The 53,706-nt window shown below is 70.2% G+C and carries 49 protein-coding genes and 2 pseudogenes; 19 read left to right on the top strand and 32 right to left on the bottom strand.

The genetic code is table 11. The features are described 5' to 3' along the window. Window positions 1-52: 52 nt before the first annotated feature. The 3 genes from EXE46_RS10420 to EXE46_RS10430 form a co-directional block, all read right to left on the bottom strand. Window positions 53-1,201, bottom strand: a complete 1,149-nt coding sequence (locus EXE46_RS10420; RefSeq protein ID WP_137688331.1) for a DUF58 domain-containing protein — start codon at window positions 1,199-1,201, stop codon at window positions 53-55. A gap of 30 nt (window positions 1,202-1,231) precedes the next feature. Further along, window positions 1,232-2,296, bottom strand: a complete 1,065-nt coding sequence (locus EXE46_RS10425) for a MoxR family ATPase (RefSeq protein WP_137688332.1) — start codon at window positions 2,294-2,296, stop codon at window positions 1,232-1,234. A 214-nt stretch (window positions 2,297-2,510) separates the two neighbouring features. Further along, complete coding sequence (locus EXE46_RS10430; RefSeq protein WP_137688333.1) at window positions 2,511-3,842, bottom strand: dihydroorotase; 1,332 nt, start codon at window positions 3,840-3,842, stop codon at window positions 2,511-2,513. A gap of 131 nt (window positions 3,843-3,973) precedes the next feature. Between EXE46_RS10430 and EXE46_RS10435 the strand changes: the two genes are divergently transcribed. Beyond that, the gene (locus tag EXE46_RS10435; protein ID WP_137688334.1) at window positions 3,974-4,546 is read left to right on the top strand and encodes a hypothetical protein; all 573 of its coding nucleotides are present in this window, start codon (window positions 3,974-3,976) and stop codon (window positions 4,544-4,546) included. A gap of 455 nt (window positions 4,547-5,001) precedes the next feature. After that, a complete protein-coding gene (gene serS / locus EXE46_RS10440; RefSeq protein WP_137688335.1) occupies window positions 5,002-6,372 on the top strand; it encodes a serine--tRNA ligase in 1,371 nt (456 codons plus the stop codon). Window positions 6,373-6,413: 41 nt separating this feature from the next. On the opposite strand, the gene EXE46_RS10445 is transcribed toward serS, so the two are convergent. The 4 genes from EXE46_RS10445 to endA form a co-directional block, all read right to left on the bottom strand. Continuing rightward, window positions 6,414-6,908, bottom strand: coding sequence for a hypothetical protein (locus tag EXE46_RS10445; RefSeq protein WP_137688336.1), 495 nt, complete (start codon window positions 6,906-6,908; stop codon window positions 6,414-6,416). Beyond that, a complete protein-coding gene (locus tag EXE46_RS10450; RefSeq protein ID WP_137688337.1) occupies window positions 6,909-7,211 on the bottom strand; it encodes a ribbon-helix-helix domain-containing protein in 303 nt (100 codons plus the stop codon). Between the two features lie 66 nt (window positions 7,212-7,277). Continuing rightward, the gene (locus tag EXE46_RS10455; RefSeq protein WP_137688338.1) at window positions 7,278-7,874 is read right to left on the bottom strand and encodes an LURP-one-related/scramblase family protein; all 597 of its coding nucleotides are present in this window, start codon (window positions 7,872-7,874) and stop codon (window positions 7,278-7,280) included. A gap of 54 nt (window positions 7,875-7,928) precedes the next feature. Next, on the bottom strand, window positions 7,929-9,098 hold the full coding sequence (gene endA, locus EXE46_RS10460) for a tRNA-intron lyase (RefSeq protein WP_137688339.1): 1,170 nt from the start codon (window positions 9,096-9,098) through the stop codon (window positions 7,929-7,931). Window positions 9,099-9,286: 188 nt separating this feature from the next. Between endA and EXE46_RS10465 the strand changes: the two genes are divergently transcribed. Continuing rightward, the gene (locus EXE46_RS10465; RefSeq protein WP_394348195.1) at window positions 9,287-10,663 is read left to right on the top strand and encodes an aspartate aminotransferase family protein; all 1,377 of its coding nucleotides are present in this window, start codon (window positions 9,287-9,289) and stop codon (window positions 10,661-10,663) included. Window positions 10,664-10,719: 56 nt separating this feature from the next. Here the strand turns inward: EXE46_RS10465 and EXE46_RS10470 are convergent, their stop codons facing one another. After that, entirely contained in the window at window positions 10,720-12,387 is a 1,668-nt protein-coding gene (locus EXE46_RS10470) for an aldehyde ferredoxin oxidoreductase family protein (RefSeq protein WP_137688341.1), read from the bottom strand. A 233-nt stretch (window positions 12,388-12,620) separates the two neighbouring features. On the opposite strand from EXE46_RS10470, the gene EXE46_RS10475 reads away from it, so the two are divergent. Together EXE46_RS10475 and gdhB are read left to right on the top strand one after the other, a co-directional pair. Next, a complete protein-coding gene (locus EXE46_RS10475; protein WP_137688342.1) occupies window positions 12,621-13,802 on the top strand; it encodes a M24 family metallopeptidase in 1,182 nt (393 codons plus the stop codon). A 143-nt stretch (window positions 13,803-13,945) separates the two neighbouring features. Further along, the gene (gdhB, locus tag EXE46_RS10480; RefSeq protein ID WP_137688343.1) at window positions 13,946-15,229 is read left to right on the top strand and encodes a glutamate dehydrogenase GdhB; all 1,284 of its coding nucleotides are present in this window, start codon (window positions 13,946-13,948) and stop codon (window positions 15,227-15,229) included. Between the two features lie 64 nt (window positions 15,230-15,293). On the opposite strand, the gene EXE46_RS10485 is transcribed toward gdhB, so the two are convergent. Next, window positions 15,294-16,280, bottom strand: coding sequence for a D-2-hydroxyacid dehydrogenase (locus tag EXE46_RS10485; RefSeq protein WP_137688344.1), 987 nt, complete (start codon window positions 16,278-16,280; stop codon window positions 15,294-15,296). A 125-nt stretch (window positions 16,281-16,405) separates the two neighbouring features. Between EXE46_RS10485 and EXE46_RS10490 the strand changes: the two genes are divergently transcribed. Together EXE46_RS10490 and EXE46_RS10495 are read left to right on the top strand one after the other, a co-directional pair. Then, window positions 16,406-17,716 (top strand): amidohydrolase, encoded by a 1,311-nt coding sequence (locus EXE46_RS10490; RefSeq protein WP_137688345.1) that lies wholly within the window; start codon window positions 16,406-16,408, stop codon window positions 17,714-17,716. Between the two features lie 8 nt (window positions 17,717-17,724). Beyond that, window positions 17,725-18,999: a threonine/serine dehydratase gene (locus EXE46_RS10495; protein ID WP_137688346.1), complete on the top strand. Its 1,275-nt coding sequence runs from the start codon at window positions 17,725-17,727 to the stop codon at window positions 18,997-18,999. 42 nt (window positions 19,000-19,041) lie between these two features. Here the strand turns inward: EXE46_RS10495 and EXE46_RS10500 are convergent, their stop codons facing one another. The 4 genes from EXE46_RS10500 to EXE46_RS10515 all read right to left on the bottom strand — a co-directional run bounded on the left by EXE46_RS10500 (window position 19,042) and on the right by EXE46_RS10515 (window position 24,627). Beyond that, a complete protein-coding gene (locus EXE46_RS10500; RefSeq protein WP_137688347.1) occupies window positions 19,042-20,403 on the bottom strand; it encodes an aminotransferase class III-fold pyridoxal phosphate-dependent enzyme in 1,362 nt (453 codons plus the stop codon). Between the two features lie 69 nt (window positions 20,404-20,472). Further along, window positions 20,473-22,170 carry a BCCT family transporter gene (locus tag EXE46_RS10505; RefSeq protein ID WP_241981535.1) on the bottom strand — a complete coding sequence of 566 codons (1,698 nt, stop codon included), beginning with the start codon at window positions 22,168-22,170 and terminating at the stop codon, window positions 20,473-20,475. A 383-nt stretch (window positions 22,171-22,553) separates the two neighbouring features. Continuing rightward, a complete protein-coding gene (locus EXE46_RS10510) occupies window positions 22,554-23,201 on the bottom strand; it encodes a hypothetical protein (protein WP_137688348.1) in 648 nt (215 codons plus the stop codon). A gap of 145 nt (window positions 23,202-23,346) precedes the next feature. Next, complete coding sequence (locus tag EXE46_RS10515) at window positions 23,347-24,627, bottom strand: amidohydrolase (protein ID WP_137688349.1); 1,281 nt, start codon at window positions 24,625-24,627, stop codon at window positions 23,347-23,349. 128 nt (window positions 24,628-24,755) lie between these two features. Between EXE46_RS10515 and EXE46_RS10520 the strand changes: the two genes are divergently transcribed. Beyond that, a complete protein-coding gene (locus EXE46_RS10520; RefSeq protein WP_137688350.1) occupies window positions 24,756-26,984 on the top strand; it encodes an AAA family ATPase in 2,229 nt (742 codons plus the stop codon). A gap of 33 nt (window positions 26,985-27,017) precedes the next feature. On the opposite strand, the gene EXE46_RS10525 is transcribed toward EXE46_RS10520, so the two are convergent. Together EXE46_RS10525 and EXE46_RS10530 are read right to left on the bottom strand one after the other, a co-directional pair. Continuing rightward, on the bottom strand, window positions 27,018-27,596 hold the full coding sequence (locus EXE46_RS10525; RefSeq protein ID WP_137688351.1) for a CopG family ribbon-helix-helix protein: 579 nt from the start codon (window positions 27,594-27,596) through the stop codon (window positions 27,018-27,020). A gap of 25 nt (window positions 27,597-27,621) precedes the next feature. Beyond that, entirely contained in the window at window positions 27,622-28,002 is a 381-nt protein-coding gene (locus EXE46_RS10530; protein WP_137688352.1) for a PadR family transcriptional regulator, read from the bottom strand. A gap of 214 nt (window positions 28,003-28,216) precedes the next feature. Between EXE46_RS10530 and EXE46_RS10535 the strand changes: the two genes are divergently transcribed. Further along, window positions 28,217-28,423, top strand: coding sequence for a hypothetical protein (locus EXE46_RS10535; RefSeq protein WP_137688353.1), 207 nt, complete (start codon window positions 28,217-28,219; stop codon window positions 28,421-28,423). A gap of 43 nt (window positions 28,424-28,466) precedes the next feature. On the opposite strand, the gene EXE46_RS10540 is transcribed toward EXE46_RS10535, so the two are convergent. Next, a complete protein-coding gene (locus EXE46_RS10540; RefSeq protein WP_137688354.1) occupies window positions 28,467-29,120 on the bottom strand; it encodes an HAD family hydrolase in 654 nt (217 codons plus the stop codon). A gap of 80 nt (window positions 29,121-29,200) precedes the next feature. Next, window positions 29,201-29,584 (bottom strand): LWR-salt protein, encoded by a 384-nt coding sequence (gene lwrS / locus EXE46_RS10545; RefSeq protein ID WP_137688355.1) that lies wholly within the window; start codon window positions 29,582-29,584, stop codon window positions 29,201-29,203. A 61-nt stretch (window positions 29,585-29,645) separates the two neighbouring features. Here lwrS and uppS point away from each other — a divergent pair, with 61 nt between their 5' ends. Further along, window positions 29,646-30,641 carry a polyprenyl diphosphate synthase gene (gene uppS / locus EXE46_RS10550; protein ID WP_137688356.1) on the top strand — a complete coding sequence of 332 codons (996 nt, stop codon included), beginning with the start codon at window positions 29,646-29,648 and terminating at the stop codon, window positions 30,639-30,641. Here the strand turns inward: uppS and EXE46_RS10555 are convergent. From EXE46_RS10555 to EXE46_RS10570, 4 genes are all read right to left on the bottom strand, one after another. Further along, on the bottom strand, window positions 30,638-31,738 hold the full coding sequence (locus tag EXE46_RS10555; protein WP_137688357.1) for a DUF2891 domain-containing protein: 1,101 nt from the start codon (window positions 31,736-31,738) through the stop codon (window positions 30,638-30,640). The genes uppS and EXE46_RS10555 overlap by 4 nt on opposite strands. A gap of 112 nt (window positions 31,739-31,850) precedes the next feature. Further along, window positions 31,851-32,066, bottom strand: coding sequence for a hypothetical protein (locus EXE46_RS10560; RefSeq protein WP_137688358.1), 216 nt, complete (start codon window positions 32,064-32,066; stop codon window positions 31,851-31,853). Between the two features lie 65 nt (window positions 32,067-32,131). Beyond that, complete coding sequence (locus tag EXE46_RS10565) at window positions 32,132-32,590, bottom strand: NOB1 family endonuclease (protein ID WP_137688359.1); 459 nt, start codon at window positions 32,588-32,590, stop codon at window positions 32,132-32,134. Beyond that, entirely contained in the window at window positions 32,590-32,835 is a 246-nt protein-coding gene (locus EXE46_RS10570) for a PRC-barrel domain-containing protein (RefSeq protein WP_137688360.1), read from the bottom strand. The genes EXE46_RS10565 and EXE46_RS10570 overlap by 1 nt, the downstream gene beginning before the upstream one ends. Before the next feature lie 215 nt (window positions 32,836-33,050). On the opposite strand from EXE46_RS10570, the gene infB reads away from it, so the two are divergent. Further along, on the top strand, window positions 33,051-34,844 hold the full coding sequence (gene infB, locus EXE46_RS10575) for a translation initiation factor IF-2 (protein WP_137688361.1): 1,794 nt from the start codon (window positions 33,051-33,053) through the stop codon (window positions 34,842-34,844). Between the two features lie 91 nt (window positions 34,845-34,935). Here infB and EXE46_RS10580 read toward each other — a convergent pair whose 3' ends face one another. The 3 genes from EXE46_RS10580 to EXE46_RS10590 form a co-directional block, all read right to left on the bottom strand. Further along, window positions 34,936-35,580: a hypothetical protein gene (locus EXE46_RS10580; RefSeq protein ID WP_137688362.1), complete on the bottom strand. Its 645-nt coding sequence runs from the start codon at window positions 35,578-35,580 to the stop codon at window positions 34,936-34,938. A 347-nt stretch (window positions 35,581-35,927) separates the two neighbouring features. Beyond that, the gene (locus tag EXE46_RS10585) at window positions 35,928-36,995 is read right to left on the bottom strand and encodes an mRNA surveillance protein pelota (RefSeq protein WP_137688363.1); all 1,068 of its coding nucleotides are present in this window, start codon (window positions 36,993-36,995) and stop codon (window positions 35,928-35,930) included. Between the two features lie 25 nt (window positions 36,996-37,020). Further along, window positions 37,021-38,118, bottom strand: coding sequence for a DUF4013 domain-containing protein (locus tag EXE46_RS10590; RefSeq protein WP_137688364.1), 1,098 nt, complete (start codon window positions 38,116-38,118; stop codon window positions 37,021-37,023). A gap of 233 nt (window positions 38,119-38,351) precedes the next feature. On the opposite strand from EXE46_RS10590, the gene EXE46_RS10595 reads away from it, so the two are divergent. From EXE46_RS10595 to EXE46_RS10605, 3 genes are all read left to right on the top strand, one after another. Next, window positions 38,352-38,759: a hypothetical protein gene (locus EXE46_RS10595; RefSeq protein WP_137688365.1), complete on the top strand. Its 408-nt coding sequence runs from the start codon at window positions 38,352-38,354 to the stop codon at window positions 38,757-38,759. After that, window positions 38,756-39,691, top strand: a complete 936-nt coding sequence (locus tag EXE46_RS10600; protein ID WP_137688366.1) for an alpha/beta hydrolase — start codon at window positions 38,756-38,758, stop codon at window positions 39,689-39,691. The genes EXE46_RS10595 and EXE46_RS10600 overlap by 4 nt, the downstream gene beginning before the upstream one ends. 63 nt (window positions 39,692-39,754) lie before the next feature. Then, the gene (locus EXE46_RS10605) at window positions 39,755-40,066 is read left to right on the top strand and encodes an MTH1187 family thiamine-binding protein (protein WP_137688367.1); all 312 of its coding nucleotides are present in this window, start codon (window positions 39,755-39,757) and stop codon (window positions 40,064-40,066) included. Window positions 40,067-40,099: 33 nt separating this feature from the next. Here the strand turns inward: EXE46_RS10605 and EXE46_RS17740 are convergent. The 5 genes and pseudogenes from EXE46_RS17740 to EXE46_RS10625 all read right to left on the bottom strand — a co-directional run. Next, window positions 40,100-41,371, bottom strand: a pseudogene (locus EXE46_RS17740) (RtcB family protein); the annotation flags it as partial. Window positions 41,372-42,526: 1,155 nt separating this feature from the next. After that, a pseudogene (locus EXE46_RS17690) lies at window positions 42,527-43,039 on the bottom strand (RtcB family protein); the annotation flags it as partial. Window positions 43,040-43,137: 98 nt separating this feature from the next. After that, a complete protein-coding gene (locus EXE46_RS10615) occupies window positions 43,138-43,680 on the bottom strand; it encodes a hypothetical protein (RefSeq protein WP_137688369.1) in 543 nt (180 codons plus the stop codon). Window positions 43,681-43,748: 68 nt separating this feature from the next. Further along, window positions 43,749-44,237, bottom strand: a complete 489-nt coding sequence (locus EXE46_RS10620) for an archease (protein ID WP_137688370.1) — start codon at window positions 44,235-44,237, stop codon at window positions 43,749-43,751. Next, window positions 44,234-45,064: a DUF502 domain-containing protein gene (locus EXE46_RS10625; RefSeq protein ID WP_137688371.1), complete on the bottom strand. Its 831-nt coding sequence runs from the start codon at window positions 45,062-45,064 to the stop codon at window positions 44,234-44,236. The genes EXE46_RS10620 and EXE46_RS10625 overlap by 4 nt, the downstream gene beginning before the upstream one ends. A 200-nt stretch (window positions 45,065-45,264) precedes the next feature. Here EXE46_RS10625 and EXE46_RS10630 point away from each other — a divergent pair, with 200 nt between their 5' ends. The 3 genes from EXE46_RS10630 to hmgA all read left to right on the top strand — a co-directional run bounded on the left by EXE46_RS10630 (window position 45,265) and on the right by hmgA (window position 47,961). Next, window positions 45,265-45,738, top strand: a complete 474-nt coding sequence (locus EXE46_RS10630) for a GNAT family N-acetyltransferase (RefSeq protein ID WP_137688372.1) — start codon at window positions 45,265-45,267, stop codon at window positions 45,736-45,738. 79 nt (window positions 45,739-45,817) lie between these two features. Further along, a complete protein-coding gene (locus EXE46_RS10635; RefSeq protein WP_137688373.1) occupies window positions 45,818-46,690 on the top strand; it encodes an inositol monophosphatase family protein in 873 nt (290 codons plus the stop codon). Window positions 46,691-46,737: 47 nt separating this feature from the next. Next, on the top strand, window positions 46,738-47,961 hold the full coding sequence (gene hmgA, locus EXE46_RS10640) for a hydroxymethylglutaryl-CoA reductase (NADPH) (protein WP_137688374.1): 1,224 nt from the start codon (window positions 46,738-46,740) through the stop codon (window positions 47,959-47,961). A gap of 27 nt (window positions 47,962-47,988) precedes the next feature. On the opposite strand, the gene EXE46_RS10645 is transcribed toward hmgA, so the two are convergent. From EXE46_RS10645 to EXE46_RS10655, 3 genes are all read right to left on the bottom strand, one after another. Next, a complete protein-coding gene (locus EXE46_RS10645) occupies window positions 47,989-48,306 on the bottom strand; it encodes a DUF2250 domain-containing protein (RefSeq protein WP_137688375.1) in 318 nt (105 codons plus the stop codon). Window positions 48,307-48,443: 137 nt separating this feature from the next. After that, entirely contained in the window at window positions 48,444-49,889 is a 1,446-nt protein-coding gene (gene cofH, locus EXE46_RS10650; RefSeq protein WP_137688376.1) for a 7,8-didemethyl-8-hydroxy-5-deazariboflavin synthase subunit CofH, read from the bottom strand. Window positions 49,890-50,333: 444 nt separating this feature from the next. After that, window positions 50,334-51,323 carry a DUF6293 family protein gene (locus EXE46_RS10655; RefSeq protein WP_137688377.1) on the bottom strand — a complete coding sequence of 330 codons (990 nt, stop codon included), beginning with the start codon at window positions 51,321-51,323 and terminating at the stop codon, window positions 50,334-50,336. A 110-nt stretch (window positions 51,324-51,433) separates the two neighbouring features. On the opposite strand from EXE46_RS10655, the gene EXE46_RS10660 reads away from it, so the two are divergent. After that, window positions 51,434-52,045, top strand: a complete 612-nt coding sequence (locus EXE46_RS10660; protein WP_137688378.1) for a LysE family translocator — start codon at window positions 51,434-51,436, stop codon at window positions 52,043-52,045. Window positions 52,046-52,147: 102 nt separating this feature from the next. Continuing rightward, window positions 52,148-53,455 (top strand): acetamidase/formamidase family protein, encoded by a 1,308-nt coding sequence (locus EXE46_RS10665; RefSeq protein ID WP_137688379.1) that lies wholly within the window; start codon window positions 52,148-52,150, stop codon window positions 53,453-53,455. The last annotated feature ends 251 nt before the right edge of the window (window positions 53,456-53,706 follow it).

Below are 53,706 nucleotides of genomic sequence, written 5' to 3' on the forward strand. Positions count from 1 at the left end.
CCGCCGCTCGACCCGCTTCGGGGCCGACCCGGCTCGTCGAGCGCGCCGCGGCTCACGGCGACGCCACCTCCGGTCGACCCGTCGCGTTGCCGGTCCGCGTCGCTCCGGAGCCGGCGTTCGCCCCGGCCTCCTCGTCCGCCTCGCGGCGCAGCTCCGCGAACGAGACGGAGCGCTCGCCGGTCCGGAACCGTGCGCCGTCCGCCTCGGCGACGATCGTCACGTCGGCCTCGTCGTCGGGCACCGAGCCCGGTCCGGTCCGCGCCGCGAGTTCGAGCACTTCGCGCCGCCCGCGACCGCCCGGTGACGCCGAGACGCGCCCGGCGGGAAGCCGGACGTCGACCGGCACGCCGTCGTCGAGCAGCGCCAGCGCGAGGCTCGCGGTCGCCCGCGCGAGCTCGTCGGCCGCGGCCGCGCTCGCGGAGCGGTCGTCGGTCGCGTCGCCGCCGCGGCCACCGGGGGTGAACCCCGTTCGCTCGCCGCCGCGGACCTCCGTCCCGCCCGCGATCGTCACGCGGTTCCTGGCGGTCTCGGCGGCGAACTCCTTGACGACGATCTCGTCGCGCTTCGCCGTCGTCGCCCAGTGGACGTCGCGGACCGCGTCGCCGCGGGTGTACTCGCGGAGCCGGTCGAACTCCTCGCGCTCCCGGCTCACGTCGACCGCGTCGGCCGCGTACAGCTCCCGCCGGAACCGCGTCGGGATCGGATCGCGGGGCGGGAACACCGTCACGGAGTCGGTCTCGTCGACGACCAGCTCGCGCTCGAACAGCCCGAACACGTCCGTGACGGTGAGCTCTATCGGTCCGAGGGTCCGCTCGCCGCGCTCGCGGTAGCCGATTCGGTACGACACCGGCTCCGTGCCGACGGCCGCCCGGATCGGGGCGGTCGGTCCGTCGAGCCCCTCGTCGACCCGAACGCGCACGTCGGCGAGGAAGGACGGCCCGGCCTCACCGCTCCGTTCGCCCCGGGGACCGAACTCCAAGCGGACGCCGCGAGTCTCGCCGACGAACCCGTCGGGGGGCGTCACGTGTCGGACGGCGGGCGCCTCGACTCGCGACACCTGAACGTAGCCGGCCGCGATCGCGATCGCGACGGGGATCACGACGGCGTCGAGCGCGCGCCCGCCGGCGACGAGCGCGCTGGCGGCCGCGACGACCCCGGCGGCGACGGCGACGCGTCCGCGACGGGTGAGCGTGGGCGTCATCTCTCCGGGAGGTGGGACGGGGTCATCTCGTCACTCCACCCAGACCCGGTCGAGCGCGTCGTCGACGACGTCGGCGCCGTCGGTCCCGCCCGACTCGGTCCGGACCCGGTGTGAGAGCACGGTCGGCGCCTCGGCCTGAACGTCGTCGGGGATCACGTAGCCGCGGCCCTCCAGGGCCGCGCGGGCCTGCGAGGCGCGGATCAGCGCGAGACTGCCGCGCGGGCTCGCTCCGAGCCGCGCGTTCCGGCGGGTGTACACCGCGAGGCGGGCCACGTACTCCCGGACCGTCTCAGCGGCCTCGATCTCGCCGACGATCCGGCGGGCCCGTCGCACGTCGTCGATCGTCGCGACGGGTTCGACCGCGTCGACCGGATGGTCGCCGGTGAGCCGCCCGAGGATCGCGGTCTCCTCTTCCGTGTCCGGGTAGCCGAGCCGGATCTTCTTCGTGAAGCGGTCGACTTCCGCGACCGGAAGCTCGTACGTCTGACCCGGCTCCACGTCGTTTTGGGTCGCGATCACGAAGAACGGGTCCGGCAGCTCGCGGGTGGTCCCGTCGGTGGTCACCTGGTTCTCCTCCATCGCCTCCAGCAGCGCCGACTGCGTCTTCGGCGGGGCGCGGTTGATCTCGTCGCCCAACACGACGTTCGCGAACACCGGGCCGGGCTGGAAGTCGAACTCGTCGGTCCGGCGGTTGAACACGTTGACGCCCGTGACGTCGGAGGGTAACAGGTCGGGCGTGAACTGAACGCGCTTGAACGAGCCGTCGATCGAGCGCGCGACCGACTTCGCCAGCGTCGTCTTCCCGACGCCCGGCACGTCCTCGACGAGGAGGTGTCCCCGAGCCAGCACGGTGACGAGGACGTGTTCGACCGCCTCGCGCTTGCCGACGATCACGTCCTCGACCTCGCTGGCGACCCGGTCCGCGAGCGCGGCGACGTCGGCGGGCGTTTCGAGGTCGGTCGCCGCGGCGGCTGTCGCCCCCGTCTCCTCGCTGCCGCTCGATTCCGCGCTGACCGACCCCGCGTTAACCGATCCCGCCTCCGCCGACTCGGCGGGACCGGTCGGGGCCCGTCCCGACTCTCCGGGGTCCGTCATCTCCGGCCGACCTCGACCGGGTCGGCCGGCCGTCTGGACGCGACCGTGCGAATGCTCCCCATGATCATCGATACACAACGGTTAGTCGAGGAACGGGATATGCGTTCCGCCGACGGTGGTCCGCTCGTCGCGGCCGATTTCGGCGTTTTGGCGTCCAGCGTCTCGATGTCTCAGCGTCTCGGCGTCGACCGCACCAAGCTCTCGCCGTGCGCGACTACGACTCTCTGACGTTCCGCCCGACGGGCTCGCCGAATGACGCCGACCCGGTCGCCGGGTCGCGCTCGTAGACGACCTCGCCGCGGACGAGCGTGATCTCGGGGAAGACCCCGCGAAGGCCCTCGAAGGGGGTCCACCCGCACGCGCTGTGGAGCGCGGCGGCCTCGATCTCGCGCGGGTCGGCGGTGTCGACGAGGACGAGGTCGGCGTCGCGCCCCTCCGCGACCCGTCCCTTCCGGTCGAGGCCGAAGATCTCGGCGGGGTTCGCGGCGACGACGTCCCGGACGCGTTCGAGCGACAACTCCCCGTTCCGGGCCGATTCGAGCAGGAGCGGATACAGCGTCTCGACGCCGGGGACGCCGCTCGGCGCGTCGACGAGCCCCGCGCGCTTCTCCTCGACCGTGTGCGGCGCGTGGTCGGTCGCGACGACGTCCACGTCGCCGTCGGCGAGCCGCGCGAACAGGGCCTCGCGGCGCGCCTCCGACCGGAGCGGCGGGTTCATGCGCCCGAACGTCCCGAGCGACCGCGCCCGCTCGCGGGAGAGGTAGAGGTGATGCGGCGTCACCTCGCAGGTCGCGTTCGTTCCGTCCGCGCGGGCCTCGCCGACCGCGTCGACCGCCTCCGGGGTCGAGGTGTGCGCGACGTGGATCTGCGTGTCGCGGTCGGCGGCCGCCGCGAGCGCGCGCTCGACCGCCTCGACCTCGGCGTCGGCCGTCCGGTAGGCCGACCACGCGTCGACGGTCGCGGCCGTGCCCACGCCGCCGAGGTCGCCCTCCAGCGCCGACTCGTCGAACAGCGTCGCGTCCTCGGCGTGGACGGTGACGGGGGCGTCGCGGGCGGCGGCCTCGTCGAGCGCGTCCGCGAACAGGTCGGCGTCGATCCCCATGTCGCCGGTCGAGTCCGCGAGGAACACCTCGCCGAGCGCGAACAGCGGCCGGTCGAAGAGGCGCTCGGGGTCCCAGTCGGACGTCACGCCCCCGTTGAGCCCGTAGTCGACGAGCGAGTCGGCCGCGAGCGCGGCCTTCTCGTCGAACGCCGCCCCGTCGACGGTGGGCGGGGAGGTGTTCGGCTGGTCGACGACGGTGGTGACGCCGCCCGCGGCCGCGCTCCGCGAGCCCGAGGCCCACGTCTCCTTGTGGCTCCCGCCGGGTTCGCGGAAGTGGACGTGGACGTCGACCGCGCCCGGCAGGAGGTGGCGCCCGCGGGCCTCGATGACGCGCTCGCCGGCGTCGGCGCCGAGTCCCTCGGCGACCGCGTCGATCCGTCCGTCGTCGCCGATCCGCACGTCTCGAACCCGACCGTCGGCCAGCGTCGCGCCCGTGATGAGCATCGTTGTCGGCCGGTCGCGGCGAGCGGGATAAACGCTGGTGGTTCCGGGCCGCGACGGGGGCGCCGGGGCCGCCGTCGCTCCGCCCCGAGCCACCACAAGAGGTTTGTCGCCCGCACCGGCTCCTCCCGCGTATGGTCTCGGTACTCTCCGCCCTTCCGGCGCTCCTCCCCCCGCTCTCGGCCTCGCCTTTCGTCCCGCTCTCGGCCTCGCCTCTCGCTCCCGCGGTCCCAGCGCTCGTCGACGCTGCCGTCGGCTGGCTGTGGACGCTCGCGCTGGTCCTCTTCCCCGGGATCGTCGCCGCCGGACTCTGCGCGCCGTTCCTCGCCGCCGAGCGCCTCAGGGCGCTGTTCCGCGCGCTCCCGCCGAGGGGACGGCTCCTCCCCTCGTACCTCGCCGTCTCGGTCGGGCTCTCGGTGCCGTATCTCGTCGGCGTCGTCCTCACCGTCGCGCGCGCCGCCGAGGCGGGTCCCGCGTGGAGTTCCGGCTTCCTCCTCACGGCGCTGCTCGGCGCGGTCGTCGTCGCCGTCGTCGCGCCGGCGGTCGCCGCCCTCGGCCTCCCGCGGCTCGGGCTCGACTGGGACCCGACCGGATACGGCGTCTCGACGTGGCTCCTCCTCGGCGGTGCCGGGCTGTGGTACGCGCTCGTCGCCGCGGTCCCGCTCGTCGCGCTCGCGGTCGGGATGGCGCTGCCGGGCGGCTACTGACGACCCAGTCGTTGGCCATCGATTTATAAACGAACGCACGGAGCGGTGGCGCGTGCCTGCGAGGCCGCCTTGCGGCCGAGCAGCACGCGCGAGGGAGTCAGTCGCCGAAGCGAAGCGGAGGCGACTGACGAGGTTGGGGAGGCGTGAGGTGCTGTGCGGAGCGGTGCGGGCGGGGCTGGACTCAAAGGGGCAGTCGCGAGGCGGGCGTAGACGACGTAAGCACCGCAGGGAGCGAACGAAGTGAGCGACCGAGGAGCGCAACGAGTGTACGCCCGCCTCGCGGCTGGGGCTTTGGCGGTGTTCTCGACCGAGACACGTTCGACCACTTATAAGCGAGCGGCTGGCGATTTACAAGTGTTCGTCGCCGAGTACCGAGTGCTAATTAATAAGAGACGCTGTGAGACGGTAGCGGCGCTCCGATACGGTTTTGGGTCGCCCCGCGGAACCCCCGACAAATGCTGTCTCGACAGTTCGTCCGGGAGAACCCCGAGGTCGTCCGCGCAGCGCTCGACAACAAGGGCGTCGACCTCGACCTCGACCGGATACTCGACGTCGACGAGGAGTGGCGGGAGCTGAAACAGCGCGGCGACGACCTCCGACACGAGCGCAACGAGGTCTCCTCGGAGATCGGCGAGCTGAAGGCGGCCGGGAAGGAGGCGGCGGCCGAGGAGGCGATCGAGCGCTCGCAGGACCTCAAGGCCGAGCTCCAGGCGATCGAGGAGCGCGCCGAGGAGCTGGAGGCCGAACTGGAGGCGTCGCTGCTCGAACTGCCGCAGATCCCCCAAGACTCCGTGCCGGTCGGCGAAGACGAGTCGGAGAACGTCGAACGGCGCCGCGAGGGGTTCGACGACCTCCGGGAGCTTCCCGCGAACGTGGAGCCGCACTACGACCTGGGCGAGGAGCTGGAGATTCTCGACTTCGAGCGCGGCGCGAAGGTCGCCGGCGCCGGGTTCTACGTCGCGAAGGGCGACGGCGCCCGACTGGAGCACGCGCTGATCCAGTTCATGCTCGACGTCCACCGCGAGCAGGGGTACGAGGACGTGTTCCCGCCGATCCCGGTCAACTCCGCGTCGATGCGGGGCACCGGCCAACTGCCGAAGTTCACCGAGGACGCCTACCGCGTCGAGGGGTCGAACGAGGAGGCGTACGACGACGACGACCTCTGGCTGCTCCCGACCGCGGAGGTGCCCGTCACGAACCTCCACCGCGACGAGATCCTCCTCGGCGAGGACCTTCCCCTCAAGTATCAGGCGTACACGCCGAACTTCCGCCAGGAGGCGGGCGAACACGGGACCGAGACGCGCGGCATCGTCCGCGTCCACCAGTTCAACAAGGTCGAGATGGTGAACTTCGTGCGGCCCGAGGAGAGCGACGAGCGCTTCGAGGGGCTCGTCGACGAGGCCGAGGAGGTGCTGCGCCGCCTCGATCTCCCCTACCGCATCTTGGAGATGTGTACCGGGGATCTCGGCTTCACGCAGGCGAAGAAGTACGACGTCGAGGTGTGGGCACCCGGCGACGACATGGACGAGGGGCCGGAGCAGGGCGGCCGCTGGCTGGAGGTCTCCTCGGTGTCGAACTTCGAGGACTTCCAGGCGCGCCGCGCCGGCATCCGGTACCGCGAGGAGCACCACGAGTCCGCGGAGTACCTCCACACCCTGAACGGCTCGGGGCTCGCGGTCCCGCGGATCGTCGTCGCGATCTTGGAGTACTACCAGAACGACGACGGCACCGTCACCGTCCCCGAGGCGCTGCGCCCGTACATGGGCGGCACGGAGGTCATCGAGGGCCACGACGCCGTCGGCGAGTCGAAGCTCGGCGGGGAGTAGGCGTATCGGTCCCGAACCGGGACCGATACGTCCCTTCTTCCTCATTCGAACAGCTCTCTCGCGTACCGGTGGATCGGCGCCTCCAGCCAGTCGCGCCCCTCCGAAATCGTCTCGAACGCCGTCTGTGCTTCTTCTTCGCCGAGCGCGTCGCGTTTGACCAACGCCCGGAGGACAATCGGTGATAGCGCGACTCGAGACTCGACCGCCGCTCGGAGCTCCGGAAGGGCCCTGTAGTCGTCGGTGATCAGGAACCCCGCGTCGGTCTCGCGGACGGCGACGACGCAGGTCGCTTCCCCCTCGTCGATCCGACTCGTGACGACGCACTCGCTCTCGTCGGCGACGGCGAGCATGTCGATGTTGTCGATCAGATCCAGCGCCCGACCGGCGGCGTCACCGTGTCGGTCGTCATACGCGGCGGTCTCTCGGAGCTCGTCACCTACCGTCTCCGTGGAGACGACCTCGAACTCGGCGGTCACGAGGCCGAGGACGTCGCCGAGCGCGAGCGACACGAACGCACTCGTTTCCACGACCAGCATTCACTGGTCCGCGAGCTCGTCGGCGAGCGCCTCCCCGTCGTCGAGCAGTTCCTTCGACGCGCGAACGGACTCCGCGTCCTGCCGACCGATCAGATCGACGAGCGTGTCGAACGCGACTGTGTCGTCGAGATACAGTTCGACGACCGCCTCGCGGAAGCGCTCATCGTCTTCCATCTCGGCCAAGTACTGCCGGAGCGCTTCGACGAGAACCTCCGTGCGGTTCTTATGGGCCACCTCCGCCGCGATGTCGGCCTGCTCCACCAGCTCTTCGGGGAGCCGGAAATTGACGCGCTTCGTGCTCATGTACACACGTTGTACGTACAGTGTGAAATTCCTGTCGCCGGTTCCGTCGGGACGCCGCCCGCGCCGCTACTTGTTCTCTAAGGCGTCGAGGATACACGCGGCGGCGATCACCGCCTCCTTCGGCACGTCGCTCGCGTCGTCGATGGTGACCGTGTAGGCGTCCCGCATCGAGAACTTCCCCTCGATGTCGCCGACGTGGCCGCCGTCGGCGTCGAATATCTCGTACTTGTTCGGGATGAGGTTCGCGGCGCCGACGAGATGCCGGAGCGCGGAGAGGAGCTTATTTTTCGACTGAATCGTCGCCAGCGCCTCGCCCGTCTCGGGGTCGCGGACCGTCCAGTTCTCGACGAACAGCGAGTAGTCCTCGTCTAAGACGACGACCTCCTCGCCGGTGCCCGCGTCGACGATGGCGTAGTTGCCGCCGACGTCCATGATGCCCCCCGCCTTCACCGAGAAGGCGTCCTCGCCGTCGCCGGTGACGAACGGGAACTCCTCTTTCAGCTTGAACATCTTCTGTTTCCCGCGGAGGACGACGTCGCCCGCGCTGTCGCGGACGGCGTACTTGTTCCGGATCATCGACTGCTTGACCTCGTAGCGGTCGTCGCTGAGGTCGACGGTCGAGATGTCGTACGCGCTCGACTCGGATTCGGAGGGAAACGACATGGGCGCGACGACGCCGACCGGTCAAAAAAGGCTTCTGTTCGATGTACGGCGCGTTCAGGGCGTGAGTCGGTCGACGGTGACCCACTCCACGTCGGCGTTCGGGGACGCACCGGCGTCGCGGGCGTCGCTGCCGCCGGCGTCTCGGCGCCCCTCGCCGATCCCGGTCACCGCGAAGGCCATCTCCTTGCGGACGCCGCCGGCGAGGCGCACGTCGAGCGAGAGCTCGCGCGGCGAGAACCGATGGTCGGACTCGACGACGCGCACGAGGTGTTCGGAGTGCGGGAGGTCCTCGACCGTCTCCACGTCGAGGTAGGTCCGGAAGTCGGCGCCGAACTTGAAGCCGGTCTTCGGCACGGTGTCGGCGGCCCGGAGCCGACGGTAGACGGCGAGCCGGCGGTCGAACCGCTCGCCCTCCACGTCGCGGCCGCGGGCGACGACCCGGGCGGCGGCGTCGCCGGTCTCTCCCCCGCCGTCTCCAACTCCCACGGATGCGGACAGCGCGAGCCGGCCGTCGGCGGCCAGCGCCGCGGCCTCGACGAGGGAGAGCTGGAGCGCGCCCTCGACGTCGGCCGCGCGGCCGGTGAGCGGGCGCCCGTAGAAGCCTCGCTCGTACAGGTCCTCGGGGGCGTCCCAGACGACGACGCGGTCGGCGAGGAGCACGCCGGTCAGGTCAGCGGGCGGCTCGTAGCCGGTCGCGCCCTCGATCGCGCCGTCCTCGGCCGCGAAGTAGGTGATGTCGGACTCCTCGTCGACGACCGCGAGGGTCCGGCCGGCCAGACCGCTCGCCGCGACCGACTCGCGCTCGCCGACGACTTGGATCGGGTACTTCACGCGGCCCGTGTCGGGGGTCGCGCCGCGCTCGTAGGCGACGAAGTCGACCGCGTCACTCGGGGCGTCGCTCCCCCCCGGCCACGGCTCGCGGGCGGGCGAGAGGTAGAAGCCGCGGTCGCGGAGGTCCGAGTAGACGAGGAACCGCACCGCGAAGCGGTCGGCGGCGGCCGCGCTCGCGACGAAGAAGCGCTCGAAGCCGACGGGAGCGGAGTCGTCTTCGAGCGCGATCCCCGAGAGGTCGCCGCGGAACAGCAGGTGCGCGGCCTCGACCCGGGAGAGCGCGATCTCGTTGCCGTCGAGCGGTCGCCCGTACCCCCGGGCGTCGTAGAAGCGCTGGCGGGCGTCCCCGCCGACGCGGACCGCGTCGCCTCGCAGGTGTCCCGTCGGTTGCATACGCGTCAGACCGAGCGGCCGAGGGAAGGGGGTTGCGGTCGGCCGACCCGGCCTCGGAGCCGTGGCCGAAGCGACCGGAGGCCCGTGCGCTCCCGGCGGTACCCGCACTCGCTGAACAGATTTCGTGTACGCTGTCATAGATTGCTGGTTACACCAATCATATGTAGGCGTGTCATATCGGTTGGATTATGGCGGGACCGCCGATCCACGACCTACACTTCGCGGAGGAACCGAGCGTCGACCAAGTCCCCGGTCCGAACTCGCGACGCCTCCTCGACAGACAGCAGGAGATCGACAGCAGCGCCGTCGCGTACCCGAACGACATCCCGCTCGCGTTCGAGGAGGGGCGCGGCGCGACGCTGAAGGACGCCGACGGCAACGTCTTCCTTGACTTCTTCGCCGGCATCGGCGTGTACAACGTCGGCCACGCGAACCCCTACGTCAACGAGGGCGTCCACGAGCAGATCGACAAGCTCACCCACACCGTGGACTTCCCGACGGAGCCGCGCCTCGAACTCATCGACAAGCTCGACGAGATCGCCCCCGGTGACCTCGCCGGCAACAGTCGGTTCGTCTTCGGCGGCCCCACCGGCAGCGACGCCGTCGAGGCGTCGATCAAGCTCGCGAAGTACAACACGGGCGGCAACGGCCTGATCGCCTTCCGGAACTCCTACCACGGCGCGACGGCCGGCGCGATGAGCATCACGGCCAACAAGAAGTTCAAGCAGCCCTACGGGCCGCTGCTGTCCGACGTGGTGCACGCGCCGTTCCCCTACCCGTTCCAGGAGGGGCGCGGCCCCGAGGAGTCGGTCGAGCACGCGCTCCGGGAGGTCAGGGCCATCGTCGAGGAGCCGTACGGCGGGCTCACGGACCCGGCGGGCATCTTCGTCGAGCCGATCCAGGGCGAGGGCGGCGTCGTCGCCCCGCCGGACGGGTTCCTCTCCGGGCTCCGCGAGATCGCCGACGAGAACGACCTGCCGCTGATGTTCGACGAGATCCAGGTGGGGATGGGCCGCACCGGCGAGTGGTGGGCCTCCGAGCACTACGACGTGACGCCGGACGTGATGACGACCGCGAAGGCGCTCGGCGGGAACGGCCAGCCGCTGTCGGGGACGATGTACCACGAGGACCTCGACACGTGGGGGCCGGGCGACCACGCGGGCACCTACCGGGGGCACGTCCCCGCGATGGTCGGCGGGCTCCGCGCGATCGAGTACATCCAGTCGCACGACCTGCTCGACCACGCGACCGAGGTCGGCGGGTGGATCCGCGACCGGCTCCACGACGCCGCCGAGGACGCGCCGGGCGTCGGGGAGGTCCGCGGGAAGGGGCTGTTCGTCGGCGCCGAGTTCGTGGACGCCGACGGCGACCCCGACTCCGACCGCGTCGACGCGATCCAGGAGTACTGTTACGAGCACGGCGTCCTCGTCTGGACCGCGGGCCAGTACGGGAACGTCCTCCGGCTGCTGCCGCCGCTCGTCTTAACGCAGAAGCAGGCCGAGGTCGGGACCGAGATCATCGCGGACGCGATCGAGGCGACCGCCGAGCTGGCGGTCGCCGAGTAGGGCGTCCGGAGCCGGAACAAGAACCTTCGGGCGGGTATCCGGCCGAGTGCGCCTCCTTACGTCGGCAACGCGGCCTCGGGGACCGTGCCGTCGTCGTTCCACCCGCGCGCCTCGTAGTACGCGTCGATCGCGTCGTCGAGGCCGGGGAGCTCGTCCGCGTACGGGAGGCGGTCGTCGCCGCGGTCGATCCCGCGCCGGTTGTTGAAGTGCCGCTCAAGCGTCACGGTCCGGGCGCCCGCCGCGAGCAGCTCCTCGAAGTCGGCGTCGAACAGCAGCTCGTAGCGCTCCGGCGTCATGAAGTCGCGGGAGAACTTGCAGACGACGCCGCTGTCGTTGAGCGCCATCAGGTTCTCCCGTTCGACGAGCCGCTCGGCCTTCCCCTCGAACCCCGCCGGCTCCATCGCCTCGTCCTCCTCGACCAGCGGGTACTCGACCGAGTAGAACGTCGCGTACATGTGGTCGGCGCCGCGGTTCGCGACGGCGTACGAGAGCGCCTGTCCGTGGAGCAACCGCCCGTCGTGGGCCGCGAAGTCCATGTTCTTCACCGACCAGTTCCCGACTCCGAGGTCGTCGTGAATCCGGCCGATCCCCTCCGCGAGCCGGTCGCCGGCCCCGTCGCGGTGGGCGATCTTCTCGACGAGGTCCCAGATCAGCTCGCGGTTGCCGAACTCGTCCTCGGCGGTGAGGTACGCGGCGATCGTGTTGCCCGCCGAAATCGCGTCGAGCCCGTACTCGTCGCACAGCTGGTTCGATTTCATCACGTCGACGATGTCGTCGACCCCCGAGTTCGAGCCGAACGCCATCGCGACCTCGAACTCGGGGCCCTCGGTCTCCACGCCGCGGGCCTCGTCGCGGGTGGGGAGCTTACAGGCGAACGCGCACGCCGAGCACGTCCCCTTCTTGTACTTCTTCTCCGCGACCGCGGCGCCGTTGATCCCCTCGACGCCCTCGAAGGACCGTTCGGAGAAGTAGTACGACGGGAGCCCGTCCATCTCGTTGGCTAGGTCCATCACCGCCACCGTCCCCTGCTCTTTCATGATGTGGTCCTCGGTGGCCGCCTCGCGGTGGACGTCGTTCGCGGTCGCGTCGATCGAGACGTCGGGGGCCGAGTCCCCGTCGAACGTGACCGCCTTGACGTTCTTCGAGCCGAGGACCGCGCCCAGCCCGCCGCGGCCGAACGCCCGCTCCTCGGTCGTCATCACCGACGCGAACCGCACCTCGTTCTCGCCCGCGGGACCGATCACGGCCGTCTGCTCCTTGGAGACGTCGCGTTCGTCCCGGAGGTACTCCGTCGTCTCCGGGACGGTCGCACCGGCGAGCTCCGGCACCGACTCGAACTCGACGCCGTCGTCGCGAACGTGGACGACGACCAGCTCGTCGCTCGCGCCGGCGAGTTCGATCGCCCCGTACCCCGTCGCTGCGAGGTGTCGGGACACGAACCCGCCCGCGTTCGACGAGAGGAGCCCGTCCGTCAGCGGCGAGAGCGCGGTGCAGTTCGTCCGGCCCGTGAAGCTCATCTGCGACGCCTGCATCGGCCCGGTGGTGAACACGGCGCGGTTCTCGGCGCCGAGCGGGTCCGCGTCGAACGGGATCCGCTCGTGAGCGAGCCGCGTCGCCACGCCTCGCCCGCCGATGTATCGCTCCTGAATCCCCGTGATGTCCGTCTCGGACGCGGTCCGCTCCCCGACGTCGATCGACAGCAGCGGTCCGGTGCTGTGTAACATACGACTCCCTCCGTAGACGAGACACAAAAAACCGGGCCAAGCCGACGGATAGGTGTCCTCAATCTCTCTCGACCGCTCTCAGGGGGTACCCATCGAGCGCTTCCGGAGCGTCTGAGCGTCGCTTCGGGCCGAATTCCCGAGATGCGTGGCGAGAGTTGTACACAGTATCTGTTTGTAATGTACACGCTAAATTTATACGACTGGCAGTTCCCCTTCGTAGACGTCCTGTTACCATGCCACGGGAACACATCTTCGACGAGGCCGAGTACGAGCGGCGAGTGGCTCGGACGAAAGAGCGGCTGCGCGAGCGGAACCTCGACGCCATCGTCGTCGCCGATCCGGCGAACATGAACTACCTGACCGGCTACGACGGCTGGTCGTTTTACGTCCATCAGGCGGTCGTGGTCACGCCCGACCGCGACGAGCCGATCTGGATCGGCCGCGACATGGACGGCGACGGCGCGCGCGCGACGACGCACCTCGACGACGACAGCATCCGCGCGTACAGCGACGACCACGTCCACTCGCCGCACGATCTCCACCCGATGGACTACGTCGCGGGCGTCCTCGACGAGCTCGGCGTCGCTGACGGCCGGATCGGCTTGGAGATGGACGCCGCCTACTTCACCGCGAAGTCGTACACGCGACTTCAGGGGAACCTCCCGGACGCCGAGTTCGCGGACGCGACGCTGCTCGTCGGCTGGATACGGGTCAAGAAGTCGGAGCAGGAGCTGGAGTACATGCGGCAGGCCGCCCGCATCTCCGAGAACGCGATGCGGGCCGGCCTCGACGCCGTCGGCGAGGGCGTCCCCGAGTACGAGGTCGCCTCCGCCATCTATCAGCAGCTGATCGACGGCACCGACGAGTACGGCGGCGACTACCCGGCGATCGTCCCGCTGATGCCGTCGGGCGACCACACCGGAACGCCCCACCTCACGTGGACGGACCGCGAGTTCGAGGACGGCGACCCGGTGATCATCGAACTCTCCGGCTGCCGGCATCGCTACCACTCGCCGCTGGCCCGGACGACGTTCGTGGGCGACCCCCCGACCGAGCTCCGGGAGACCGCGGACATCGTCGTCGAGGGGCTGGAGGCGGCGCTCGACGCCGCCGAGCCCGGCGTCAAGTGCGAGACCGTCGAGGAGGCGTGGCGGACCACGATCCAGCAGTACGGCCTCGAAAAGGAGGACCGCATCGGCTACTCGATGGGGCTCGGCTACCCGCCGGACTGGGGCGAGCACACCGCGAGCATCCGCCCCGGCGACGAGACGGTCCTCGAAGAGGACATGACGTTCCACATGATCCCCGGCATCTGGACCGACGAGATCGGCATGGAGATCAGCGAGACGTTCCACGTCACCGCCTCCGGCGCGGAGACGCTCGCCGAGTTCCCGCGCGAGCTGTTCACCGCCTGACCGGGGTCATCGACCACGCCGCACGACCGCACCACGCGACGCCGACCAAGTCACCGCACGACCGCACCACGCGACGCTGACCAAGTCACCGCACGACCGTACCACGCGACGCTGACCAAGTCACCACACAGCGGCCGACACCCATGAGCACGACACCAACCGTCGACGACGAAGCAGATGAATCGCCCGAATCCACGCTCGCGACCGCGCGCAAGCAGCTCGAACGCGCGGCGACCAACACCGACGTCGACCCCGCCATCGTCGAGCGTCTCAAACACCCGACGCGCGTCCAGCAGGTCTCCGTCCCGCTCGAACGCGAGGACGGCACCGTCGAGGTGTTCACCGGCTACCGCGCCCAGCACGACGACGTCCGCGGACCGTACAAGGGGGGGCTCCGCTACCACCCGGAGGTCACCGCCGCGGAGTGTACGGGGCTCTCGATGTGGATGACCTGGAAGTGCGCCGTGATGGACCTCCCCTTCGGCGGCGGGAAGGGGGGGATCGCCGTCGACCCCAAGTCGCTGACCGACGACGAGCGCGAGCGGCTCACTCGGCGCTTCGCGGAGGAGCTCCGCGACGTCGTCGGGCCGACGAAGGACGTGCCCGCGCCGGACATGGGGACGGACGCCCAGACGATGGCGTGGTTCATGGACGCCTACTCGATGCAGCAGGGCGAGACGATCCCGGGCGTCGTCACCGGGAAGCCGCCCGTCATCGGCGGGTCGTACGGCCGCGAGGCGGCGCCGGGGCGGTCGACCGCCATCGCCGCGCGCGAGGCGATCGATTACTACGGCCGCGACCTCGCCGAGACGACCGTCGCGGTACAGGGGTTCGGCTCCGTCGGCGCGAACGCGGCCCGGCTGCTCGACGACTGGGGCGCGACGGTCGTCGCCGTGAGCGACGTGAACGGGGCGATCTACGACCCCGACGGGCTCGACACGCGCGCGGTTCCCACCCACGAGGAGGAGCCCGAGGCGGTCCTCACCCACGAGGCGCCCTCGACGCTGTCGAACGAGGCGGTCCTCGAACTCGACGTCGACGTGCTGATCCCCGCGGCCGTCGGCAACGTGATCACCGCGAACAACGCCGACGCGGTCGACGCCGACATCGTGGTCGAGGGGGCGAACGGGCCGACGACGTTCGCCGCGGACGAGATCCTTGCGGAGAACGGCGTGGCGGTGATCCCCGACATCCTCGCGAACGCCGGCGGCGTCACCGTCTCGTACTTCGAGTGGCTCCAGGACATCAACCGGCGGACGTGGTCGCTGGAGCGCGTCAACGAGGAGCTCGAAGAGCAGATGCTGTCCGCGTGGAACGACGTGCGGGCCGAGGTCGACGAGCGCGACCTCCCGTGGCGCGACGCCGCCTACGTGGTCGCGCTGTCGCGGATCGCCGAGGCGAAGGGCGCGCGCGGGCTCTGGCCGTAGCCGGCGACGCGCGAGCGCGAGCCGTCGCGCACGGAACGGTACGGAGCGGTCCGGGGCCGACCGATCAGTCGTCAGCGTCCGGCGTGACGACCGCGTTCTCCAACTCCCCGCCCTCGTCGAGCGCAGCGACGTTCCCCGCGACGATGTCGGCCAGCCGGTCCCAGTGCTTGGGCGTGTGGCCGCCCGTGTGCGGCGTGATGAGGCAGTTCTCCAACTCCCAGAGGACGTGGTCCGGCGGGAGCGGCTCGGGGTCGGTGACGTCGAGCGCGGCGCCGCGGATGCCCTCGGTCTGGAGCGCCGAGACGAGCGCGTCGGTGTCGACGAGGCCGCCGCGGGCCGCGTTGACGACGACCGCATCCGGGGGGAGCGTCGCCAGTTCGGCCTCCCCGACCATCCCGCGGGTCAGGTCGTTGAGCGGGCACGCGAGCACGACGTAGTCGCTGCGGGCGAACGCCGCGTGGACATCGTCGTCGTCGAAACCGAGCACCTCGTCGGTCGGGCCGCCCTTCTCCGGCGTGTACCGGATCCCGATCGTCTCCACTTCGAACCCGTCGAGCCGCTGGACGATCGCCTGTCCGATCGAGCCGAGCCCCACGACGGTCACCGTGCTGTCGGTGAACTCCCGCGACTGGAAGTGACGCCACTCGCCGTTCGCCTTCCGGCGCATCCCCTCGTGGAGGTTTCGCGCGAACACGAGCATGTTGGCGATCGACTGCTCGGCGATTCCCGGCGCGTGGATGCCGCCCGCGTTCGTCACTGTGACGCCGCGCTCGCGGAGCGCGTCCGTCGGCACGTGGTCGGTGCCGGCGAAGGTGCACGCGAACAGCTCCAGCCGGTCGGCGCGCTCGACGAGGCCGGCGTCGAGCGTGATTCCGGTCACGGCGCGGGCCCTCGGCACGAGGTCGCGTTCCTCCGCCGGCGTCCGCGCGAGCGCGACCGTTCGGTCCGGGAGTCGCTCCCGGAGCGCGTCCGCGTACGAGGCCATCGACAGGCCCTCGGTTCCCTCGCGCAACACGACGACGTCCGGATCGGCGGTCTGGTGTGAGCTCATGAGCGACGGCCGCGTCGAGACGACGCGTTGACGGGAGTAGCGGCGGGGGTTTCTTAGCTTTTTGTGTATCTGACGTACACGACAATCGTGTACAATTAAGGGGGTCGAGTGTGAGGCCCTCTCGCATGAACGAACCGATCCGCGATCGGCTCGCCAGCGTCCGTCGGCGGTTCCACCGCCACCCGGAGCCCGCGTGGCGCGAGTTTCTCACGACCGCGACGCTCGTCGAAGAGATCCGGTCGATCGGCGTCGACGAACTCGCCATCGGGCCGGACGCGTACGACCCGGCCGACCGCATGGCGGTCCCCGACGCGGACCTGGAACCGTGGATCGAGCGCGCCCGCGACCGCGGCGCGGACGACGAACTGCTCGAGCGCATGACCGGCGGCAACACGGGCGCCGTCGCCGTGCTCGACCGCGGCGAGGGGCCCGCGATCGGGCTTCGCGTCGACATCGACGGGCTGTTCATCGAGGAGTCGACCGACGCCGACCACGACCCGGTCGACGAGGGGTTCCGGTCGGAGATCGACGGGACGATGCACGCCTGCGGTCACGACGTCCACATGACGTGGGGGCTCGCGGTCCTCGAAGCGATCGCCGAGAGCGACTTCTCCGGGCGGCTGGTCGTCTTCTTCCAGCCGGCCGAGGAGACGGGCGGCGGCGGCCACCCGATGGCGGAGAGCCGGTTCGCGGACGGTCTCGACTACCTCCTCGCCGTCCACGTCGGCCTCGACCACCCGACGGGCGAGGTCGTCGCGGGGATCGAGAAGCCGCTGGCGATGGCGCACTTGGACGCGACGTTCGAGGGCACCTCCGCGCACGCCGGGAAGGCGCCCAACGAGGGCGACAACGCGATGCAGGCGATGGGGACGGCGATCGTGAACGCGTACGGCATCGCCCGCCACGCCGACGGGATGACCCGCGTGAACGTCGGCACGGCCGAGGCCGGCACCGCGAGCAACGTCATCGCCGAGCGGGCGGAACTCGAGGCCGAGGCCCGCGGGGAGACGACCGAGCTGATGGAGTACATGAAAGAGCGGTTCGAGACCACCGTGCGCTCCGCCGCGGCGATGCACGGCTGTCGCGGGACCGTCGACGTGGTGAGCGAGTCGCCGCGCGCGGACAGCGACCCGGAGCTACAGGCGCTCGTGACCGACGTCGCCGAGGGCGTCGACGGCGTCGACGACGTGCTCCCGGCGGCGGACTTCGGCGCGAGCGAGGACGCGACCTTCCTGATGGAGCGCGTCCAGGAGGCGGGCGGGCTGGCGACGTACCTCATCGTCGGCACGGACCACCCGACGAGCCACCACACCCCCACCTTCGACGTGGACGAGCGGAGCATCCGGCACGGCGTCGACGTGCTCGTGGGCGCCGTCCGCGATCTCGAACGCAGACACCCCGTTCCGCGGGCCGACGCCCTCGGAGACGGGCGGTAGTCCTCCCAATGACCGACGGAGGCTCCGGCGCGGACGGTCGGGGGGCGGGATCGCCCCGCGTCACGCGCGCCGACGTCGAGGACGCGCGCGACCGGCTCGCCGACGTCGCGCATCGGACGCCGGTCGACACCTCGCGGACCTTCGCCGCCATGAGCGGGGCCGCGTCGCTGGGGCTCAAACTCGAGTCCTTCCAACGGACGGGGTCGTTCAAGATCCGAGGGGCCTACAACGCGATGGCACAGCTCTCCGCGGCCGACCGCGAGGCCGGTGTGATCACCGCCAGCGCGGGGAACCACGCGCAGGGCGTGGCGCTCGCGGGCGAGATCCTCGGCGTCGACGCGACCATCGTCGTCCCCGAAGTGACGCCGGCGGCGAAGATCGCGGCGACGAGGGGATACGGCGCCACCGTGCTCGTCGAGGGGGACATCTACGAGCGCTCGTACGAGTTCGCCGCGGACCGCGCCGAGCGGACGGGCGAGACCTTCGTCCACCCCTTCGACGACGAGGCGGTGGTGGCCGGACAGGGGACGGTCGGACTCGAACTGCTGGAACAGTACCCCGCGATGGACACCGTCCTCGTCTCGATCGGCGGCGGCGGGCTGATATCCGGGATCGGGACAGCCCTCGCGGCCGCCGACCGAGACGTCCGCGTCGTGGGCGTCCAGCCCGAGGGGGCCGCCCACGCCCCGCCGTCGCTGGCGGCCGGCGAGGTCCGGCCGCTCGACGACGTGGACACCGTCGCCGAGGGGATCGCCGACACGCGGATGTCGGAGACCACCTTCGAAATCGCGAGCGAGGTCGTCGACGACGTGGTGACCGTCTCCGACCGCGAGATCGCAGCCGCCGTGACGCTGCTGGCCGAGCGGGAGAAGGTGGTCGCCGAGGGCGCGGGTGCCGCGCCGCTGGCCGCCGCGCTCTCGGACGCGCCGGATCTGGCCGACGCTCACCCGGCCGTCGTCGTCTCGGGCGCAAACGTGAACATCACCGAGCACGCCGAACTCGCGCGGACCGGGCTCTTCGAACTGGGCCGTCGCGCCCGGGCGCGCCTCGCGCTCGCCTCGTGGCCGGCACGGGCCCAGACCGTCATCGAGACGGTGGCGGCCGAAGGCGCCGAACTGGAGTCCTTCGAGCGCGCCGACCCGCGTCCGGTCGACCACCCGAATCGCACGCCGGCGGAGATCGGGATCGAAGGCCGCGGCGCCGACCATCTGGCGGGGGTGTTGACGGCGCTCGACGAACTGGACGGCGTCTCGGTCGTCGAGCGGTCGGTCAGCGAAGAGTGAGCCGCGCCGCGTCGGGTTCCTTAACAAGAAGTTTCGGACGCCTCAGGTGGCCGGCGCGCTGGCGCTGACCGCCTCGATCGCGTCGAGGAAGATCCCCGTCCCGAGCGCGATCTCGCGTTCCGTCGCGTCGAGCGGCGGGAGCAGCCGGATCGTCTTCTTCCCGCAGCCGAGCGTCAGCAGGCCGCGGTCGAGCGCCGCCTCGATCACGGCCGCGCGCCGGTCCGCGCTGTCGAACTCCACCGCGAGCATCAGCCCCTTCCCCCGAACGTCGACGACGGTGTCGGGCGCGTCGTCGCGGAGTATCTCCTTCGCCTGTCGGCCGCGGCGGGTCGCGTTCGCCAGCAGGTCGTGTTCCTCGATCGCCTCCAGCGTGAACGTGCCCATCATCGATCCGAGAATGTCACCGCCGCCGAACGTCGACCCGAGGCGGTTCTTCTCGCTGGGGAACACCTCCGACCGGGAAATCGTCGCGCCGACGCGGAGCGCCTTCGCGGCCGCGATGACGTCCGGTTCGATCGCGTAGTGGTCCGACGCCCAGATCTCACCGGTCCGGCCGACGCCCGACTGGATCTCGTCGACGACGACCGGGATGTCGTACTCGTCGGTGACGGCAGCCACTTCGTCCATGAACGTCTCGCTGGGGAACCGGTAGCCGCCGACCCCTTGAACGGGTTCGACCGTCAGGAAGGCGATCTCCGCGGGGTCGACGTGGCCGCCCTCGGGCGCGAGCATGTTCCGCAGCCGGGAGCCGCCGCCCGCGAAGAAGCCGCAGTCGCAGCTCTCGGCGTCGCACTCGCGGTCCGCGCAGAACGGGACCGTCTCGATCCCGCTGATCTCGGGGTACTGGCGGGTGTACACGTCCTTCGACTTGGTCAGCGAGAGGGTTCCGAGCGTCCGGCCGTGGAAGCTCCCGTTGAACGCCACGCCGTACTTCGCCGGGGCGCGGTGGTCGTGGGTGATCTTCATCGCGTTCTCCATCGCCTCGGCCCCGGAGTTCGAGAGGAAGACGGTGTCTATCCCGTAGTGGCTGGAGACGTCGGTGAGCCGGTCCATGAGGTGACTCGAACCGGGGAAGTCGGCCTCCTCGGGCGTCGGTCCAGACCCGAAGTACATGTCTTGGCCGGCGATCTTCATCGGCTCGACGAGGTCGAACTCCCGCAGCTTCGAGAGCACCTTCTCGTTGTTGTAGCCGAGCGGGGCCGCGCCGATGTGACAGGTAAAATCGAGCAGGACGTTGCCGTCGACGTCCGTGACGAACGGGCCGTCGGCCTCCCGGGTCACGTCCCAGACGAACTCGTGGGAGTACTCGCTCGGCGCCGAGTGCGACTGGTGGAAGTCGACCCACCGCTGCGCGTTCGGGCCGGGGAGCGCGTCCGCGGCCGGTTCGGCCGTATCCCTATCCATACACAGTTAATGTATATGCCATACATTAAAAGTTGGTATGGTGGTGGCCGAACCGGGCCACGTGGGTCGTCAGTCGTCGTCGGACCCGGCGGACTCGACCGGAGCGGACGTGGTATCGGTCTTCTCGCTCGCCCCGTACAGCACGGTCTCGTCTTGGAGGAGCACTTGGTCGTAGTGCTTCCCGAAGTCTTTGATCAGCGACACCATCGCGAGGAAGCAGACGAACGCGAACGGCGTGCCGGTGATGATCGCGGCCTGCTGGAGCGTGTTCGCGCTGCCGGTGCCGCCGAGGATCATCAGGATCGCCGCGGTCATCCCGAGGACGACGCCCCAGAAGATCCGGTTGATGGTCGACGGCTCCGCCTTCCCGCCGGTGGTCATCATCGAGACGGCCAGCGTCGAGGAGTCGGCCGACGTGACGAAGAACGTCGTCACGAGGATCATGAACGCGTAGATCAACACGGAGCCGATCGGGATCGTCATCGACGCCCCGCCGAGGTTCAGGGTGAAGTTCAGCGCCTCGAAGAGGATGAACCCGGACACCTCGGGGCCGGCCTCGCCGGCGATCACCGCGCCGAAGTCGGCGATCCCGTTGTGCTGCGCCCACACCGCCGTGCCGCCGACGAACGTGAACCACGGGATGGTGGCGCCGGAGGTCGCGACGATCCCCGTGAACGCGACCTCGCGGACGGTCCGTCCCTTGGAGATGCGCGCGATGAACAGCCCCGCGAACGGCGACCACGAGAGCGCCCACGCCCAGTAGAACACCGTCCACGCGTTCATCCAGCCGGTCGCGCCCGAGTCGCCCGCGCCCATCGGCCCGGCGCCGGTGAAGAGGCTCATCGAGACGAACTCGCTGATCATGCCGCCGAACGCCTGCGTCCCGAGCAGCACGAGGAACAGCGTCGGGCCGACGACGAACGTCGCGATCATGAGCACGACGAAGAGGATCATGTTGAAGTTCGAGAGCCGGCGGATCCCCTTGTCGACCCCGAGCACCATCGAGGTGGTGAACAGCAGGGTCATCATGGTGACGACGAGCAGGATACCCAGATCGCCCATGTTGATACCCCACTGGTAGTCGAGGCCGGTGACGAACTGGCTCCCGATGAAGCCGAGCGAGGTGGCCACGCCGCCGATCGTCGCGAAGACGGCGAGGATGTCGACGACCTTCGCGGCCGGGCCGTCGAGGTTGTCGGCGCCGAGGATCGGCGTCAGCGCCGAGGAGACGCGCAGCGGGACGTTCTCGTAGTTGTACGCGAAGTAGCCGATCGCGATGCCCATGATCGTGAACACCGCGAGCTGCGGGAGCGCCCAGTGGAACAGCGTCTGCTGGACGGCGACCGTCATCGCCTCCGCGGTGCCCCCTTCGACGCCGCTGAACAGCGGCGAGGGGTTGTTGTAGTAGAACAGCGCCTCGGTCGGGCCCCAGAAGACGACGCCCGCCGCGAACCCCGCCGAGTAGAGCATGGCGAAGAAAGAGAGGAAGCTGTACTCGGGCGGTTCGTCGCCGAGCTTAATGCCGCCCCACGGACCGACGATGAGGAAGAGCAGGAACAGCACGATCAGGAAGACGATGAGCAGCATCGCCCAGTTGAAGGCGCCGAGCATCTGCGAGTTCAGCGACGAGATGCCGCTCTCGACGGCCGACGGGCTGATGAAGAACGCCGCGATCACGCCCAGCGTCAACAGCGCGCCGAACGCGAAGACGATGGGGTCGATCTCCTCGCGGAACTCCTCGATCACCCCCGACTCGGAGCCGCTCACGGATCGACACCCCCGCGACGGTGACTACTTGGCCCACGGTGCCTCCGCCGGTATCGTACCATGCCACGTGCTGGCATGGGCGTTCAATCCGAACCGTACACAATAAGTGTTTCTCAAACGCGACACATATATTCGGATTATGTATACTGTATATATGTTCAACATATTTCGTATTAGACGAGCAATATGGAGGTATCGATCCATATGGCTTTCTGTAGTGGACAATCGGTGTAGGATCGCCACGATAACCGTAAACACCGCGCCAAAAAAGCGCTAGCGACTGAGACGTGGCGGTTCGACACCGAGCCGGTGTCGCCGCGGCCGACCGGCCGCCGGGGACCCTCGTGTGACCGATATCTGTTACCGACCGTCGTCTCCGCCGGTCAGTTCGTTAATTCTTCGAGCGTGCGCTCGTGGGAAGTGGCGCTCTCCGTCAGCTTCTCGGCGAACTCGTCGACCCGGTCTTTGATCTCCTCGCCGGCCTCCTCGGGAGAAAAGGAGTCCGACATCGTCAGCAAGCGGACGAACGCCCGGAGTTCCTCGTCGGTGAGCTCGGCGAACTCGTCGTCTTCGAGCTTCGCGACGACCTCGTCGACGTCGATCTGGCCGACCGGATCGACGTTGAACTCCACGTTGACCATGCGGTAGTTCGAGCCGGCGAGCTGCTGCTCCGCCTTGCCGACCCCCTCCGAGAGCATGTCCTTGAACGGCGTGTGGTATCCCATGGTGCCGAGGTGGAGGAACGCGAGCATGTCCGTGATCCCCTGCGTGTACGCCTCGCGGTCCTCGTCGTTCGGGTCGAACACCGTCTTTCGGTCGCGCTCCTCTAAACACTCGAAGAGAATGCTGAAATCTAAGATTGCGTTCCTGACCCGGCGCCGAATCCGGTTTCGCTTCTGTTTCCGGGAGTGGTCCGTGTAATCCGTCTTGCGACCGAGCAGAAAGTCGCGGTCGGAGGGCGTCAAGATTCCGCGAGGCCGGTCCGACTCGGCCGCAGCCTCCAGCGACTCCGGCACGTCGTTCTGGCTCATACGCGAAATAGCGTGTGCCAGCCGATTAACAGTACTGATCCCGCCGACCGGCGCCGCCGAACGAGGGGTTCGTTCGGCGTGTGGCGCCGCCTCCCGGCGGTCGCCGTCCCCTCGCGGTCGCCGTCCCTTCGCGGCCGCCGTCCGCTCACGGCCGCCGCCGCGACAGCTCGACGAACGCGTCCGACAGCAGCGCGACACCGATCCCGAGGCTCTCTTCGTCGACGTCGAACGTCGGCGTGTGGTGGCTCGTCGGGTGGTCCGTGCCGACGAGGACGTACGACGCCAGTCCCCCGGCGTCTTGGACCCGTTTCATCAGGTACGTGCCGTCCTCGCTCACGCCGAACTCCTCGGTCGGGACCACGCTCTCGACCCCGTCGACGTCCCACGCCACGTTGCCGATGACCTCCCGCAGCGCCGGGTGGCTGTCGACGCACGGCGACTCGCTTATCAGCTGGGGGGTGACGTCGCAGTCGTGGAGCTCGGCGGCGGCGTACAGCGTCCGTTCGAGCTCGTCGCGCATGTACGTCATCAGCGGGGTCGTCTCGCCGCGCACCTCGGCGTCGATCGTCACCTCCTCGGCGATCACGTTGCTCGCGGACCCCCCCTCGATCCGGCCGACGTTCACCCGCGTCGCGCCGTCTCGGTGGCGGGCGATCCCGTACGCGTTCTGGATCGCGGCCGCGGCGGCCTGCATCGCGTTCGCGCCCTCGTTGGGCGCCTTCCCGGCGTGGGCGCTCGCCCCCTCGAAGGTGGCCGTCAGGTGCGCCATCGCCAAGGGACTCTCCACCCCGGCGACGATCTCGCCCGTGGGGTGTCCGAGCCCGATGTGGAGCGCGAACAGGTAGTCGACGTCGTCGAGGTGACCGCTCTCGGCCATCGCTTTCCCGCCCCCGGAGATCTCCTCGGCGGGCTGGAAGAACACCTTGAGCGTTCCCTCGAACTCGCTGTTCGCTATCGACTCCAGCGTGCCGAGCGCGATCGCGAGGTGCGCGTCGTGGCCGCAGGCGTGCATGTGGCCGTCGTGTTCGGACCGGAACCCCTCCGCCGCCGGTCGGTGGTCGGACTCCGCCGACTCTCGGATCGAGATCCCGTCGAGGTCGACGCGCAGGCCGATACACGGCCCCTCGCCTCGGGCGAGCGTCGCGACGACGCCCGTGTGACCGCCCGCGATCCGTTCGAGGAGGTCGTCGTCGACCCCGGCGCGACGGGCGCGGGCGAGCCACGGCCGGATCTCGTCGTCCGCCGGGACGGCCATGCGCTCGTCGGTCGCGAGCGCGTCGCGGCCGACGGCGATCTCGTCGACGCCGATGCGTTCGAGCTCCTCGACGACGCGGGCGGTCGTCCGGAACTCGCACCATCCCGGCTCCGGGTGGCGGTGGAACGCACGCCGGAGCTCGGTCAGTCTGGATCGCGCGTCGGTGGACATCCGTCTGAGGAGATAGCGGTGCGGGTACTTAACGGTAGTCGGTGGCACGGTTCGCGTCCGACGGTCGGCCCCGACCGCGATTCGCGGGGCCGGACAAGGATAAAGAGCCGCGGGCGAGAACGACGCGTATGAACGACACCGCAGGGCTCCGGCTCACGGTGCGTGCCGCCGAGAAGCGGGACGCGGGCCGGGGCATCGCCAGGCTCCCCGAGTCGGCTCGCAAGCGGCTCGCCCTCCTCAGCGGCGACACGGTCGAGGTGCGCGGCGAGCGCACCGCCGTCGCGAAGGTGTGGCCGGGCGGTCCCGACGCCCCCGACGGCGCCGTCCTCATCGACGCCGACACCCGCGCGAACGCCGGCGTGAAGGTCGGCGACACCGTGACGATCGCCCCCGTCGACGTCGCCGACGCCGACCGCGTGACGCTGGCCGCCCCCGGCCGCCTCGCCGAGGTCGACGTGAGCCGCGAGGTCGTCGAGCGCGCGCTCTCGCGCGAGCTCCGCGACCGCCCCGTCACCGAGGGCGAGGCCGTCCACGTCGAGCGGCTGGGCGGCCTGCGTTTCGTCGTCGCCCGGACCGACCCGGGAGGGACCGTCCGGATAACCGCCTCGACCGACGTATCGGTCGAGTACGAGGGCGACGCGGGCGGCTCCGCGGACGCCCCCGCGAGCGCCGGGAGCGACGCGGACGCGGGACCCTCTGACGGGTCGAACCCGCCCGGAAGCGACGGTCGCCCCGCGGGCGGCGGCTCGCCGCCGGAGCAGCGCACCGCGGGCGCGACCTACGAGGACATCGGTGGGCTCGACGAGGAGTTAGAGCTCGTCCGAGAGACCATCGAGCTCCCGCTCTCGGAGCCGGAGGTGTTCACCCGGCTCGGCATCGACCCGCCGAAGGGCGTCCTCCTCCACGGCCCGCCGGGGACCGGCAAGACGCTCATCGCCCGCGCCGTCGCCAACGAGGTGAACGCAGAGTTCCGCACCGTCGACGGCCCGGAGATCATGTCGAAGTACAAGGGCGAGTCGGAGGAGCGCCTGCGGGAGGTGTTCAAGGAAGCGGCCGAGAACGCGCCGGCGATAATCTTCTTCGACGAGATAGACTCGATCGCAGGCAAGCGCGATGACGGCGGCGACGTCGAGAACCGCGTCGTCGGCCAGTTGCTCTCGCTGATGGACGGGCTCGACGCCCGCGGCGACGTGATCGTCATCGGCGCGACGAACCGCGTCGACACCATCGACCCGGCGCTCCGGCGCGGCGGGCGCTTCGACCGCGAGATCGAGATCGGCGTTCCCGGCGAGTCGGGACGGCGCCAGATCCTCGACGTCCACACGCGCCGGATGCCGCTGGCCGACGACGTGGATTTAGACCGGATCGCGGGCCGGACACACGGGTTCGTCGGCGCCGACATCGAGGGGCTCGCGCAGGAGGCGGCGATGACCGCGCTGCGTCGCGCCCGCGAGTCGGACGCGCGGGCGCTGAACGAGGTGACGGTCGCCAAGGCGGACTTCGAGGCCGCCCACGCGAACGTCGAGCCGAGCGCGATGCGCGAGTACGTCGCCGAGCAGCCGACGACCGACTTCGCAGACGTCGGCGGGTTAGACGACGCGAAGGAGGAACTCGAACGCGCCGTGACGTGGCCGCTGTCGTACGGTCCCCTCTTCGACGCCGCGGGCGCCGACCCCCCGACCGGGGTTCTGCTGTACGGGCCGCCCGGGACCGGGAAGACGCTGCTCGCGCGCGCTATCGCCGGCGAGAGCGGCGTCAACTTCATTCAGGTCGCCGGCCCGGAGCTGCTCGACCGGTACGTCGGCGAGTCGGAGAAGGCGGTCAGAGAACTGTTCGACCGCGCGCGGCAGGCGGCGCCCGCGATCGTCTTCTTCGACGAGATCGACGCGGTCGCGACCGACCGCGACGCGGCCGGCGGCGACGGCTCCGGCGTGGGCGAGCGCGTCGTCTCGCAGCTGTTGACGGAGCTCGACCGCGCCAGCGACAACCCGAACCTCGTCGTCCTCGCGGCGACGAACCGGCGGAACGCGCTCGACCCGGCGCTGCTTCGACCCGGCCGACTGGAGACCCACGTCGAGGTCCCGGAGCCGGACCGCGAGGCCCGCCGGAAGATTCTCGACGTTCACACGCGCGAGAAGCCCCTCTCCGACGGCGTCGACTTGGAGCGCGTCGCCGACGAGACGGAGGGGTACTCGGGCGCGGAGATCGCCGCGCTGACGCGGTCGGCCGCGATGCGCGCGATCGAACGCGTCGCCGACGAGCACGGCGAGGCCGCCAACGACCACGCCGACGAGGTCGGGATCACCGGTGAGGACTTCGACGCGGCGATCGAGTCCGTTCGCCCCGAGACCGCCTGAGTCTCTCCGACTCCGACGCCTCGCTCGGTCCGGTCAGTCGTCTTCCGCGGTCGGGCTCTCCTCGCCGTCGTCCGCCTCGGCCGCCTCGCCGTCGCCCGCTTCGGTCGCCTCGCCGTCGTCCGCTTCGGCCGCCTCGCCGTCGTCTCCCTCGGACGCACCGTCGCCGTGGTCGCCGTGCCCGTGTCCACCGCCGAGCTCTCCCGGACCGAACTCGTCGACCGGCGTGACGCTGTAATCGACCGTGAGCGTGTCCTTCGTCGCCCGGACCTTCCCCACGAACGTCGATATCTCTTCGAGGCCGCCCTCCAACACGAACAGCTCCATACAGTACTGCGAGCCGACGTGGCTGTGGAAGTTCGAGGCGACGATCCCTTCGTCCTCGTGGCGCAGCCGCATCATCCGCTCTTCGACGTTCGTCGTCTCGTAGTTGAAGAGGACGGTCACGACGGCCATCAGCGCCCGGTCCTCCAGCTTGGCGTCCTCGAACTCGCCGAGCAGGTTCCGGGAGGCCTCGCGGACGACCTCGCTGCGCCCGGTGTACCCGTGTTCGTCCGCGAACCCGTCGATCCGATCGAGTAGCTCTTCCGGCATGGACACGCTGACGACTGTCATGTATTAATCCACGCCGACGAAGTTGTTAATCCTTGAGGTCCGGACCGTCGCGTTCGGCTCCCGGTCCCGCCTCGGGGCTCTTGTCACCCGCCTCGGAAGCCTCGCCACCCGCCTCGGAATCCCCGCCACCCGCCTCGATCCGGGCGCCGAGCCACGCGTAGTGGTCGAGCAGGGCGGTCTCGCCAGCCTCGGTGAGCGCGTACACGTCGGCGATCCCCTCGGTCCGCCGATCGAGGTGGCCGGACTCGACGAGCGCGGAGAGCGTGCCGTAGAACGAGCCCGGGTCGATCCGCTCGTCGTAGTGGGATTCGAGCCGGCTCTTCAGCGACTGCGCACGCAGCTCGCCGTGTTCGTACAGGAGCGCGCAGATGTCGCGGCGGCGGCCGCTGTGGAACCACTTCGTCATACGGGCGGGTTCGGCCGACCCCTCACGACGGTTTCGGTCCCGGACGGCCGAGGGAGTCTGTCGTGGGTTAGTCGTGTGACGAACGTTCTTTTCTAATCGATATTCACATCGAAACAGGCACTCTTTCAAGAAATATCCTCACGAGTGAACTGTATTATGTGTATAAATGTGGTCTTACGGAAATATTTTACCGGCGGATGTATTCCAGATAGATATGCGTTCGACCATCGCACGTCTCGTCTGCCGACACCGGTACGAGCGACGCGCAGTGGTGATCGACCGGAACGGGGTGGCCGACTCGGACGGAGCGGTCGGATCGAACCGGCGGGCCGACCCGGACGGAGCGGTCGGTCCGGACAGGGTCGTGGAGCGGTGTCCGAAGTGCGGCAAGGAGCGGTTCCGCGCTCCGACCGGATCGTAAGGGTGCCCGGACGGCCGACGCGACCGGCGGGCGCGCCGCCGAATCAGGTCGGTCCCAGCAGTTCGTCGAGCCGGCCGACGCGTCGGTCGCCGAGGACGCACCGGCCGCGCTCGTCGTGGCCGACGCGCTCGACGTGGACCGCGTCGAGGCCGGCGTTCCACGCGGCCGCCACGTCGCTCTCGCCGTCGCCGACGTAGTACCCCCGGTGTCGACCCGGGTCGACGCCGAGTTCGCGCATCGCGGCCTCGATCGGGTCCGGCGCGGGCTTCCACCCCGTCTCGTCGGTACAGCAGACGACGGCGTCGAACCGGCCGTCGAGGCCGACGCGGTCGAGGACGGGCTCCGCGAGGAACTCCTGACAGTGGGTGACGAGCCCGGCCGGCCCGCCGACCTCGCTCACGCGGTCGAGCAGGCTCACGGCGTCGTCGTGGAGGTAGGTCGCCTCGGCGCGGGCCGTCGGGTCCTCCACGTCGTGGAACGCGGGCCAGAACGCGTCGGGGTCGACCCCCATCTCCCGGAGGGTCTCGGCGCGCGAGCCGCCGAGTCCGTGCCAGAGGACGCGCGCCTCTCGGTCCGAGAACTCCCGGCCGAGCCGGTCGCCGACGCGGTCGAACACCGTCCGGGTGTACGTCCACTCCGCGTCGACGAGCGTCCCGTCGAGGTCGAACAGGTGGAAATCGTAGTCGGCGACGGCCATGGACCGATCCGTACGCCGGGCGCGGGCAAGTGCGTTGCGGGTTCGGAGAGAGACTGGGACCCGGCCCCTCGCTCTCCCGTTCAGTCCCGGACGTGTACCGACGAGCCGAGGTACTTTCGGAGAACCTCGTCGACAGAGTCGGCGTTGAAACGAGACAGATCCGCGCCGATCGCGTCTCTCAGCGCGTCGAGGTACGCCCCGTCGGTGCGCAGTTCCCGGAAGTCGGCGGCGACGACCGCGACGCCCTCGGCGTCCGCGAGCCCGAGTCGGTCCGCCGCCAGCCGCCGGAACGCGGGTTCGTCGCCGACCTCGCCGCGCCACAGGCGATCGCGGAAGAACAGCCACCCGTCGGTCCCGGGCTCGGCGGCCGGGAGCTCCATCGTCGTCTCGAAGCGGTCGGGGTCGACGGCGGCGGCGGGCGGATCGAGCCGGACGGCGACGCGGAAGACGTATGCGGCCTCCATGGGTCGGCGGTCGCCGGATCGATCCATAAAGGTATACCGCTCGGGGGCGTGGTCCCGGACCATGTGGCAGCGCCTCCGCGGCCTCGCCGGACGCGTCTACCGGCGACACCTCCGCCGCGAGATCGACGACGTCCCCGACCACGTCGCCGTCATTCAGGACGGGAACCGTCGGTACGCCCGCGAACAGGGCGACGACGCGCCGGACGGACACCGCGCCGGCGCGGACACCACGGAGCGGGTCCTCGACTGGTGCGCCGACCTCGGCGTCTCGGAACTCACCCTCTACGCGTTCTCCACCGAGAACTTCGAGCGCCCCGACGAGGAACTGGAGCCCCTCTTCGACCTGTTAGAGCACAAGCTGCGCGAGTTCGCCGACGCCGACCGCGTCCACGAGGACGGCGTGCGCGTCCGGGCCATCGGCGACGTCCCGCGCCTCCCGCCGCGTGTCCGCGACGCGGTCGACTACGCCGAGCGGCGAACCGCCGGCAACGACCGCTTCACGCTCAACGTCGCGTTGGCGTACGGCGGCCGGACCGAACTGCTCGACGCCGCGCGCGCCATCGCTCGCGACGTCGACGACGGGGAGATGGCCCCCGAGGACGTCGACGTCGAGACCGTCGAGGAGCGCCTCTACGACCGACCGATCCGCGACGTGGACCTGATCGTCCGCACCGGCGGCGACGAGCGCACCTCGAACTTCCTCCCGTGGCACGCGAACGGCAACGAGGCCGCCGTCTACTTCTGTGCGCCCTACTGGCCGGAGTTCTCCGAGGCCGACTTCCTGCGGGCGATCCGCACCTACGAGTCGCGCGAGGAGTCGTGGCAGCGCGCCCGGGCGGAACGGGCCGCCGCGCTGGTGCGCGCGCTCGCGGAGGTGGAGTTCGCGGAGGCCCGCGCCGCCGCCTCGCGCCTCCGCGAGCGCGTCCCGCGGCCCGACGGGAGCGACCTCTCCGACGACGCCCTCGGCATCGGGGACGGTGACGCGGTCGGGTCGGGCGACGCCGACTCCGCCGGTCGGGTCGACGGCGACGCGCAGGACTCGCCGGGAGCCGACTAAACCCCGCCCGGCGCGATCCCGCCCTCGCTCCGCGTCAGCAGGTACAGCGCGAACGACGAGAGCCAGTGCGACCCGGCGTAGTCGTCGGTGAGGACGTCCGCGGCCCCCGCCTCGGCGTGGCGGCGCGCCGCGGTCTCCAGCGGCGCTCGGAGCCGCGTCGCCGCCGGACCCTCCCGGCCGTCGAGCGCGTCGGCCAGTCCCGCGAGACACCACGCGCGGGAGACGTTGAGCCCGATCAGGTGGGTCGCGGCGCCGTCGCCCTCGTCGGGTTCGACGTCGACGGGCGCGAGCAGCGCATCGTGCGGCGGCCCGGCCAGATCGGGGAGGAAGTCGTCGAGCCACGACGCGAACGCGTCGGCGTCGAGGACGCGGCGCAGCAGGTCGGCCTCCGTCAGCGCGGGCGAGAGGAAGTCCCATCCGACCGGCTCCGCGCCGACGACCGCGGCGGTGTCGTCCGCGTAGAGCCGGCGCGTCGCCGCCTCGGCCTCGCGTTCGAGGTCGGCGTCGCCGACGACCCGCGCGTAGTCGAGGACGCCGGCGAGCGCGAACGCGGTGTTGCCGTGGGTGCCCACGCGGTGTGCGCGGTCGACGTCGAGGAACGAGTCGCGGGTCCCGCGGCGGACCCGCTCTTCGAGGGGCCGGAGCGCCTCGCGCCACGCGTCGGCGCGGGGATCGTCCCACAGGTGTAATTCGGCCGCGAGGCGCAGCAGCCACGACCAGCCGTACGGCTCCTCGAAGCCGGGGTTCTCGTCGAGGTAGTCGACCTCACGAGCGACGTTCTCGGGGGTCAGCCGCTCGTCGATCCCCGCCGCGATCTCGGCCTCGTCCGGGTGGTCGGAGGCGAGTCGTAGCGAGCGCACGAGCGCCCAGTGGCTGTGGACCGCCGAGTGCCAGTCGAAACAGCCGTGGAAGACGGGGTGCTTCTCGGCGGGGCGCGTCGGCGCCTCCGGGCCCTCGACGACGCCCTGATAGTGCGGGTACTCGGTGTCGACTCCGTCGAGCGGGTGGGCGGCCAGCGCGGCCGCGACCGCGCCGTCGAGCGCGTCCGCCCGCCCGGCGCGGAGCGCGTCCGGCGACAGCGCCTCGAAAGCGTTCATGCCGGAGAGTCCGCGGGGCGCCTGTTCAATCGGTCGGTGGCGTGCGATAGCGTGGCACGCGACCCCCGAGTTCGGTCCCTCGACGTGCGGTCGTCAAGAGGCGGACCGCGTCCTATCGATCCCTGAACTCCACGGTGTAGCCGTTGTCGCGAAGCGCCTCGACGAGGTCGTCGTCGGGCTCGATTCTGAACTCGTGGAACGAGTTGCTCGGAGAGTCGGCCGAGTACAGGTCCGAGTCGATGTTGTCCGGGATCTCGTTTTGGTGCGTGTTCTCTTGAACGACGACCGGCTGGCTGCGGGCGCGGCTGGAACTGTCGTCTTCGGTCATTCGGTTGCCTCCCCTTGCGACCGTTCGGCTATTTGAATTCCGATCTCGGGTCCCGTTCGCGACGCTCACGCCGGGTTCTTCCGGGTCAGGTCGCTGCCGCAGATCGGACACCGCTCTTTGTCCTCGTCGAAGGTGCGGTTACAGCCGACGCACTGGAAGCGCCACTCCCGCTCCTCGGAGATGCCGTCGCGGGCGATGGCCTCGACCGGGAGGTCGAGCCGCTCGGCGACGTTCTGCATCGCGTAGTCGTCGGTGACGAGCGTGCCGTGGAGCTCCAGCGCGGTCGCGATCAGCCGGACGTCGGTGTCCGACAGCTCCGCGGCGTCGCCCGACCCCTTCGCGGCCCGGCGGACGCGGTCGACCGCCTCCGGCGCCGGCACGTGGACGGTCATCCCGGAACCCTCCATCGCGTCGAAGCGGAGGGCGACCTCGCCGGTGAGCTCCTCGTGGACCGCCGGGATGGAGACCACGTCCTCGTCGGTCGTGTACTCGTGGATGAACGCGGACGAGTCGAGGACCTGCATCAGCGGGCGACGACGATGTAATCCTTCACCGCTTGGACGTTCGCGACCGGCACTCGGAGCCGTCCCATCTCGTCGACGTCGAAGTCGACGCGCTCGGCTCTGAGCTGTTCGTGCGGGCTGACGAGGAGGTGGTTCAGTTCGCCGGACTCGAGGTTCATCGTGATGTTGTACAGGTCCCCGAGCTCCGTGCCGTCGGCGCTCATCACCGCCTTCCCGGAGAGGTTCTCCGCGAGGATGTCGACCATACCCGCACGGTCCCGGGCAACGGTCTTAAACGCCACGGGCCGTCCGACGGACGACCGACGCGAGCGCGCTCGTCGCCGGACGCGCGACGACAGAACGACTCGGCTCCGTCCCCGGAACGATCCGGTTCGGGCGCCGCGGTTCGTCGCGGCGTTTTGAAAGGCTTAACTGACGCCCGGGCGGAACGGACGGTATAACCTTCTCGGGGCGATCACATATGACCGACCACACACACGCGGACACCCTGCGAACCCCCATCGTCGCCGTGCTGGGCCACGTCGACCACGGCAAGACGAGCCTGCTCGACACGATCCGCGGCTCCGCCGTCAGCGAGGGCGAGGCCGGCGCGATCACCCAACACATCGGGGCGACGGACATCCCGCTCGACACCATCTCCGGCATGGCTGGCGAGCTGATCGACCCGTCGGACTTCGACCTCCCCGGCCTCCTGTTCATCGACACGCCGGGACACCACTCCTTCTCGACGCTGCGCGCCCGCGGCGGCGCGCTCGCCGACATCGCGGTGCTGGTCGTCGACGTCAACGACGGCTTCCAGCCGCAGACGGAGGAGGCGATAGACATCCTCCGACGGACGGGCACTCCCTTCGTCGTCGCGGCCAACAAGGCCGACACGACGCCGGGGTGGAACCCGCAGGACGGCGAACCGATCCAGAAGAGCATGGAGGCGCAGTCGGAGCGCGCGAAGTCCATGCTCGACGAGAACCTCTACGAGATCATCGGGCAGCTGTCGGACGCGGGCTTCTCGGCCGACCTCTACTGGCGCGTCCAAGACTTCCAGAAGAACATCGGCGTCGTCCCGCTGTCGGCGCTCACCGGCGAGGGGGTTCCGGACCTGCTGACCGTCTTGATGGGCCTCTCCCAGCGGTTCATGAAAGAGGAGATGGCGATCGACGTGACCGGGCCGGGCGAGGGGACGGTCCTCGAAGTGAAAGACGAGCGCGGCTTCGGCGCCACCGTCGACACCGTCGTCTACGACGGCGTCATCCGCAACGGCGACACCGTCGTCGTCGGCGGCCAGAACGAGCCAATCGTCACCGAGATCCGCGCGCTGCTCCGCCCGCGCCCGCTCGCGGAGATCCGCACGGAGAAGCAGTTCGAGAAGGTGGGCGAGGTCGCCGCCGCGGCCGGCGTGAAGATCGCCGCGCCCGACCTCGACCAGGCGATGGCGGGCGCGCCGGTCCGGGTCGTCCGCGACCGCACCGTCGACGAGGTGGTCGAGGAGGTGAAGGCGGAACTGGCCGAGATCGAGGTCGAGACCGCCGAGAACGGCGTCGTCGTCAAGGCGGACACCCTCGGCTCGCTGGAGGCGATGGCGAACGCGCTCCGCGAGGCCGAGGTCCCCATCCTCCGCGCCGAGGTGGGCGACATCGCGCCCCGCGACATCGCGGTCGCGGAGACCGCGAATCAGGACGAACACAAGGCGATCTTAGGCTTCAACGTCGACCTCCTCCAGAACGCGGAGTCGGACTTAGAGAACGCGGACGTGAAGCTGTTCAAAAACGAGGTCATCTACCAGCTGGTCGAGGACTACGAGCGCTACGTGGAGGAGAAACAGCGCGCGCAACAGGAGACGGTGCTCGACAAGGTCGTGCGCCCCGCCCGCTTCCGCATCCTCCCCGACCACACGTTCCGGCAGAACGACCCCGCGGTCGTCGGCGTGGAGATCATCTCCGGCACGCTCCAGAACAACCGCAACGTCGGCTACTTCGAGGGCAACGAGTTCGAGCGCGTCGGCGGCCTCTCCGGCATTCAAAAGCAGGGCGAGGACGTCGACGAGGCGCGCGCCGGCGAGCGCGTCAGCATCGCCATCGACGGGCCGACCGTCGGCCGCGACATCGAGGAGGGCGACACGCTCTGGACCGAGGTGCCGGAGAAGCACGCGAAGATCTTAGAACAGGAGCTGAAAGAGGAGATCACCGCCGACGAGCGCGAGGCGCTTCAGGGCTATCTGGAGACGCGCCGCAAGCGCGACCCCTTCTGGGGGAAGTGACGTCAGCGTTCGTTACTTAGGTATCTCACCGGGACGAGGTCGTCGCGAAACGCGTTCTCTCGTTACTCCAACGTCCGCCGCCCTGGGGCCGTCACGCGTACACCAGAATGAGCACGGCGACGAACGCCAACTCGCCGCCGACGAGCAGCGCGGCGAGCAGCCACGCCCGGTAGGTCCACAGCCAGTCGCGGGCGCCGGCGAGCCGACTCGGCTCGTCGACCGCGTCGTCGCCGCGGTACTCGGGGTCGACCCGCCAGCCCGTCTCCGGGTCGTACGTCGCGGAGACGCGGGTCCCGACGAGTTCGTCGACGTCGAGCGGCGAGACGCCGGCGGCCTGGAGGAACTCGACGAACGCCTCGGATTCGGTCAGCGACCCGTCGCGGGGCGCGTCGAAGCGCTCGGTGTGGGTGGCGTCGCCGTGGGGCGGGCGCATCTCGACGGCGACGCGGTCGCCGACGGAGCGCACCCGCGTGACGATCAGCGCGTTCTCCTCGTCGTTGAGGTACGCCTCGCGGAGCCGACGCTTCACCGCCTCGTCGACGCCCGCGTCGTCGAGGTCGTCGGGGATCGGGTCACCGTCGGAGAGCGTGTCACCGTCGGAGAGCGTGTCACCGTCGGAGAGCGTGTCACCGTCGGAGAGCGTGTCACCGTCGGAGAGCGTGTCGCGGTCGGTCTCACGGGGCGGGGACGCGTCCTCGACCGTCGTCTCGGCGTCGTCTCCGGATCGGTCCGCCATCGATGCGTCGTTGGCGGCGCGCTCGGATAAGGACACGGGCGCTCCCCGCACCCCGTGCGTGACGGTTCCGGACGTGACCGCCTCCGAAGCCCCAGTCGCGAAGCCGACGCACACTCGTTGCGCTCCTCGGTCGTTCGCTTCGCTCACTCCCTGCGGTGCTTACGTCGTCTGCGTCGGCTTCGCGACTGCCCCTTCGATTCCCGCCCCGCACAGCACCGCAGCCTCACGCCTCCCCAGCCTCGTCGGCGGCTCCCGGTGGTCGCCGCCGACTCCCTCGCGCGGTGCTGCTCGGCCGCGAAGCGGCCTCGCAGGCACGCGCCACCGCACTCCGGAGCTGACCGTAGAGTCTACTGGAGCCGGTAGCGGAGGATCGCCGCGATGCCGCCGAGGTTGGCGAGCTGCTCGCCGGGGGCGAACTCGGAGGAGAAGACGACCACGTCGCCGCCCTGTCGCTCGACCGACTGGATGACCTCGTTGACGTCGATCGCCCAGTCGCCGTCGCCCTGTCGCTCCGTGCGGAGGCGCTCGTCGACGACGAGCAGCGTCTCGACCGCGCCGAACTCGGCGGCCTCGGCGGTGTCGTCCGGGCCGTACGTCGCCTTCTCGCCTTTCGCGATGTTCTCCGTCAGATCGTCGATGAGGCTCGCCTCCTTCGAGATGCGGGTCTCCTTCTGTACCTCGTCGACCGCGCCGCGCTTGAGCACCTCGTGGACGCCGCGGTCGCCCGCGGCCGAGGTGTCGACCGTCGTGATCCGGTCGGCGAGGTCGCGGTGTTCCTCCTCGACGTAGTCGCGCGCGTCCTGCTTGGTGAACCCCGGTCCCGCGAGGATGACGGCGTCGGCGTCGAGGTGCGCGAGCGCGTCGCCCAGTTCGGCGAACAGCTCCTCGCGCGGCCGCGAGAACTCGCCTTTCCCGGTCGGCTTCGTGAACGAGGCGTACTCCTCGGTGCCGTACTGCTGGACCGTGTGGACGTACGCGGCCCCCTCCTCGACGGTCGCGATGGCCACGTCGGGGTTCTCCGCCGCCTCCGTCGCCTCCTCCAGTCGCTCGGTCTGGTCCGGTTTGAAGTGTTTCTCGACGGTGATCTCGTCGTGCTCCTCGACGTTGAGCGTGTGGTGGGCGTTGAGCTGGTCCTCCCGCGAGCAGCCGACGATGACCCCGGAGACGCGGAGGCGGTTGGCGAACCGCGCGAACTCAACGGTATCGACCTCCAGCGTGACGAAGATGTGCTCGCGCTGGCCGCCGGTGTCCCGCATCTGGTCGTCGTTCCGCTGGATCCGTCTGGTGGTGTCGCCCTCGACGAGGTCCCCGGGTTCGAGGACGTGCGCGAGGTGCCAGAGGTCGTCGACGTTCTCGGGGACCAGCGTGAGCCGTTCCCGGCCCTCCTCGCCGTACCCCCGCTCGGAGATTCGCATGCCCGAGCGTTCGCTCGCGGCCGTATCAACCCTTGTCTTCCGCCTCGGAGAGCGGCGGCCCCCACTCGAAGCCGCCCACCGGATCGTCGGTCGCCTCGGGCGGGTCGGTCGGGTCTATCGAGTCGCCCGCCTCGATCGGAACGACCCGGCCGACCTGAACCGCCGCCGGCGGCTCGCTCCGAATCGGTCGCCCGCCGTCGCCCGACACCGCGGGGACCGACGAGCCGTCGCCGGCAGGACCGGTCTGGGGAGTCGAACTCACGTCGCCAATCGCCGCGCTGCGGGCCGCGCCCGCCCCGTGAGTCACCGTCGCCCCGCGAGTCGCTCGCGGGGCGGAACGGGCGTCGGCGAGGGGCGTCCCCCCGGTGAGTGCTCCGGCCGCTCCCCGACCGTAGAGCCCGTGCGCGACGACGCGGGCGAGGAAGGCGAACGCGACGCCGACGACGATCGGCGCCGTCGGCGCCGCGAGGGCGTAGCCGACCGCGAGCGCCCCGGCCGCGAGCGTCCACCCGGTCGCGTACCGGCCCGTTGCGGCGACCCCGACCACCGTCCGCGGATTCAGTCCGTCTCTGACCCGGCCGGACGCGGCGAACGCGGCGAGCGCGGCGGGACGGACGTACGCGAACGCGAGGAGGTAGGCCCCGACGAGCGCGGCGACGAGGGCGACGGCGACCGCGGCGACCGCGATCGGGCCGTTCGGACCGAGCGCCGACTCGACGGCGGCCGCGGTCGACGCCGGATCGACGGGACCGGCGACGAGCGCGGCGGCCGCGAGGCCGGCGACCGCGAGACCGGCGACGAGCGGCGCGAGCAGCGCCGCCGACAGCACCGCCGACTTGAGGCCGTCTCGGACCAGCTCGCCCCAGGCGACGAGCGACGGCGCGCCGGCGGGGTCGCCGGCTTGGATTCCGGCGCGCGTCACCCGGACGAAGTAGCCGCGCGCCACGAGCGACGGCGCGAGCGCGACGGGGGCCGCGACGGCGACCGCCGGGCTGACGAAGAGGACCCCGCCGAGCCACAGCGGCGTCAGGGTCCACGCCAGCAACGTCACGGCGCCGCCGACGAGGACGACGCCCGCGGTGTCGTCGGTTCGCGCCAGCGCCGTTACGGCCGCGGTGAGCATGTGACTCCACACAAGGGCGGGAGCCGCATAAATGGTCCCCGCCCGAGCGTTTATATCACTCCACGGAATACAACGAGGTGGCCGCGCGGGACAATCGTGTGCCTCTGACAACCTATCGCGGCCGCCGTTCGGCGGTCGCCCCCCGTCCGCGGCTTTCGACCGACTTCACCCCTCCAGCGACGGTTCGGTCGCGTGCCGGTACCGATTTATTCCGCCCCGCCGACGGATCGGGTATGACCGGCGACGAGCGGACGGCCGATCTGGAGCCGGAACTCAGGAGCTACGGGATCAGCGTCGAATCGATCGACGAGGGCGACCCGCTGGAGCTGACGTACATGACCGCGTTCCCCGGCCGCGAGGTTCACCACGGCGAGATCGGGCGCGCGCTCAACGCGCTCATCGACGAGGCCGAGGCCGACGAGTGGGACCCCGTCCGCGTCGAGGGCACCGTCGTGCGGTCCCCCGGCGACGTCCTCGGCACGTGGCGCGCCGAGGGCGAGTGGTTCGAGGCGCTCACGAGCTACGAGATATCCGAGACTGAGTTCTCCGCACGCGTGTTGGACACGCTCAGCCACGAGGCCGAAGCCGTAGACGCGGGCGACGGGGCAGCCGACGCCGGCGATCCGGAGGTCGACCGGTGACCCGCCGCGACCCGATCAACCGGGCGCAGCGCCGCCTCGCGCGGCCGCCCCGCGAGCGGTTCGCCACCCGCGCGGTCGCGTTCGACGTCGGCGGCGCGACCTGTCGCGGGACGCTGTACCTCCCCGGCGGCGACGCCGACGACCCCCCGGTCGTCGTGATGGCGCCCGGGCTCGGCGCGGAGCGGAGCTTCGGCTACCCCGCCGTCGCGGAGCGGTTCGCCGACGCGGGCTACGCCGCCCTCCTCTTCGATCACCCGGAGTTCGGCGACTCCGACGGCGACTCGCAGGCCGTCGACCTCGCCCGCCAACGCGCGGCCTACGAGGGCGCGATCGACCGTGCGCGACGCGTCGACGACGCGGGCGACGCCCTCGTGCTGTGGGGCGCGTCGCTGTCGGCGGCGCACGTCCTGACGCTCGCCGCGGAGCGCCGCGACGTCGACGCGGTCGTCGGGCTCGTCCCGATGCTCGACGGGCGAGCGATCGCGCTCCGGCGCGGCGGGAAGTACCTCGCGCGCGCCGGCGCGGCCGGGCTCCGCGACCTGCTCGGCCACCGGATCGGCCGCGGGCGTACCGTTCCGATCGTCGGCGACCCGGAGGAGTGCGCGGCGATCACGGAGCCGGGGGCCGAACGGAAGTACATCGATCTCGTCGACCGCGAGTCGGCGTGGCGCAACGAGACCCCCGCTCGCTCGCTGCTCGGACTCCCCCGCTACCGTCCCGTGACGCGATTCGACGATATCGACGCCCCGACGCTGCTGTTGGCGGGGACCGACGACGCCATCGTGGACGCCGAGTCGGTCGCCGCCGCCGGCGAGTCGCTCTCGCGGGGCACCGTCGTCACGATGCCCGCCGACCACTTCTCGGTGCTCGGCGACGACTTCGAGGGCGCGATCGGCCACCAGCTGTCGTTCCTCAAGGACGCGCTCGAATAGACGAGGGCTCGGAGCCGCGCTCCCCGACGATCGTTTAAGTAGCCACCACACCCACTCACGTCCATGACCACGATAGCGATGCTGAGCGTCGCGCCGGTGATCGAGGAGAGCATGGCCGAGGAGGTCGCGAAGGCCGCCGCCGCGCTCGACGAGTTCGACGTGAGCTACGAGACGAACCCGATGGGAACCGTGATCGAGGCCGACGACGCCGAGACGCTGTTCGCGGCCGCGGCGGCGGCCCACGACGCCGTCGACGGCGACCGCGTCTCGACGGTCCTCAAGATCGACGACAAGCGGACGAGCGACGGGACCGCCGCCGAGAAAGTCGACGCCGTCGAGGCGCAGCTCGGCCGGGAGGCGAAGCGGGAGCGCTGAGCGGGAACGGCGGTCGACACCCGAGTCGCTCCGTTATCCCTTGATGTTACAGACGGGGAACGTGCGGGCCACCTTGTCGCCGATTCCGAGCTCGTCGCTCACGCGGATCACCTCGTCGATGTCCTTGTAGACGCCGGGGGCCTCCTCGGCGATGGTCGCGCCGGACTGCGCTTTGACGTAGATCTTCTTGCCCTCTTCGAGGTCGTCTTGAACGTCACCGCCCCAGAACTCCTGTTTCGCCTGCGTCCGGCTCATCAGGCGGCCGGCGCCGTGGGCGGTCGAGCCGAACGACACCGACATCGACTCGTCGCCGCCGCGGAGGACGTACGACCCCGCGCCCATGCTCCCGGGGATGATGACGGGCTGGCCGACGTCTCGGTAGGTCTCGGGAACGTCCGCGTTGCCGGCGGGGAACGCCCGCGTCGCCCCCTTGCGGTGGACGTACAGCTCGCGCTCCTCGCGGTCGACGGCGTCGTCGCCGACGGCGGGACGCCCCTCGGCGTCGACGCCGACCTCGTGGGTCTCCTTCTTCGCGATGTTGTGCGCCACGTCGTACAGGAGCTCCATCCCGAGGTCGTCGATCGGGTCGGCGTCGAACACCTCGCCGAACGTCTCGCGGGCCTGGTGGGTGATGAGCTGGCGGTTCGCCCACGCGAAGTTGATGCACGCGCCCATCGCGCCGTAGTACTCGTCGGCCAACTCGGAGCCGGCGGGGGCCGCCGCGAGCTCCCTGTCCGGCAGCTCGGCGAGCAGGTCGCCGTGTTCCTTCTCGATCCGCCGGAGGTAGTCGTTACAGGTCTGGTGGCCCAGCCCGCGGCTCCCGCAGTGGATCAGGACGACGATCCCGTCCTCTCGGAGGCCGTAGGCGTCGGTGACCCCCTCCCGGAACACGTCGGTGACGCGCTGGACTTCGAGGAAGTGGTTGCCCGACCCGAGCGACCCCATCTGGTTTCGCCCGCGGTCCATCGCCTTCTGGCTCACGTACTCCGGGCGCGCGTCCGGCCGCCGACCCTCGTCCTCGCAGCGCGCGAGGTCGCTCTCGATCCCGTATCCCTCCTCGACCGCCCACTCGACGCCGCGTTCGAGGGCGCCCTCGATCGCGTCGGCCGTGCCGTCGATCACGCCGCCGCCGCCGAGCCCCGATGGGACCGCCTCGAACAGCGCGTCGACCAGCTCCGCCTCGCGGCCGCGCACGTCGTCGTAGGTGAGGTTCGTCCGGACCATCCGGACGCCGCAGTTCGAAACGACGAACCCGTTCGCGAGGAATGTGTGGGCGTCGTGTGTCACGCCGAGGTCGTACACGGGCTTCGACCCCGCCTCTCGGATACCCTCCACTTCGACGGCGACGGCACCGTCCGGTCGGACGTCGAGTTCGGAACGATACTCTTCGAATCCGGGGAACTCACCACCGGGACGTGGGCGGCTCTCGCGCCCACTCCAGACGCTTCGTTCAACGAACCGGTCGTTGATGTCGAACCGGTCCACGATGTCCGAAACGTCACACCCCCCGTCTGCGAGCGCCTTCGCCTCGGAAGCGATCGATCCACGCCGCTCGATTTCTCTCTCTTTGGTCCGGAGATACTGGACGGCTTCCATCGCGCCGCGCTGCTTTTCGGGGTGGTACCGATAGCCGACGCGACTGAAGAACCGGATCAGATTCTCCGAGTCGTTTTTGACGCCCAACCGGAGCCGGAGCGTCGAAGCCGAACTGTTCGTGTCTGTTTCGAACGATTCGATGTCGTTGGTCCGGATACCGATCCGGTCGAAGAACGCCGCCATGTCCTCGAAAAACTCTCTTCCGGCTGCTTCCGTGTCCAAGGTTCGGGTTTGTGAGACTTTCGGACAGTAGAGGTTCTTGTCGTGCTGTGCCGCCGGCTCGTTCATCTCGGCGCCGAAATACGTCGAGTAGAAGAGCGCCTGCTGCCAGTCAGGCAGCCGACCGAGATAGTCTGGCGTCGTGAATCCCGACGATACTTTTGATCCCTCCGGGACCCCAAGTTCGACGAACACGCGTCGCAGCGCCTTGGAGGTCGTCTTGAAGCTGTACTCCGTCCGTTCGAACGTGTTCCCGTCGATGTCGTGTGACCGATCACGTTCGTAGATTTTCGACGGCGTGAACCCGATGGCGCGAACGTCGTCTCGGATCTCCTCCAGTTCGTCTGGTGATCCGTAGAACCACGTCTGGCCCTCTCCTCCGTAGGACCCGTCGCCGAGGAGGAAGCCGACGATCTTGAGCAGTCGGTTGAACGCCTCGTCCGTTGAGCGGAGCGGAAGCAGCCCCCGTTTTTCAAGTACCCGCCGTATCTGCGGATTCGCGTCTTCGAAATCGTCGGCTGAGAGGATAGTACAGTCCTCGGGGGCTTCGTGTTCGAGTCCTTCGAACGGATGGACGTACACCTCGTCCCCCGCGTCGAGGTCATCGACGGTGACCATCCCGTCTGGAGTCTCGAATCGGTGGTCAGCGGTCGCCTCGATTCGCCGACCGGTCGACGTTTCGAGTTCGTGAACCGATTTCGATCCGGATTCGGTGAACAGTTGAATCTCCGATGCTAGCAGGTCTTCACCTGTCGCGACGGCCGCGCGCTCGTCCTCGAATCGATCTCTAAGCGTTTCGAGCGAGGCCCGACGACCGAACGAGAGTCGGACATCGGTGTCGCCCGGCAAGCAGTTGATGTCGTAGCCGACCGCTCCGGGAGAAATACAGCCGTTCTCGGCGTCGATCGCGCCGACGCCGCCAACCGGGAACCCGTACCCCTGATGGCCGTCGGGCATACAGAGGGCGGGCTCGACGATGCCGGGGAGGTGGGTGGCGTTTCGCAGCTGCTTGAGCGAGTCGTCGTCGCCGATCGCCTCCAGCAGCGACTCGCTGGCGAGGACCCGCGCCGGGACGTTCATGTCGCCCTCGCGGGGGAGCTCCCAGACGTGTTCGCGCACCCGCTCCAACTCGATCCCGCCGAACTCGCGCGTGGTCATGCGCCGTCTTTCGACGCCGGAGGGGAAGGGCGTTGCGTCAGCGCGCGCGGGTGCGAACACGCCCGTCGGGGTGCGAGCCCGGCCGCTCGCCTGCGGTCTCACCGATCGACCGGATCGATCGGCAGCCAGTCGACCGCGCCCTCGGCGAGCGTGAACGCGGCGAAGACCCGCCCGAGGACGAGCCCGTACAGCAGGTGCGCGACCGCGATGACGACGCCGAACTCGAACCCCGCCGTCAGCCCCGGCACCGGAAGCGTCGGCACCGGCAGCGAGGTCGCGCCCTCGATCGCGATCGCGGCCGGCAACAGCAGCCCGCCGGTGATCACGCCGAGCAGCGCGGAGTGGACGATGCCCAGCGAGAGGCAGCCCCCCACGTCCCCCCGCAGGTCGGCGAAGAGGGGGCGGTCGAAGACGGCGACGAACAGGCCCCCGAACAGCGTGCTGTTGAACAGGTGAACGACCCACCCCGCGAGGACCGTCTCGACGCCGATCAGCGCGCCGATCGTCGGCATGAGCCCGAGGCCGAAGTGTAACACGAGGCCCATCGCGGCGCCGGCGACGAACCCCGAGACCGCTCCCGCGCGCCACCGTCGCCTCCCGCCCGTCGGTTCGCTCCCGCCGCTCCGGTCAGAGTACAACATACGTTACCAACGCCCTCGATAAATATAATGGTTCCTCACGGAGTGCCGCAAGACGGGGTCTCACTGCCTCACACGTCGAGCACGACGTACGCGTACCAGCCGTCGCCGCGGCGTTCGAGCGCCATCTCGGAGTACGTGACCGCCTTGATCTCCCGGGCGGCCACCGCGTCGAGGGGGACCCCCCGGGCGCTGGCGGTGAGCCGCCACTCGCTCGGCTCCGGGTCGCGCTCGTCGGGCTGGTCGTCGTCGCCGCCTCCGCGGGTCGGCGTCGCCGACTCTGCTTCGGCGGTCGGCTCGACGACCGTACAGCGGTGGTCGGCCGGGAGCACGAGCCGCACGTCGCGCTCGTAGATCAGTTGGTCGAGGTAGTCGAACAGCAGGGCCTCCCGGCTCTCGGCGGCGACCTCGAACTCGAACCGGTCGCCGCCGGTCTCCGGAACCGACTCCGCGCTCGCCGCGGTGAGCCCGTCGGCGACCGCCGCGAACAGCGCCGAGAGGTCGTCGGCCGTCGCCTCGACGGCGACGTCGGCGGTGTGGTCGCGGAGCTCGTACGTCATCGGTCGTCGCTCCCGCCGTCAGCCTCGTTCGTTCCGCCGCCCCCGTCGCGGGGCTCCTCGGCGCCGTCCACCCCCTCGTCGGTCTGAAACCGCGCGTCGATCGTCCGCTCGGGCGCGCCGGCGCGGAGGTCGTTCGGGTCGACGTCGTCGAGGTCGGCCGCGACCTCCTCCAGCGCGACGCCGCTCGTGACCAGCGCGCGGATCCCCTCGTCGACGGTCAGCTCCACGTCGACGACCCGACGGTCCGGGACGAACACGACGTGGCCGCCCATCACCGGGTTCGGCGCCATCGGCATGAACAGCGTTCGCATGCCGTCCCCCTCGCCGTCCGCGTGGCCCGCGATCACCTCCGGCGTCTCACTGGTGACGAACGCGAGGGTGTACGTCTCCTCCGTCGGGAACTCCACGAGGACGACCTCGCGGAAGTTCCCGCCGTCCGAGTCGAGCATCGCGTCGCTCATCTGTCGGAACCCCTGATAGACGGAGCCGACGCCCGGCACCCGCTCGACAGCGTAGTCGACGTACGCGACGGCGCGCTCGCCGTACCGCGAGGACTCGACGGCCGCCCCGATGATGACGATCGCGGCCACGAACACGACCGGCGTCGCGATCTCGATCGCGAGCTCGCGGGATATCGCGCCGACGACCGGCAGGCCGCCCCCCGGCGACACGGCGACGATCGCCGACGAGAAGGCGTCGAGGTAGTCGTACACCGCGTTGAACGCGAACGCGAGGACGGCGAGCGTAATGACGGCGGGAACGATGACGGCGATGCCGGTCAGGAACGCCCGTCGGACCAGCTCCACGCCCGACGACTCGTCGGTCATTGATCTCGACCACGCCCGAGCGCGACAAAACGTTTCCGTCGCGGTCGCACCGTTTCCGTTCTCGCTGGCGGCGGAACCGCCCGCAACCGTTCTCGCTGTCGGCGGAGTCGGCCGCAACGGTCCCCGCTGGCGGCGAAGCCGCCCGCAACGGTCCCCGCTGGCGGTGGAGTTATATTCTGCCCGCGTGTTAGGTCTCCCCAGTGAGCGTCAACGTCGAAAAGCGGATCGACCCGCCCGGCGAGTCCGACTACGCGACCGCCGCGTGGGAGCTCAAAGAGCGAATCCGATCCGCCGAGGGCGTCCTTCGACAGCGACGCGGATTCTTCGTCGACGCGTACCGCCGGTCGACCGCCCACCTGCTCGTCGAGAACGACCGGCTCGTCGCGTTCGCCTCCGTCCGCCGCGACGGCTACATCCTCTTTCTCGCCGTTCACCCCGACCACCGCGGCCGCGGCCACGCCGAGCGGCTGATCGCCGACGTCGCGGAGAATAACCGGTCGGTCACCTGCCACGCCCGCACCACCAACCGCCGGGCGCTCGGGTTCTACGAGCATCTCGGCTTCGAGGTCATCCGCCGCATCGACGACTACTACGAGGACGGCGGCGACGCCTACTACCTCAAGCTCGGCGGCGAGTCGCTCCGCGAGCGACTCTCCGGATTCGTCGGCCGGTAACGGGATCAGGAGATCGCCCCGTGTTCACCGGTCTCACGCGACCACAATTCGTTTCATCACCCCTGTCGAACCCGACGGTATGACCGACCACGACCGGATCGAAGCGGTCGCGCGGGCGGCCGTTCTCGCCGGGGGCGCGGAGCTTCGCGCCCGGTATCGAGACGGCGATACCGAAGCCGAGTACGGGGCGCACGACGTGAAGGCGGCGGCCGACGTGGCGGCCGAGTCCCGGATGCTCCCCGTCGTCCGCGAGGCGTTCCCGAACCACGCGGTGTTCGCCGAGGAGGCGGGCGAGTTCGCGGGCACGGAGCCGTACCGATGGATAATCGACCCGCTCGACGGCACCAACGACTTCGCCGCGGGCCTGCCGACGTTCGCATCGTCGGTCGCGGTCCTCCGGGACGGGGAGCCGCTCGTCGCGGCCCTCCACCAGCCGGCGACGGACGAGACGTACGTCGCGCGTTCCGGCGACGGCGTTCGGTACGGCGGCGACCGCGTCGGCGTCGACGACGTGCCGGAAACGGGTGGGTCCGAGGGAGGTGGTGGAGGGTCCAAGGGAGACGGAGGCTCTGAGAGAGATGGAGGCTCTGAGGCAGACGGAGGGGCCGAGAACGACGTCGGGAGCGCCACCGTCGCGGTGATCGTCGGCCGCGACGTGCCCCGCGACCCGGCGCTCGCGGCCGAGGCGGACGCCCTCCGAGCCGCGCTCGGCGACCGCGTCAAGCGCGTGGTCGACAGCTGGGCGCCGACGGTTCACTCGGGGCTGTTCGCCCGCGGCCGGCTCCGGGGGCTCGTCCAGTTCCGTCCGGACGAGGAGGAACAGGCCGTCACCGAACTGCTCGCGTCCGAGGCCGGCGCCGCGGTCCGGCGCGACGGGGATCTGTACGTCGCCGCGACCGACGAGGCGACGCTCGGCGAACTGTGGTCGACGCTCGACGGCGCGGACCGGTGACCCCGAAAACCGACAGCCATTAGCACGCGCCGCGAGGAGACGCGGGCATGACCGACGCCACTCCCGCGTCGCTCGCGGAACGCGTCCGCGACGGCGAGCTCCGCTTCCACGAACTCGAAGACCACGCCGACGCCGACGCCGCGGCCGCGGCGCGCCGGCTGCTCGTCGCGGAGGCGACCGACGCCGACCTCGACCCCCTCGGCGAGTACGCGTTCGACGCCGACGCCGTCCACGGGTCGAACATCGAGAACACGCTCGGGGGCGTCCAGGTCCCCGTCGGCGTCGCGGGGCCGGTGACCGTCGACGGCGGCGCGGCCTCGAGCGAGCGCTACCTGCCGCTGGCGACCACCGAGGGGGCGCTGGTCGCGTCGATCAACCGCGGCTGCTCCGTGATCGACGACGGCGGCGGCGCGACCGCGCGCGTGACCAAGAGCGGGATGACCCGCGCGCCGGTGTTCCGGGTCGGCGGCGTCGCGGAGGCCGAGGCGCTCGTCGACTGGGTGCGCGACAACGTGCCCGCGCTCGCCGAGGCCGCGGAGTCGACGACGAGCCACGGCGAGCTGCTCGACGTGACGCCGTACGTCGTCGGCAACAACGTCTTCTGCCGGTTCCGCTACGACACGAAGGACGCGATGGGGATGAACATGGCCACCATCGCCACGCGGGAGGCCTGCGACGTTGTCGAGGCGGAGACGGACGCCTCGCTCGTCGCGCTGTCGGGCAACCTCTGTTCGGACAAGAAGCCGGCCGCGATCAACGCGGTCGAGGGGCGCGGGCGCTCGGTCGTCGCCGACGCGACGATCCCCCGCGGGGTCGTCGAGAACCGACTCCACACGACCCCGGAGGCGATCGCGGAGATCAACACCCGGAAGAACCTCGTCGGCTCCGCGAAGGCCGGCGCGCTCGGCTTCAACGCCCACGTCGCCAACGCGGTCGCGGCGATGTTCCTCGCCACCGGGCAGGACGAGGCGCAGGTCGTCGAGGGCGCGAACGCGATCACGACCGCCGAGGCGACCGCCGACGGCGACCTCTACGTCTCCGTCTCGCTGGCGAGCCTCGAAGTGGGGACCGTCGGCGGCGGGACGAAGCTCCCGACCCAGCGGGCGAGCTTAGAGATCCTCGGCGTCGCCGGGGGCGGGGACCCGGCCGGGAGCAACGCCGACGCGCTCGCGGAGTCGATCGCGGTGTGCGCGCTCGCGGGCGAGCTCTCCCTGCTCGCCGCGCTCGGCTCGCGGCACCTCTCGTCGGCGCACGAGGAGCTCGGACGATAGCCGGCTTCGGCCGACGACCCCGCGCTCTCAGTCCGACCAGCGCGGGCAGTCGTCGCGGAGCGCCTCGCGTCCCGCGTCGGTGACTCGGTACATCGCCTCGCCGGAGACGCGCTCGACGAGTCCGGCGTCGACCAGCGCCGTCAGCCGCGACTCCACGTGGTCGTCGTACAGCCCCGTGTTCCCCGCGATGAACGCCTGGTAGTCGGCGCCGACGTCGGCGAGGTACGAGAGCAGCCGCTCGTCGGACCGCGTGAGCGACGGGCGGTCGGGGTCGATCCCCTCTCTCCCTCCCTGCTCGGAACCGTCCACCGAACGGTCGGCCGACTGTGCGTCGGGTGCGTCCATCTCACACGTGGTGACGAATACCACAGTAAAGGGGTCACCGGCGGTTCTCACTCGTTGGGAGTCGCTCGGACTCGGACGAACGTGTTCGTCACCAAACCCGTCCTCTGAACGCGTTTCCGACGACGGTTCCGACCGGTTCAGTCGTCGGCGCTGGTAGACGACGCACCGGCGGCGTCGCTTCCCACCGCACGCTCGGGCAGCATCGGCGTCCCGTCGGCGCGCGGGCCGAGCCGCGGGCCGTGCGGGCCGTCGTCGGGGTCGATCCGGCGACGGGTCCGGTAGTCGGTGGAGCGCTCGACGGGCGTCCGGCCGATCGCCGTTATCATTTCGACGTAGTCGTCGAACGAGCGGTACTCGCCGTACTCGCCGCCCGCGCGGCTGGTGATCTCCTCGGAGAGGATTGTGCCCATGAAGTCGTCGGCGCCGCAGTTGAGCAGCTTCAGCCCGTGGGCGTCGCCCGACTTCACCCACGAGGCCTGGACGTGGTCGACGTTGTCCAAGAAGAGCCGCGCGACCGCGACCACGAGTTCGTCCTCGGCGCGCGAGGGGCCGGAGTCGACGACGCCGCGGCGGTAGAGGGGGGTGTTCTGGTGGATGAAGGAGAGGGGGACGAACTCCGTGATCGCGCCCGTCCGGTCCTGGAGGTCGCGGATCACTCCGAGGTGCTCCGCGCGGTGTTCGACCGTCTCGACGTGGCCGTACATCATCGTCGAGGTGACGTCTAAGCCGGCGGCGGCCGCGCCCTCCATCGCGGCCACCCAGTCGTCGGTGCGGATCTTCCCCGGACAGATCACGTCGCGGACCTCGTCGACGAGGATCTCGGCGGCCGTGCCCGGCGCGGAGTCGAGCCCGGCGCCGGCCAGTTCGCGGTAGACGGACTCGTACGTCCAGTCGGTCCCGCGTCTCGCGTGGTACGCCTCCTCGGGCGTCATCGAGTGGAGGTGGACGCCGCCGACCGACATCGCGTTCATCTGCTCGACGTAGGTGCCGGGGTCGGTGTCGTACGCCGCGGGCGGCTTGTAGTTCACCTCGCTCGCGGGGTCGTCGTACGCGGCGAGGATCTCGTGGTGCTCCTCGTTCAGCGCGAACGCCGGGTGGAGCCCCGAGACGGAACACACCTCGTAGATCCCCATGTCGAGGGCGTCCTCGACCACCGCGCGCGACTCGGTCGGGGTCTTCGTGAACCCGGCGTGGTCGGCGTCGCTGTCGGCCTCGAACGCGTGCGCGGTGTCCTTGAAGTTACAGAACAGACAGCCCGTGTTACAGGCCGTCGTGACGTTGTTGTTGAGGTTGGCGACGAAGGTGACCTCGTCGCCGACCGCCTCGCGTCGCCGTCGGTCGGCGGCCTCCAGCACCGCCTCCTTGCGGACGGGGTCGATCCCCTCGCGGTCCGTCCCGGTGGCGAGCAGTTCGGTCGCGTCGTCGACCGTCAGCCGGACGCCGTCGCGGGCCTTCGAGAGCGCGTTCTCGAACGACTGGTCGGTCCCGGGCGTCGCGAAGTCGAACTCGTTCGCGCCGCTCTCCGGTCCGCCGCCCTCGCCCTCGTTCGATCCGCTCGCGTCGGATCCGCCGCCCGAACTCATCCCGTAACGCTCCCGGTTCCACCCTGATAAACGGGCGGGTCGCGACAGACAGAACACGACAATTGGACACCCGAACTGCGGTGGCGCGTGCCTGCGAGCGGCGCTTCGCGCCGCGAGCCAGCACGCGCGAGGGAGTCGGGCGCGACGAGGGCGACCGAAGGGAGCCCGAAGACGCGCCCGACGAGGCTGGGGAGGCGTGAGGTGCGGGGCGGTCGCGGTCGGGCGGGACTCGAAGGGGCAGTCGGAAGGCGGGCGCAGGCGACGTAAGCACCGCAGCGAAGGAGCGGTAGCGACTGAGCGAGGAGCACAGCGAGCGTGCGCCCGCCTTCCGGCTGGGGCTTCGGGAGTGCTCGTGTCGATCAGCGATTTATGACCAGTACCCGTCTCGCCCGGCCGAGCGGCTGGGGCTGTGACGGTGTCCGTCACCGATCCGCCCGAGTCCCCTCACGCCAACTCCCGGTAATCTCGGTCCTCGTCGCCGTGCGAACGCACCCACAGCTCGCCGATCCGCGAGAGGCTCGTCCGGTAGGACTTCCCGTGTTCCTCGCGCTCGATGTACCCCTTGCCGCCGGGGCCGAGCCGGTCGACGTTGTAGATCACCTTCGAGCGGAACGAGTCGGTGTACTCCTCGTTGAGTTCGGCCGCGAGCGTCTCCGCCAGCTCGGAGACGGACTCGAACTCGCCGTGCTCGCCGAGCGTGAACAGCACGAGCTCCTCGAACGGCTTGACGTTCTGGAAGGAGGCGACCGGAAGCTCGATCACGTGGTCGTCGCCGATGCGCTTGGCGCCGATGGTGGTGCCGCGCTCGTCGAACTCCGCGAGCAGGTCGGTGGTGCTCGCCAGCCGGTCGGCGACGCGGTCGGGGTCGACGCCCGCGTCCGCGAGCGGCTCGTCGCTGCTCCCGCCGTCGCCGGCGTCGAGGTCGCGCAGGAGGTCGCGCGTCGCGCGCAGCTCTTCGGCGAGTTCGGTTTCGAGGTACTTCTCGGGCGCCGTGTAGTAGGTGTGGATGCGGTCGCGGTCCGCCTGCCGCTCGACCATGATCGAGTGGGCGGCGGTCGCGAACGCGAACGAGACGGGCCGGGGCATCGAACAGAGGTTCACCCACACCTCGCGCTCGTCGTCGCCCGCTCCCTCGTCCGCCCCCGCGTCGACGTCGTCCCGGTCCAGCTCCGCGTTTATCAGGTCGAAGGCGCGCTCGAAGGCGGCGTCGTAGTCGTACACGTCGTCCAGTCGCTCGCGGACCGTCTCCGCGCCGAGCAGGTTCCGGAAGTCCTGCTCCAGCTTGCGCGCGATGTTGCGCGAGTACTCGACGTTGGCCTCGCTGCCGACGGTGCCCTCCAAGAGGATCACCCGGTCGACGTCGAACTGGTCCCGGATGAGCGGGGCGATCATCCGGTCGTAGTCGAACCCGACGGGCACGACGTGGGTCTGCATACGCGGTAGGGAGTCGCGGGAGATATAAAAACGAGGAGATCCGCCGACTGCGGGACCGGCGACGGGCCGCTGTCCGAGAGGTTTAACGGGTCGCCCCCGAGACGGGGAATATGACGTTCGCGTTCGGCTTCCCGTTCTCCGCGGCGACGTACGCCCTCTTCGTCCTCTCCGCCGCGACGCTCGTCGCGACGCCGGGGCCGGACACGCTGTTCGTCCTCTCGCGGGCCGTCGAGGACCGACGGACGGGTCTTCACGCGGCGGCCGGCGTCACGACGGGCATCCTCTTTCACACCGCGCTCGTCGTCGTCGGCGTCGCGGCCGTCTACCGGACGATCCCCGGAGCGGAACCGCTGATCCGAACGGCCGGCGGCGTCTACCTCTGTTACCTCGGCGTCGACACGTTCTGGTCGGCCGGGACCGCGGCGCCGTCGACGGCCGGCGGGCTGCGCGAGGGGTTCCTCGTCAACGCGCTCAACCCGCAGGTCGCGCTGTTCTTCCTCGCGTTCCTCCCCGGGTTCGTTCCGGCCGGCGCGGGAGAGACGGTCCCGCTCGCCGTGTTGGGCGTGACGTACGCCGCGCTCACCGCGGCGTACCTCGGCGCCGTCGCGGTCCTCGCCGACGGGGCCGCCGCGTACCTCCGGTCCGACGGCCTCGACCGACTGCTGAACCGCGTCGCCGGGGCGGTCCTCGTCGCGCTCGGAGGCTGGCTGCTTCTCTCCTGATGGGCCGCCCCCGCGTTCGACGCGAGGGTCCGCGTCGATCCCACCGAGCCGCCCGCCGCGAACACTACGATTATGGCGTGGCAGTCCGTACCAATACACGGAATGTCACAGCAGGAGATCCAACAGGAACTGTACGTCGACCAGTACACGCTCGGGCTCGTCGGGCCCGACCAGGAGTGGGCGGGCACGGTCGCGGACGGCGGCACGGTGAAGACGTACACCCCGCCGGGCTGTTGGGGGCCGATGGTGACGCCCTCGTTCCGGGGCGGTCACGAGGTGACGCGGCCGATCCGCGTCGAGGGCGCGGAGATCGGCGACGCCGTCGCGATCCACATCCGCGACGTGGAGGTGACGAGCATGGCCACCAGTACCGGGTCGATGGCCGAACGGGAGGGCGCGTTCGGCGACGACCCCTTCGTCGACCACCGCTGCCCGGAGTGCGGGACGACGTGGCCCGACTCCGTCGTCGAGGGTACCGGCGAGGACGCGATCCGCTGTGCGGAGTGCGGCGCGAACGCCTCCTCGTTCGGCTTCGAGTACGGCTACACCGTCGCCTTCGACCACGAGAACGCGGTCGGGATCACGCTCGACAAAGAGGGCGCCCACGCGCTCGCGACCGACGCCGAGCGCGTGATGGACATCCCCGAGAACGCGCGTCAGCACCCGATCTTACTGTACGAGCCGGACGGGATGCCCGGGACGCTCGGCCGGCTCCGACCGTTCATCGGCAACATCGGCACCACGCCGCCGGTGACGATGCCCGACTCGCACAACGCCGGCGACTTCGGACAGAACCTGATCGGTGCCGACCACGACTACGGCGTCGAGACGGAGGAAGACCTCGACCTGCGCACCGACGGCCACATGGACGTGCCCGAGGTCCGCGCGGGCGCGACGCTGATCTGTCCGGTCGTCGTCGACGGCGGCGGGATCTACGTCGGCGACCTCCACGCGAACCAGGGCGACGGCGAGCTATCCTTACACACCACCGACGTGAGCGGCACCGTCACGATGGACGTGGAAGTGATCGAGGACGTCGACCTCGACGGTCCCGTCCTGCTCCCGAACGAGGAGGATCTCCCCTTTATCAGCAAGCCCTACAGCGACGACGAGGTCGCGGCGGGCGACGACCTCGGTGGCGAACACGGCGTCGACGTCGACACCGACGCCGCGCCGATTCAGGTTATCGGCTCGGGCGCGACCGTCAACGACGCCACGCAGAACGCCTTCGACCGCGCCGGCACGCTCCTCGGCATGAGCGAGGGCGAGGTCCGCGCCCGGTGTACGTTCACCGGCGGCGTCCAGATCGGGCGGCTCCCGGGGGTCGTCCAGCTCGACATGCTCGTGCCCGCGGACGTGCTCGCCGAGTCCGGGCTCGAAGACGTGACGCGCGAGCAGTACGACTTATAAAGAGTCGGCGCGCCCCGTCGATACCTCCCTTTTTGTGGACCCCTCGACACGAACACGCCCGAAGCCCCAGTCGCTCGGCTGTACTGCGTCAGTTCTCTTTATAAGTCGACGATCGACACTCCCGAAGCCCCAGCCGGGAGGCAGGCGCACGCTCGCTGCGCTCCTCGTCGCTCGTTCCACTCGCTCTTGCGGTGCTTGCGTCGCCTGCGCCTGCCTCCCGGCTGCCCCTTCGAGTCCCGCCCCCGCATCGC

It is taken from the genome of Halorubrum sp. GN11_10-6_MGM, assembly GCF_005435165.1.
Lineage (GTDB): Archaea > Halobacteriota > Halobacteria > Halobacteriales > Haloferacaceae > Halorubrum.

What these genes read in the sequence shown, in the direction of transcription:
- EXE46_RS10525 (WP_137688351.1), bottom strand. Translation starts at nt 27,596, where the DNA reads ATGACAGTCGTCAGCGTGTCCATGCCGGAAGAGCTACTCGATCGGATC.
- EXE46_RS10420 (WP_137688331.1), bottom strand. Translation starts at nt 1,201, where the DNA reads ATGACGCCCACGCTCACCCGTCGCGGACGCGTCGCCGTCGCCGCCGGG.
- EXE46_RS10475 (WP_137688342.1), top strand. Translation starts at nt 12,621, where the DNA reads ATGCCACGGGAACACATCTTCGACGAGGCCGAGTACGAGCGGCGAGTG.
- EXE46_RS10625 (WP_137688371.1), bottom strand. Translation starts at nt 45,064, where the DNA reads ATGACCGACGAGTCGTCGGGCGTGGAGCTGGTCCGACGGGCGTTCCTG.
- endA (WP_137688339.1), bottom strand. Translation starts at nt 9,098, where the DNA reads ATGCAACCGACGGGACACCTGCGAGGCGACGCGGTCCGCGTCGGCGGG.
- EXE46_RS10560 (WP_137688358.1), bottom strand. Translation starts at nt 32,066, where the DNA reads ATGACCGAAGACGACAGTTCCAGCCGCGCCCGCAGCCAGCCGGTCGTC.
- EXE46_RS10565 (WP_137688359.1), bottom strand. Translation starts at nt 32,590, where the DNA reads ATGCAGGTCCTCGACTCGTCCGCGTTCATCCACGAGTACACGACCGAC.
- EXE46_RS10645 (WP_137688375.1), bottom strand. Translation starts at nt 48,306, where the DNA reads ATGGACGCACCCGACGCACAGTCGGCCGACCGTTCGGTGGACGGTTCC.
- EXE46_RS10450 (WP_137688337.1), bottom strand. Translation starts at nt 7,211, where the DNA reads ATGAGCACGAAGCGCGTCAATTTCCGGCTCCCCGAAGAGCTGGTGGAG.
- EXE46_RS10615 (WP_137688369.1), bottom strand. Translation starts at nt 43,680, where the DNA reads ATGTTGTACTCTGACCGGAGCGGCGGGAGCGAACCGACGGGCGGGAGG.
- EXE46_RS10555 (WP_137688357.1), bottom strand. Translation starts at nt 31,738, where the DNA reads ATGAACGCTTTCGAGGCGCTGTCGCCGGACGCGCTCCGCGCCGGGCGG.
- infB (WP_137688361.1), top strand. Translation starts at nt 33,051, where the DNA reads ATGACCGACCACACACACGCGGACACCCTGCGAACCCCCATCGTCGCC.
- EXE46_RS10635 (WP_137688373.1), top strand. Translation starts at nt 45,818, where the DNA reads ATGACCGACCACGACCGGATCGAAGCGGTCGCGCGGGCGGCCGTTCTC.
- EXE46_RS10535 (WP_137688353.1), top strand. Translation starts at nt 28,217, where the DNA reads ATGCGTTCGACCATCGCACGTCTCGTCTGCCGACACCGGTACGAGCGA.
- EXE46_RS10665 (WP_137688379.1), top strand. Translation starts at nt 52,148, where the DNA reads ATGTCACAGCAGGAGATCCAACAGGAACTGTACGTCGACCAGTACACG.
- EXE46_RS10430 (WP_137688333.1), bottom strand. Translation starts at nt 3,842, where the DNA reads ATGCTCATCACGGGCGCGACGCTGGCCGACGGTCGGGTTCGAGACGTG.
- EXE46_RS10490 (WP_137688345.1), top strand. Translation starts at nt 16,406, where the DNA reads ATGAACGAACCGATCCGCGATCGGCTCGCCAGCGTCCGTCGGCGGTTC.
- EXE46_RS10585 (WP_137688363.1), bottom strand. Translation starts at nt 36,995, where the DNA reads ATGCGAATCTCCGAGCGGGGGTACGGCGAGGAGGGCCGGGAACGGCTC.
- EXE46_RS10605 (WP_137688367.1), top strand. Translation starts at nt 39,755, where the DNA reads ATGACCACGATAGCGATGCTGAGCGTCGCGCCGGTGATCGAGGAGAGC.
- EXE46_RS10470 (WP_137688341.1), bottom strand. Translation starts at nt 12,387, where the DNA reads ATGTTACACAGCACCGGACCGCTGCTGTCGATCGACGTCGGGGAGCGG.
- EXE46_RS10570 (WP_137688360.1), bottom strand. Translation starts at nt 32,835, where the DNA reads ATGGTCGACATCCTCGCGGAGAACCTCTCCGGGAAGGCGGTGATGAGC.
- EXE46_RS10530 (WP_137688352.1), bottom strand. Translation starts at nt 28,002, where the DNA reads ATGACGAAGTGGTTCCACAGCGGCCGCCGCCGCGACATCTGCGCGCTC.
- EXE46_RS10520 (WP_137688350.1), top strand. Translation starts at nt 24,756, where the DNA reads ATGAACGACACCGCAGGGCTCCGGCTCACGGTGCGTGCCGCCGAGAAG.
- EXE46_RS10445 (WP_137688336.1), bottom strand. Translation starts at nt 6,908, where the DNA reads ATGCTGGTCGTGGAAACGAGTGCGTTCGTGTCGCTCGCGCTCGGCGAC.
- serS (WP_137688335.1), top strand. Translation starts at nt 5,002, where the DNA reads ATGCTGTCTCGACAGTTCGTCCGGGAGAACCCCGAGGTCGTCCGCGCA.
- EXE46_RS10455 (WP_137688338.1), bottom strand. Translation starts at nt 7,874, where the DNA reads ATGTCGTTTCCCTCCGAATCCGAGTCGAGCGCGTACGACATCTCGACC.
- EXE46_RS10620 (WP_137688370.1), bottom strand. Translation starts at nt 44,237, where the DNA reads ATGACGTACGAGCTCCGCGACCACACCGCCGACGTCGCCGTCGAGGCG.
- EXE46_RS10590 (WP_137688364.1), bottom strand. Translation starts at nt 38,118, where the DNA reads ATGCTCACCGCGGCCGTAACGGCGCTGGCGCGAACCGACGACACCGCG.
- EXE46_RS10540 (WP_137688354.1), bottom strand. Translation starts at nt 29,120, where the DNA reads ATGGCCGTCGCCGACTACGATTTCCACCTGTTCGACCTCGACGGGACG.
- lwrS (WP_137688355.1), bottom strand. Translation starts at nt 29,584, where the DNA reads ATGGAGGCCGCATACGTCTTCCGCGTCGCCGTCCGGCTCGATCCGCCC.
- EXE46_RS10655 (WP_137688377.1), bottom strand. Translation starts at nt 51,323, where the DNA reads ATGCAGACCCACGTCGTGCCCGTCGGGTTCGACTACGACCGGATGATC.
- EXE46_RS10515 (WP_137688349.1), bottom strand. Translation starts at nt 24,627, where the DNA reads ATGTCCACCGACGCGCGATCCAGACTGACCGAGCTCCGGCGTGCGTTC.
- EXE46_RS10580 (WP_137688362.1), bottom strand. Translation starts at nt 35,580, where the DNA reads ATGGCGGACCGATCCGGAGACGACGCCGAGACGACGGTCGAGGACGCG.
- uppS (WP_137688356.1), top strand. Translation starts at nt 29,646, where the DNA reads ATGTGGCAGCGCCTCCGCGGCCTCGCCGGACGCGTCTACCGGCGACAC.
- EXE46_RS10495 (WP_137688346.1), top strand. Translation starts at nt 17,725, where the DNA reads ATGACCGACGGAGGCTCCGGCGCGGACGGTCGGGGGGCGGGATCGCCC.
- EXE46_RS10500 (WP_137688347.1), bottom strand. Translation starts at nt 20,403, where the DNA reads ATGGATAGGGATACGGCCGAACCGGCCGCGGACGCGCTCCCCGGCCCG.
- EXE46_RS10595 (WP_137688365.1), top strand. Translation starts at nt 38,352, where the DNA reads ATGACCGGCGACGAGCGGACGGCCGATCTGGAGCCGGAACTCAGGAGC.
- EXE46_RS10660 (WP_137688378.1), top strand. Translation starts at nt 51,434, where the DNA reads ATGACGTTCGCGTTCGGCTTCCCGTTCTCCGCGGCGACGTACGCCCTC.
- gdhB (WP_137688343.1), top strand. Translation starts at nt 13,946, where the DNA reads ATGAGCACGACACCAACCGTCGACGACGAAGCAGATGAATCGCCCGAA.
- hmgA (WP_137688374.1), top strand. Translation starts at nt 46,738, where the DNA reads ATGACCGACGCCACTCCCGCGTCGCTCGCGGAACGCGTCCGCGACGGC.
- EXE46_RS10435 (WP_137688334.1), top strand. Translation starts at nt 3,974, where the DNA reads ATGGTCTCGGTACTCTCCGCCCTTCCGGCGCTCCTCCCCCCGCTCTCG.
- EXE46_RS10485 (WP_137688344.1), bottom strand. Translation starts at nt 16,280, where the DNA reads ATGAGCTCACACCAGACCGCCGATCCGGACGTCGTCGTGTTGCGCGAG.
- EXE46_RS10425 (WP_137688332.1), bottom strand. Translation starts at nt 2,296, where the DNA reads ATGACGGACCCCGGAGAGTCGGGACGGGCCCCGACCGGTCCCGCCGAG.
- EXE46_RS10465 (WP_394348195.1), top strand. Translation starts at nt 9,287, where the DNA reads ATGGCGGGACCGCCGATCCACGACCTACACTTCGCGGAGGAACCGAGC.
- EXE46_RS10510 (WP_137688348.1), bottom strand. Translation starts at nt 23,201, where the DNA reads ATGAGCCAGAACGACGTGCCGGAGTCGCTGGAGGCTGCGGCCGAGTCG.
- cofH (WP_137688376.1), bottom strand. Translation starts at nt 49,889, where the DNA reads ATGAGTTCGGGCGGCGGATCCGACGCGAGCGGATCGAACGAGGGCGAG.